At 67.9% G+C, this 55,632-nt stretch carries 61 protein-coding genes (1 of these 61 only partly in view); 54 read left to right on the top strand and 7 right to left on the bottom strand.

Going from position 1 to position 55,632, the window contains the following annotated elements:
• Nucleotides 1-190: 190 nt before the first annotated feature.
• From rpoB to LQ938_RS02150, 3 genes are all read left to right on the top strand, one after another.
• Nucleotides 191-3,694, top strand: coding sequence for a DNA-directed RNA polymerase subunit beta (gene rpoB / locus LQ938_RS02140; RefSeq protein ID WP_223722422.1), 3,504 nt, complete (start codon nt 191-193; stop codon nt 3,692-3,694).
• A 40-nt stretch (nt 3,695-3,734) separates the two neighbouring features.
• On the top strand, nt 3,735-7,610 hold the full coding sequence (rpoC, locus tag LQ938_RS02145; RefSeq protein ID WP_223722423.1) for a DNA-directed RNA polymerase subunit beta': 3,876 nt from the start codon (nt 3,735-3,737) through the stop codon (nt 7,608-7,610).
• Nucleotides 7,611-7,770: 160 nt separating this feature from the next.
• Nucleotides 7,771-8,382 (top strand): hypothetical protein, encoded by a 612-nt coding sequence (locus tag LQ938_RS02150; RefSeq protein WP_223722424.1) that lies wholly within the window; start codon nt 7,771-7,773, stop codon nt 8,380-8,382.
• Between the two features lie 1,057 nt (nt 8,383-9,439).
• On the opposite strand, the gene LQ938_RS02155 is transcribed toward LQ938_RS02150, so the two are convergent.
• Complete coding sequence (locus tag LQ938_RS02155) at nt 9,440-10,021, bottom strand: hypothetical protein (RefSeq protein ID WP_223722425.1); 582 nt, start codon at nt 10,019-10,021, stop codon at nt 9,440-9,442.
• Nucleotides 10,022-10,137: 116 nt separating this feature from the next.
• On the opposite strand from LQ938_RS02155, the gene LQ938_RS02160 reads away from it, so the two are divergent.
• From LQ938_RS02160 to rplQ, 39 genes are all read left to right on the top strand, one after another.
• A complete protein-coding gene (locus LQ938_RS02160; protein WP_223722426.1) occupies nt 10,138-11,163 on the top strand; it encodes an ABC transporter in 1,026 nt (341 codons plus the stop codon).
• 33 nt (nt 11,164-11,196) lie between these two features.
• Nucleotides 11,197-11,649: a hypothetical protein gene (locus tag LQ938_RS02165; protein WP_223722427.1), complete on the top strand. Its 453-nt coding sequence runs from the start codon at nt 11,197-11,199 to the stop codon at nt 11,647-11,649.
• 70 nt (nt 11,650-11,719) lie between these two features.
• Nucleotides 11,720-12,382, top strand: coding sequence for a spermidine/putrescine ABC transporter substrate-binding protein (locus tag LQ938_RS02170; RefSeq protein WP_223722428.1), 663 nt, complete (start codon nt 11,720-11,722; stop codon nt 12,380-12,382).
• An 8-nt stretch (nt 12,383-12,390) separates the two neighbouring features.
• Complete coding sequence (locus tag LQ938_RS02175; RefSeq protein WP_223722429.1) at nt 12,391-13,986, top strand: DUF5684 domain-containing protein; 1,596 nt, start codon at nt 12,391-12,393, stop codon at nt 13,984-13,986.
• Between the two features lie 290 nt (nt 13,987-14,276).
• Complete coding sequence (rpsL, locus tag LQ938_RS02180) at nt 14,277-14,645, top strand: 30S ribosomal protein S12 (protein WP_017201609.1); 369 nt, start codon at nt 14,277-14,279, stop codon at nt 14,643-14,645.
• 5 nt (nt 14,646-14,650) lie between these two features.
• Nucleotides 14,651-15,121 carry a 30S ribosomal protein S7 gene (gene rpsG / locus LQ938_RS02185; RefSeq protein ID WP_047544478.1) on the top strand — a complete coding sequence of 157 codons (471 nt, stop codon included), beginning with the start codon at nt 14,651-14,653 and terminating at the stop codon, nt 15,119-15,121.
• A gap of 77 nt (nt 15,122-15,198) precedes the next feature.
• A complete protein-coding gene (gene fusA / locus LQ938_RS02190; RefSeq protein ID WP_269216562.1) occupies nt 15,199-17,313 on the top strand; it encodes an elongation factor G in 2,115 nt (704 codons plus the stop codon).
• A 189-nt stretch (nt 17,314-17,502) separates the two neighbouring features.
• On the top strand, nt 17,503-18,696 hold the full coding sequence (gene tuf, locus LQ938_RS02195) for an elongation factor Tu (RefSeq protein ID WP_223722430.1): 1,194 nt from the start codon (nt 17,503-17,505) through the stop codon (nt 18,694-18,696).
• A gap of 282 nt (nt 18,697-18,978) precedes the next feature.
• The gene (locus LQ938_RS02200; RefSeq protein WP_223722431.1) at nt 18,979-19,497 is read left to right on the top strand and encodes an LPXTG cell wall anchor domain-containing protein; all 519 of its coding nucleotides are present in this window, start codon (nt 18,979-18,981) and stop codon (nt 19,495-19,497) included.
• Between the two features lie 427 nt (nt 19,498-19,924).
• Nucleotides 19,925-20,233, top strand: a complete 309-nt coding sequence (rpsJ, locus tag LQ938_RS02205) for a 30S ribosomal protein S10 (protein ID WP_045246810.1) — start codon at nt 19,925-19,927, stop codon at nt 20,231-20,233.
• An 8-nt stretch (nt 20,234-20,241) separates the two neighbouring features.
• Nucleotides 20,242-20,901, top strand: coding sequence for a 50S ribosomal protein L3 (gene rplC, locus LQ938_RS02210; RefSeq protein ID WP_223722432.1), 660 nt, complete (start codon nt 20,242-20,244; stop codon nt 20,899-20,901).
• 4 nt (nt 20,902-20,905) lie between these two features.
• On the top strand, nt 20,906-21,565 hold the full coding sequence (rplD, locus tag LQ938_RS02215; protein ID WP_223722433.1) for a 50S ribosomal protein L4: 660 nt from the start codon (nt 20,906-20,908) through the stop codon (nt 21,563-21,565).
• The gene (gene rplW, locus LQ938_RS02220) at nt 21,562-21,861 is read left to right on the top strand and encodes a 50S ribosomal protein L23 (RefSeq protein ID WP_223722434.1); all 300 of its coding nucleotides are present in this window, start codon (nt 21,562-21,564) and stop codon (nt 21,859-21,861) included. Before rplD ends, rplW begins: the two co-directional genes overlap by 4 nt.
• A 24-nt stretch (nt 21,862-21,885) precedes the next feature.
• The gene (gene rplB, locus LQ938_RS02225) at nt 21,886-22,725 is read left to right on the top strand and encodes a 50S ribosomal protein L2 (protein ID WP_223722435.1); all 840 of its coding nucleotides are present in this window, start codon (nt 21,886-21,888) and stop codon (nt 22,723-22,725) included.
• 13 nt (nt 22,726-22,738) lie between these two features.
• A complete protein-coding gene (rpsS, locus tag LQ938_RS02230) occupies nt 22,739-23,020 on the top strand; it encodes a 30S ribosomal protein S19 (RefSeq protein WP_223722436.1) in 282 nt (93 codons plus the stop codon).
• A gap of 22 nt (nt 23,021-23,042) precedes the next feature.
• The gene (gene rplV / locus LQ938_RS02235; RefSeq protein ID WP_223722437.1) at nt 23,043-23,438 is read left to right on the top strand and encodes a 50S ribosomal protein L22; all 396 of its coding nucleotides are present in this window, start codon (nt 23,043-23,045) and stop codon (nt 23,436-23,438) included.
• Nucleotides 23,438-24,199, top strand: a complete 762-nt coding sequence (gene rpsC, locus LQ938_RS02240) for a 30S ribosomal protein S3 (protein WP_223722438.1) — start codon at nt 23,438-23,440, stop codon at nt 24,197-24,199. Before rplV ends, rpsC begins: the two co-directional genes overlap by 1 nt.
• The gene (gene rplP, locus LQ938_RS02245; protein WP_223722439.1) at nt 24,199-24,618 is read left to right on the top strand and encodes a 50S ribosomal protein L16; all 420 of its coding nucleotides are present in this window, start codon (nt 24,199-24,201) and stop codon (nt 24,616-24,618) included. Before rpsC ends, rplP begins: the two co-directional genes overlap by 1 nt.
• Nucleotides 24,618-24,932, top strand: coding sequence for a 50S ribosomal protein L29 (rpmC, locus tag LQ938_RS15415; RefSeq protein ID WP_269216563.1), 315 nt, complete (start codon nt 24,618-24,620; stop codon nt 24,930-24,932). The genes rplP and rpmC overlap by 1 nt, the downstream gene beginning before the upstream one ends.
• On the top strand, nt 24,932-25,264 hold the full coding sequence (rpsQ, locus tag LQ938_RS02255; RefSeq protein ID WP_223722440.1) for a 30S ribosomal protein S17: 333 nt from the start codon (nt 24,932-24,934) through the stop codon (nt 25,262-25,264). The genes rpmC and rpsQ overlap by 1 nt, the downstream gene beginning before the upstream one ends.
• A 34-nt stretch (nt 25,265-25,298) precedes the next feature.
• A complete protein-coding gene (gene rplN, locus LQ938_RS02260; RefSeq protein ID WP_047544493.1) occupies nt 25,299-25,667 on the top strand; it encodes a 50S ribosomal protein L14 in 369 nt (122 codons plus the stop codon).
• Between the two features lie 2 nt (nt 25,668-25,669).
• Entirely contained in the window at nt 25,670-26,029 is a 360-nt protein-coding gene (gene rplX / locus LQ938_RS02265) for a 50S ribosomal protein L24 (protein WP_150893229.1), read from the top strand.
• Nucleotides 26,029-26,616: a 50S ribosomal protein L5 gene (rplE, locus tag LQ938_RS02270; protein WP_223722441.1), complete on the top strand. Its 588-nt coding sequence runs from the start codon at nt 26,029-26,031 to the stop codon at nt 26,614-26,616. Before rplX ends, rplE begins: the two co-directional genes overlap by 1 nt.
• A gap of 89 nt (nt 26,617-26,705) precedes the next feature.
• A complete protein-coding gene (rpsH, locus tag LQ938_RS02275; protein WP_223722442.1) occupies nt 26,706-27,104 on the top strand; it encodes a 30S ribosomal protein S8 in 399 nt (132 codons plus the stop codon).
• Nucleotides 27,105-27,110: 6 nt separating this feature from the next.
• Entirely contained in the window at nt 27,111-27,647 is a 537-nt protein-coding gene (gene rplF / locus LQ938_RS02280; protein WP_223722443.1) for a 50S ribosomal protein L6, read from the top strand.
• A 2-nt stretch (nt 27,648-27,649) separates the two neighbouring features.
• Nucleotides 27,650-28,009: a 50S ribosomal protein L18 gene (gene rplR / locus LQ938_RS02285; protein WP_223722444.1), complete on the top strand. Its 360-nt coding sequence runs from the start codon at nt 27,650-27,652 to the stop codon at nt 28,007-28,009.
• Nucleotides 28,006-28,710: a 30S ribosomal protein S5 gene (gene rpsE, locus LQ938_RS02290; RefSeq protein ID WP_223722445.1), complete on the top strand. Its 705-nt coding sequence runs from the start codon at nt 28,006-28,008 to the stop codon at nt 28,708-28,710. Before rplR ends, rpsE begins: the two co-directional genes overlap by 4 nt.
• Nucleotides 28,710-28,895: a 50S ribosomal protein L30 gene (gene rpmD / locus LQ938_RS02295; RefSeq protein ID WP_013583998.1), complete on the top strand. Its 186-nt coding sequence runs from the start codon at nt 28,710-28,712 to the stop codon at nt 28,893-28,895. Before rpsE ends, rpmD begins: the two co-directional genes overlap by 1 nt.
• On the top strand, nt 28,895-29,461 hold the full coding sequence (rplO, locus tag LQ938_RS02300; protein ID WP_223722446.1) for a 50S ribosomal protein L15: 567 nt from the start codon (nt 28,895-28,897) through the stop codon (nt 29,459-29,461). Before rpmD ends, rplO begins: the two co-directional genes overlap by 1 nt.
• 142 nt (nt 29,462-29,603) lie before the next feature.
• Nucleotides 29,604-30,929, top strand: a complete 1,326-nt coding sequence (gene secY, locus LQ938_RS02305) for a preprotein translocase subunit SecY (RefSeq protein WP_223722447.1) — start codon at nt 29,604-29,606, stop codon at nt 30,927-30,929.
• Entirely contained in the window at nt 30,926-31,522 is a 597-nt protein-coding gene (locus LQ938_RS02310) for an adenylate kinase (protein WP_223722448.1), read from the top strand. Before secY ends, LQ938_RS02310 begins: the two co-directional genes overlap by 4 nt.
• A gap of 48 nt (nt 31,523-31,570) precedes the next feature.
• Nucleotides 31,571-32,356 (top strand): type I methionyl aminopeptidase, encoded by a 786-nt coding sequence (gene map, locus LQ938_RS02315; protein WP_231341348.1) that lies wholly within the window; start codon nt 31,571-31,573, stop codon nt 32,354-32,356.
• Nucleotides 32,357-32,367: 11 nt separating this feature from the next.
• Nucleotides 32,368-33,039, top strand: coding sequence for a DsbA family protein (locus tag LQ938_RS02320; protein WP_223722450.1), 672 nt, complete (start codon nt 32,368-32,370; stop codon nt 33,037-33,039).
• A 191-nt stretch (nt 33,040-33,230) separates the two neighbouring features.
• Nucleotides 33,231-33,452: a translation initiation factor IF-1 gene (gene infA, locus LQ938_RS02325; protein WP_047544504.1), complete on the top strand. Its 222-nt coding sequence runs from the start codon at nt 33,231-33,233 to the stop codon at nt 33,450-33,452.
• Nucleotides 33,453-33,509: 57 nt separating this feature from the next.
• Nucleotides 33,510-33,626 (top strand): 50S ribosomal protein L36, encoded by a 117-nt coding sequence (gene rpmJ / locus LQ938_RS02330; protein ID WP_005050492.1) that lies wholly within the window; start codon nt 33,510-33,512, stop codon nt 33,624-33,626.
• 151 nt (nt 33,627-33,777) lie between these two features.
• On the top strand, nt 33,778-34,152 hold the full coding sequence (gene rpsM, locus LQ938_RS02335; protein ID WP_223722451.1) for a 30S ribosomal protein S13: 375 nt from the start codon (nt 33,778-33,780) through the stop codon (nt 34,150-34,152).
• A gap of 34 nt (nt 34,153-34,186) precedes the next feature.
• Nucleotides 34,187-34,585: a 30S ribosomal protein S11 gene (gene rpsK / locus LQ938_RS02340; RefSeq protein WP_223722452.1), complete on the top strand. Its 399-nt coding sequence runs from the start codon at nt 34,187-34,189 to the stop codon at nt 34,583-34,585.
• Nucleotides 34,586-34,725: 140 nt separating this feature from the next.
• The gene (locus LQ938_RS02345; protein ID WP_223722453.1) at nt 34,726-35,715 is read left to right on the top strand and encodes a DNA-directed RNA polymerase subunit alpha; all 990 of its coding nucleotides are present in this window, start codon (nt 34,726-34,728) and stop codon (nt 35,713-35,715) included.
• A 35-nt stretch (nt 35,716-35,750) separates the two neighbouring features.
• Entirely contained in the window at nt 35,751-36,326 is a 576-nt protein-coding gene (rplQ, locus tag LQ938_RS02350; protein ID WP_223722454.1) for a 50S ribosomal protein L17, read from the top strand.
• 200 nt (nt 36,327-36,526) lie between these two features.
• On the opposite strand, the gene LQ938_RS02355 is transcribed toward rplQ, so the two are convergent.
• Nucleotides 36,527-38,449, bottom strand: coding sequence for an acyltransferase family protein (locus tag LQ938_RS02355; RefSeq protein ID WP_223722455.1), 1,923 nt, complete (start codon nt 38,447-38,449; stop codon nt 36,527-36,529).
• A gap of 80 nt (nt 38,450-38,529) precedes the next feature.
• Between LQ938_RS02355 and truA the strand changes: the two genes are divergently transcribed.
• Both truA and LQ938_RS02365 read left to right on the top strand, forming a co-directional pair.
• The gene (gene truA, locus LQ938_RS02360; RefSeq protein ID WP_223722456.1) at nt 38,530-39,369 is read left to right on the top strand and encodes a tRNA pseudouridine(38-40) synthase TruA; all 840 of its coding nucleotides are present in this window, start codon (nt 38,530-38,532) and stop codon (nt 39,367-39,369) included.
• A gap of 67 nt (nt 39,370-39,436) precedes the next feature.
• A complete protein-coding gene (locus LQ938_RS02365; RefSeq protein ID WP_223722457.1) occupies nt 39,437-40,132 on the top strand; it encodes an endonuclease/exonuclease/phosphatase family protein in 696 nt (231 codons plus the stop codon).
• A gap of 7 nt (nt 40,133-40,139) precedes the next feature.
• Here LQ938_RS02365 and LQ938_RS02370 read toward each other — a convergent pair whose 3' ends face one another.
• Nucleotides 40,140-40,673, bottom strand: a complete 534-nt coding sequence (locus LQ938_RS02370) for a hypothetical protein (RefSeq protein WP_223722458.1) — start codon at nt 40,671-40,673, stop codon at nt 40,140-40,142.
• A gap of 55 nt (nt 40,674-40,728) precedes the next feature.
• A complete protein-coding gene (locus tag LQ938_RS02375; RefSeq protein WP_223722459.1) occupies nt 40,729-42,510 on the bottom strand; it encodes a DUF4012 domain-containing protein in 1,782 nt (593 codons plus the stop codon).
• A gap of 82 nt (nt 42,511-42,592) precedes the next feature.
• Between LQ938_RS02375 and LQ938_RS02380 the strand changes: the two genes are divergently transcribed.
• The 3 genes from LQ938_RS02380 to LQ938_RS02390 all read left to right on the top strand — a co-directional run bounded on the left by LQ938_RS02380 (nt 42,593) and on the right by LQ938_RS02390 (nt 45,730).
• Nucleotides 42,593-43,204 (top strand): hypothetical protein, encoded by a 612-nt coding sequence (locus tag LQ938_RS02380; protein WP_223722460.1) that lies wholly within the window; start codon nt 42,593-42,595, stop codon nt 43,202-43,204.
• A gap of 206 nt (nt 43,205-43,410) precedes the next feature.
• Nucleotides 43,411-44,085 carry a fructose 1,6-bisphosphatase gene (locus LQ938_RS02385; protein ID WP_223722461.1) on the top strand — a complete coding sequence of 225 codons (675 nt, stop codon included), beginning with the start codon at nt 43,411-43,413 and terminating at the stop codon, nt 44,083-44,085.
• A 154-nt stretch (nt 44,086-44,239) separates the two neighbouring features.
• Entirely contained in the window at nt 44,240-45,730 is a 1,491-nt protein-coding gene (locus tag LQ938_RS02390) for a glycosyltransferase family 2 protein (protein ID WP_223722462.1), read from the top strand.
• A 22-nt stretch (nt 45,731-45,752) separates the two neighbouring features.
• On the opposite strand, the gene LQ938_RS02395 is transcribed toward LQ938_RS02390, so the two are convergent.
• A complete protein-coding gene (locus tag LQ938_RS02395) occupies nt 45,753-46,754 on the bottom strand; it encodes a response regulator transcription factor (RefSeq protein ID WP_223722463.1) in 1,002 nt (333 codons plus the stop codon).
• 132 nt (nt 46,755-46,886) lie between these two features.
• The gene (locus LQ938_RS02400; RefSeq protein WP_223722464.1) at nt 46,887-47,918 is read right to left on the bottom strand and encodes a glycoside hydrolase family 6 protein; all 1,032 of its coding nucleotides are present in this window, start codon (nt 47,916-47,918) and stop codon (nt 46,887-46,889) included.
• A gap of 57 nt (nt 47,919-47,975) precedes the next feature.
• On the opposite strand from LQ938_RS02400, the gene LQ938_RS02405 reads away from it, so the two are divergent.
• Both LQ938_RS02405 and LQ938_RS02410 read left to right on the top strand, forming a co-directional pair.
• Complete coding sequence (locus LQ938_RS02405; protein ID WP_223722465.1) at nt 47,976-48,812, top strand: universal stress protein; 837 nt, start codon at nt 47,976-47,978, stop codon at nt 48,810-48,812.
• 409 nt (nt 48,813-49,221) lie between these two features.
• Nucleotides 49,222-49,359 (top strand): hypothetical protein, encoded by a 138-nt coding sequence (locus LQ938_RS02410; protein WP_223722466.1) that lies wholly within the window; start codon nt 49,222-49,224, stop codon nt 49,357-49,359.
• Between the two features lie 16 nt (nt 49,360-49,375).
• On the opposite strand, the gene LQ938_RS02415 is transcribed toward LQ938_RS02410, so the two are convergent.
• The gene (locus LQ938_RS02415; RefSeq protein WP_223722467.1) at nt 49,376-50,032 is read right to left on the bottom strand and encodes a J-domain-containing protein; all 657 of its coding nucleotides are present in this window, start codon (nt 50,030-50,032) and stop codon (nt 49,376-49,378) included.
• Nucleotides 50,033-50,083: 51 nt separating this feature from the next.
• On the opposite strand from LQ938_RS02415, the gene LQ938_RS02420 reads away from it, so the two are divergent.
• From LQ938_RS02420 to LQ938_RS02440, 5 genes are all read left to right on the top strand, one after another.
• Nucleotides 50,084-51,127, top strand: coding sequence for a LacI family DNA-binding transcriptional regulator (locus LQ938_RS02420; protein ID WP_223722468.1), 1,044 nt, complete (start codon nt 50,084-50,086; stop codon nt 51,125-51,127).
• Nucleotides 51,128-51,306: 179 nt separating this feature from the next.
• Complete coding sequence (locus tag LQ938_RS02425; RefSeq protein WP_223722469.1) at nt 51,307-52,011, top strand: L-ribulose-5-phosphate 4-epimerase; 705 nt, start codon at nt 51,307-51,309, stop codon at nt 52,009-52,011.
• Nucleotides 52,008-53,621 carry a xylulokinase gene (locus LQ938_RS02430; protein WP_223722470.1) on the top strand — a complete coding sequence of 538 codons (1,614 nt, stop codon included), beginning with the start codon at nt 52,008-52,010 and terminating at the stop codon, nt 53,619-53,621. The genes LQ938_RS02425 and LQ938_RS02430 overlap by 4 nt, the downstream gene beginning before the upstream one ends.
• Nucleotides 53,622-53,651: 30 nt before the next feature.
• Nucleotides 53,652-55,163 carry an L-arabinose isomerase gene (araA, locus tag LQ938_RS02435; RefSeq protein WP_223722471.1) on the top strand — a complete coding sequence of 504 codons (1,512 nt, stop codon included), beginning with the start codon at nt 53,652-53,654 and terminating at the stop codon, nt 55,161-55,163.
• Nucleotides 55,163-55,632 carry the beginning of an aldose 1-epimerase family protein gene (locus tag LQ938_RS02440; protein WP_223722472.1) on the top strand. Its footprint extends 475 nt past the window's final position, so only the first 470 of its 945 coding nucleotides appear in the window; it begins with the start codon at nt 55,163-55,165; the stop codon falls past the right edge of the window. The genes araA and LQ938_RS02440 overlap by 1 nt, the downstream gene beginning before the upstream one ends.

The raw sequence follows: 55,632 nt of genomic DNA on the forward strand, positions 1-55,632 counted from the left end.
CTGGACATCGTGACATCCCCGACCTATAGTTGGTAGTTGCGCTCCGATTCCCCCTGTCTTCATATGGTGGTCGGCTGTGCGTACGTGCCCCCGCAGATTGCGGCGTGAGGTGCGAACGCGTGGGGATCGATTCGAGCACTCCATCTGACACGAGGATCACAGGCCCTATACGGGCCATGGAGGTTATCCCTTGGCTGCCGCGCCCCACGCAAGCACCCCCACCACCAAGACCCCCAAGAACGGACGCGGAGCATCCCGCCTCTCGTTCGCCAAGATCTCCGACACGCTCGAGGTCCCCGACCTTCTCGCGCTGCAGACCGAGTCATTCGACTGGCTCGTCGGCAATGACGCCTGGAAGCAGCGCGTCGCGGAGGCCGAGGCCGTGGGCCGGACCGACGTGCCCGGCACGAGCGGTCTGGAGGAGATCTTCGAGGAGATCTCCCCGATCGAAGATCTCAGCGAGACGATGCAGCTGAGCTTCACGAACCCGTATCTCGAGCCCGAGAAGTACTCCATCGAGGAGTGCAAGGAGCGCGGCAAGACGTACGCCGCCCCGCTCTACGTCGAGGCCGAGTTCATGAACCACCAGACCGGTGAGATCAAGACGCAGACGGTCTTCATGGGCGACTTCCCGCTCCAGACCGGCAAGGGCACCTTCATCATCAACGGCACCGAGCGTGTCGTCGTGTCGCAGCTCGTGCGTTCGCCCGGTGTGTACTTCGACCGCGTCGCCGACAAGACGAGCGACAAGGACATCGTGTCCGCCCGCGTCATCCCGAGCCGTGGTGCATGGCTCGAGTTCGAGATCGACAAGCGCGATCAGGTCGGTGTCCGCATCGACCGCAAGCGCAAGCAGTCGGTCACCGTCTTCCTGAAGGCCCTCGGCCTCACCAGCGAAGACATCACGACCGAGTTCGCCGGCTTCGCCTCGATCGAGGAGACGCTGGAGAAGGACACGATCCTCACCAAGGAAGACGCCCTCCGCGACATCTACCGCAAGCTCCGTCCGGGCGAGCAGGTCGCTGCCGAGGCCGCCCGCGCGCTGCTCGACAACTTCTACTTCTCGTCCAAGCGTTACGACCTCGCGAAGGTCGGTCGCTACAAGATCAACCAGAAGCTCGGTCTCGACAAGCCGCTGTCCGACTCGGTGCTCACCGTCGAAGACATCGTCGCGACGATCAAGTACCTGGTTCGCCTCCACCGCGGCGACGCCACGTTCGAGGGCATCCGCGGCGGCAAGCAGGCCGAGATCCGCATCGACATCGACGACATCGACAACTTCGGCAACCGCCGCATCCGCGCCGTCGGCGAGCTCATCCAGAACCAGGTCCGCACGGGTCTGTCCCGGATGGAGCGCGTCGTTCGCGAGCGCATGACCACGCAGGACATCGAAGCGATCACCCCGCAGACCCTGATCAACGTGCGCCCCGTCGTCGCCGCGATCAAGGAGTTCTTCGGAACCTCGCAGCTCTCGCAGTTCATGGACCAGAACAACCCGCTCGCGGGTCTGACCCACAAGCGCCGCCTGTCGGCGCTCGGACCGGGTGGTCTGTCGCGTGAGCGCGCCGGTGTCGAGGTGCGCGACGTGCACCCCTCGCACTACGGCCGCATGTGCCCGATCGAGACCCCGGAAGGCCCGAACATCGGCCTGATCGGTTCGCTCGCCTCGTTCGCGCGGATCAACTCGTTCGGTTTCATCGAGACCCCGTACCGCCGCGTCGTCGACGGTCAGGTCACGGTCGACATCGACTACCTCACCGCCAGCGAAGAGAACGACTACATCGTCGCTCAGGCCGGTGCCGCGCTCGACGCCGAGGGTCACTTCACGCAGGACCGCGTGCTGGCCCGTCGTGGTCAGGGTGGCGAGGTCGACCTGTTCCCGGTCGATGAGATCGGCTACATGGACGTCTCCCCGCGCCAGATGGTGTCGGTGGCGACCTCGCTCATTCCGTTCCTCGAGCACGACGATGCGAACCGCGCCCTCATGGGTGCGAACATGCAGCGTCAGGCTGTGCCGCTCGTGCGCAGCGAGTCGCCCGTGGTCGGTACCGGTATGGAGGGCTACGCCGCGATCGACGCCGGCGACGTCGTCACCGCGCAGAAGCCCGGTGTCGTCGCCGAGGTGTCGGCCGATGTCGTCACCATCCAGCTCGACGAGGGCGGCACGCAGGACTACTTCCTGCGCAAGTTCGACCGCTCGAACCAGGGCACGTCGTACAACCAGCGCGTGGTCGTTTCCGCGGGTGAGCGCATCGAGGCCGGCGAGATCATCGCCGACGGCCCCGCGACGGAGAACGGCGAGCTCGCGCTCGGCAAGAACCTCCTCGTGGCGTTCATGACCTGGGAGGGTCACAACTTCGAGGACGCGATCATCCTGAGCCAGGAGCTCGTGAAGGACGACACCCTCTCCTCGATTCACATCGAGGAGTACGAGGTCGACTCTCGCGACACCAAGCTCGGCAAGGAAGAGATCACTCGCGACCTGCCGAACGTGAGCCCGGACCTGCTGAAGGACCTCGACGAGCGCGGCATCATCCGCATCGGTGCCGAGGTTCGCCCCGGCGACATCCTGGTCGGCAAGGTCACGCCCAAGGGTGAGACCGAGCTCTCCGCCGAGGAGCGCCTGCTCCGCGCGATCTTCAACGAGAAGAGCCGCGAGGTACGCGACACGTCCCTGAAGGTGCCTCACGGCGAGCAGGGCACGATCATCGCGGTGAAGGAGTTCAACGCCGAAGACGGCGACGACGAGCTCGGCTCGGGCGTCAACCGTCGGGTCGTCGTCTACATCGCCCAGAAGCGCAAGATCACCGAGGGTGACAAGCTCGCCGGTCGTCACGGCAACAAGGGCGTCATCGCGAAGATCCTGCCGGTCGAGGACATGCCGTTCCTCGCCGACGGCACGCCGGTCGATGTCATCCTGAACCCGCTCGGTATCCCCGGTCGAATGAACTTCGGTCAGGTGCTGGAACTCCACCTCGGTTGGATCGCTCAGCAGGGCTGGAAGGTCGAGGGCACCCCCGAGTGGGCCGCCAGCCTCCCGAAGGCCGCGTGGGAAGCCCCCGCCGGCACCAAGGTCGCCACCCCGGTGTTCGACGGTGCGTTCGAGGACGAGATCGCGGGTCTGCTCGACTCGACGCTCCCGACCCGCGACGGTGACCGACTCATCGACCGCACGGGTAAGACCAAGCTGTTCGACGGTCGCTCGGGCGAGCCCTTCCCGGCGCCCATCTCGGTCGGCTACATGTACATCCTGAAGCTGCACCACCTCGTGGACGACAAGATCCACGCGCGTTCCACCGGCCCCTACTCCATGATCACGCAGCAGCCGCTGGGTGGTAAGGCGCAGTTCGGTGGACAGCGATTCGGTGAGATGGAGGTGTGGGCGCTCGAGGCATACGGTGCCGCGTACGCCCTGCAGGAGCTCCTCACGATCAAGTCCGACGACATCCTCGGCCGCGTCAAGGTGTACGAGGCGATCGTCAAGGGCGAGAACATCCAGGAGCCCGGCATCCCCGAGTCCTTCAAGGTGCTCATGAAGGAGATGCAGTCGCTCTGCCTGAACGTCGAGGTCCTCTCGGCTGACGGCACGCCGGTCAACCTCCGCGACACCGATGACGACGCCTTCCGTGCAGCGGAAGAGCTGGGCATCAACATTTCGAGCCGCTTCGAGTCCTCGTCGATCGACGAGATCTGATCCGGCCAGGCGACGAACAGAATCCGACACAGGAGAACTAGTGCTCGAATCAACCACTTTCGATCAGCTTCGCATCGGCCTGGCGACAGCCGACGACATCCGTCGTTGGTCATTCGGTGAGGTCAAGAAGCCCGAAACAATCAACTACCGCACGCTGAAGCCGGAGAAGGACGGTCTCTTCGGAGAGCAGATCTTCGGACCCAGCCGTGACTGGGAGTGCGCCTGCGGAAAGTACAAGCGGGTCCGCTTCAAGGGCATCGTCTGCGAGCGCTGCGGCGTGGAGGTCACCAAGTCCTCCGTTCGTCGCGAGCGCATGGGCCACATCGAGCTCGCCGCGCCCGTCACGCACATCTGGTACTTCAAGGGCGTGCCCTCGCGTCTCGGCTACCTCCTGGACATGGCACCGAAGGACCTCGAGAAGGTCATCTACTTCGCCGCCTACATGGTGATCTCCGTGGATGAGGAGGCGCGTCACCGCGACCTCCCCACGCACGAGAACAACCTGCGTCTGGAGCTCAAGAACCTCGGCGACCGCCGCGACGCCCGTGTGGCTGCGCGCATGGCCAAGCTGGAGGAGGAGCTCGCTGCCCTCGAGGCAGAAGGCGCCAAGGCCGACCAGAAGAAGAAGGTCAAGGACGCCGCCGATAAGGACATGGCCGGCATCCGCAAGAACGCCGACGAGCAGATCGGCAAGCTGGAGCGCGTCTGGGAGGACTTCCGTTCTCTCGAGGTCGGCGCTCTCAAGCCCGAGGACGACGTCTTCAACGAGCTCGTCGACCGCTTCGGTCAGTACTTCGAGGCCCACATGGGTGCGGAGTCGATCAAGCGTCGCCTCGAGGCGTTCGACCTGGCCGCCGAGTCCGAGAGCCTGCACTTGCAGATCTCGGAGGGCAAGGGCCAGCGCAAGATCCGCGCGATCAAGCGTCTCAAGGTCGTCAACTCCTTCCTGACCACGGGCATGAGCCCGGCCTCGATGGTGCTCGACGTCGTTCCGGTGATCCCGCCGGAGCTGCGCCCGATGGTGCAGCTGGACGGTGGCCGCTTCGCGACCTCCGACCTGAACGACCTCTACCGTCGCGTGATCAACCGCAACAACCGCCTCCGTCGCCTGATCGACCTCGGTGCCCCCGAGATCATCGTCAACAACGAGAAGCGGATGCTGCAGGAGGCCGTCGACGCACTGTTCGACAACGGCCGCCGCGGTCGTCCGGTCACGGGCACGGGTAACCGCGCGCTGAAGTCCCTGAGCGACATGCTGAAGGGTAAGCAGGGCCGGTTCCGTCAGAACCTGCTCGGCAAGCGCGTGGACTACTCGGGCCGTTCGGTGATCATCGTCGGACCCCAGCTGAAGCTGCACCAGTGCGGTCTGCCCAAGCAGATGGCCCTCGAGCTCTTCAAGCCGTTCGTGATCAAGCGTCTGATCGATCTCGGTCACTCGCAGAACATCAAGGCCGCCAAGCGCGCCGTGGAGCGCACTCGTCCCGAGGTCTGGGACGTGCTCGAGGAGATCATCCGCGAACGTCCGGTGCTCCTCAACCGTGCGCCCACGCTGCACCGTCTCGGCATCCAGGCCTTCGAGCCTCAGCTCGTCGAGGGCAAGGCGATCCAGCTGCACCCGCTCGTCTGCGCCGCGTTCAACGCGGACTTCGACGGTGACCAGATGGCCGTCCACCTGCCGCTGTCGGTCGAGGCCCAGGCCGAGGCACGCATCCTGATGCTCGCCTCGAACAACATCCTGAAGCCGTCCGACGGACGCCCGGTCACCCTGCCCTCGCAGGACATGATCATCGGCCTCCACCACCTGACCACGGTCAAGGTGGGCGCCGCTGGCGAGGGTCGCGTGTTCGGTTCGGTCGGCGAGGCCATCCTGGCCAAGGACGAGGGCACCCTCGACCTGCAGGCCAAGGTCCGCATCCGCGTTCCCGGTCTGACGTTCCTCGAGGGCGAAGCGCCCGAGGGCTACGAGCGTCACGGTCTGGTCGACGCATCGCTCGGTCAGGCGATCTTCAACGACACCCTCCCGAAGGGCTACCCGTTCGTTCGCGAGCAGGCAGACAAGGGCAAGCTGTCGCAGATCGTCAACAAGCTCGCCGAGGAGTACCCGAAGGTCGAGGTCGCTGCATCGCTCGACCGGATCAAGGACGCCGGCTTCCACTGGGCCACCCGTTCGGGTGTCACCGTGGCGCTGAGCGACGTGCTCACCCCGCCGAACAAGGCGCAGATCATCGCGGGCTACGAGAAGCAGGCCGCGAAGGTCCAGTCCCAGTACGAGAAGGGCCTCACGACCGACGCCGAGCGTCGCCAGGAGCTCATCAAGATCTGGACGGCGGCGACCGACGAGGTTCAGGTCGCGATGCGTGCGAACTTCCCGGAAGACAACACGATCAACCGCATGGTGTCCTCGGGCGCCCGTGGTAACTGGCTGCAGATCCGGAACATCGCCGGTATGCGAGGCCTCGTGAACAACCCGAAGGGTGAGATCATCGCCCGCCCGATCATCTCCTCGTACCGCGAGGGTCTGTCGGTGGCGGAGTACTTCATCGCGACGCACGGTGCCCGTAAGGGTCTGGCCGACACGGCCCTCCGTACGGCTGACTCGGGTTACCTCACGCGTCGACTCGTCGACGTCTCGCAGGATGTCATCATCCGCGAAGAGGACTGCGCGACCTCGAAGGGTCTCGAGCTTCCGATCGCTGCGGCCGGCGCCGACGGCGTTCTCGTCAAGGACGCGAACGTCGAGAACTCGGTGTTCGCCCGCACGCTGTCTTCGGATGTCGTGGACGAGTCCGGCACGGTTCTCGCCCAGTCCGGCGACGACGTGGGTGATGTGCTCATCAACAAGCTCGTCGAGGCCGGTGTCACCTCCATCAAGGTGCGCTCGGTCCTCACCTGCGACTCCGCTGTCGGTGTGTGCGCGAAGTGCTACGGCCGTTCGCTCGCAACCGGCAAGGTCGTCGACATCGGCGAGGCCGTCGGCATCATCGCGGCCCAGTCGATCGGTGAGCCCGGAACCCAGCTGACGATGCGTACCTTCCACACCGGTGGATCCGCGTCGGCCGAGGACATCACGCAGGGTCTGCCGCGTGTCCAGGAGCTGTTCGAGGCGCGTACCCCCAAGGGTGCGTCCCCGATCGCCGAGGCCGACGGTCGCATCACGATCGAGGAGACCGACAAGCAGAAGAAGGTCATCCTCACGCCCGACAACGGTGACGAGCCGCATGTCTACCCGGTCCTCAAGCGCGCCACCCTCCTCGTCGAGGACGGCCAGCGCGTCGAGGTCGGTCAGGCCCTCCAGGTCGGCACGCTCGACCCGAAGGAGATCATGCGCGTCATGGGCGCCCGCGAGGTGCAGAAGTACCTCGTCGGCGGTGTGCAGGGCGTGTACCGGTCGCAGGGTGTGCCGATCCACGACAAGCACATCGAGGTCATCGTGCGTCAGATGCTGCGGAAGGTCACCGTGGTCGACCACGGCGACACGAAGCTGCTGCCCGGTGAGATGGTCGACTCGCGTCGCTTCATCGACATCAACCGCCAGACGGTCGGCGAGGGCAACCGCCCCGCATCCGGCCGCCCGGAGCTGATGGGTATCACCAAGGCGTCGCTCGCGACCGAGTCGTGGCTGTCGGCCGCGTCGTTCCAGGAGACCACCCGCGTCCTGACGCAGGCGGCCATGGAGGGCAAGAGCGACCCGCTGGTGGGCCTCAAGGAGAACGTCATCATCGGAAAGCTGATCCCGGCCGGAACCGGACTTGCGAAGTACCGCAACGTCACGGTCGAGGCGACGGAGGAAGCCAAGAGCGAGCGGTACCCCAACCGCATCTTCGCGTCCGACGGTGCGTACAGCGATTCCGACCTGAGCTACGTCGACTTCGACAGCTTCTCGACGGACGACTTCACGCCCGGTACCTACAACTAAGCGAGGCGAAAGCCGCACGAGTTCGCTCGTGCGGCTGAAGCCTTCCCGCAGGGGCCTCGAGCATCACGCTCGGGGCCCCTGCGGCGTTGCGCGCGAGTCCCCGCGCGCCGCTGCGGGGTCGCCCGCCCGCTCGCCCTTACCGTTGTCCGGGGAGGGGAAAATGGCACGCATCGGCGGACGCAACAGCGCCTTGGCCTGGTTCGTCGGTCTCGTGTGCGCGGGCGTTGTCGTCACGCTCGTGGTGTTGGCGGAACCGGCGATCCCGATGGCTACGCAGCTCGTGGGCGACACGCTCCGGGGTTCTGCCCCCAAGCCCGCGCCGACCCCGACCCGCACACCCGACGCGGTGACCACGTCGACCCCCGAATGCCACGCGCTCTACAGCGAGGCGCTCTGGTCGGAGCTCACCCAGCGCGCCGGCGGAGACCCGGTGCAGGACGCGTCGCCGCCTGCGGCATCGATCGCGTCGCTCACCACCGCGCTCGCGCCGCAGGTGCGCGTGTCCTGCACGTTCACCGGCACCAACACCGGCCGGATCGCGACGACCGTGTCGGACGTCGCGCCGGACGCCGCCGACATCGCGCGTGCCACGCTCGAGGCCGGGGGGTTCGCCTGCGCCGCCTTCGGCGACGGGGTGCGCTGCGAGCACGACGCGGCGGACGGCGTGGAGGAGCAGACCATCCGTGACGGCGTCTGGATCGCCTCGACCTTCTCGGGCTGGCATCCCTCGCGCTACACCGACCGGATGGTGCGTCAGGTCTGGCCCGACTGACCCCCCCCGGTCTTCTGCCGCAGCGCCAGGTGCTGGTGGGTGGTGCGTGTTCGTGTGGTCACGCTGCGTGGTGAGCACGCGGCGGTGTCTACTCGCGCTGCGCGATGCACACGCGGCGGTGTCTGGTCGCGCTGAGCGAAGCACGCGGCGGTGTGTGGTCGCGCTGAGCGATGCACGCGGACGCGGGCGCATGCCCCCGGCGGCCCTTGCCCGCCTCCCGCCAGTCCCGATGCCAGTACCCGCATCCGCGTGCACCGCTTCGTTCGCACGTGCAGGCGCCGAGTCTCTCGGAGCTCGTTCCGTCCGCTCACGTGTCGCAATCGGTCGGCCGCGCATGCACATTGCGCCACGTGAGCGCGGGTGTGAGGTGCTCACGTGTCGCAATCGACCGCGTCACGCGACGGGTTGCGTCACTTGAGCACGCATGTGGGCGTCAGCGTTCGCGCGGCCGCGCCCGCGCGCGAGGAGCTCACGTGTCGCAATCTGTCGCGTACGGATGCGGGTTGCGTCACTTGAGCACGCATGTGGGCGTCAGCGCTCGCGCGGCCGCGCCCGCGTCCGTCCCTGTGAGCGTGGGCACCCGTCCCCGCGCGCCTGAGGCGCTCACGTGTCGCGATCTGCCGGCTGTGGATGCGGATTGCGCCACGTGAACTCAAGTGTGAGGTGCTCAAGTGTCGCAATCGACCGCGTCTCGCGACGGATTGCGCCACGTGAGCGAGCCTGTGGGCGTCAGCACTCGCGCAGCCGCGTGAGTGCCCGTGCCCGAGCCCGTGCCCGAGCCCGAGCCCGTGCCCGTGCCTGCGCGCGCTGTGACGCTCACGTGTCGCGATCTGCCGGCTGTGGATGCGGATTGCGACACGTGAGGTCGAGCGGGAGGCGCTCAGGTGGCGGAATCGGCTGGGTCGCGCGACGGATTGCGTCACGTGAGCGTGCGTGAGTGCGAGCGTGCGGGGCGTGCGTGCGGGCGTGCGGGCGTGCGGGGCGTGCGTGCGTGAGCGAGCGAGCGAGCGGAGGAGCGAGCGGGAGCGAGCGTGAGTGAGCGGGCACCCGCGGCGGGTCAGCCGAAGACGGCGGCGATGACGGAGTCGGTGTACCCGCTGGGGGCGAGGTTGCGGTAGCTCGTGTCGATCAGGATGTCGTCACGCCAGAAGAGGGTGCGACCGTCGGTGACGGGGTACTCCTCGTCGATCCAGGTCTTCTCGCAGCGGGTGCCGCCGTCCGGGGTGTAGCAGGTGTACCCCTCGCTGTCGGCGAGGCCGTTCAGCAGATCGAGGGCTGGGCCCCGCGCCATCCGCGAGATCGTGGTCGACAGCCGCCCGGTGTCGGTGTCGGGGCGACCCCAGAGGCAGACGAGCGAGCCGTCGGCCTGCGTGCCGACGTCCGACCCGTACGCGGGGTCGTTCAGGGGCAGATCACCGAATTGGGCGAGCACGGGCTCCGACACGAGCGCGCGGCAGTCGGTCGGGACGGCGACCGGCGTGGCGGTGGGTGTCGGCGTCGCCGCGGGAGCGGCGGATGCGGTCGCACTCGGCGGAGGAGTGCGCGGAGACGTCGGGCTCGGATCGGGCGCGCACGCGGTGAGGAGGATCATCGCGAACACGGCGACGGAGCCTGCGACGGCGGTGCGGATGCGGACCATGCCCACACGGTAGCGCGTGCGATGCGTGGCGCGCCTGCGCGCCTCCGCGGCGTCGGCGGATCGGCGAGTTAACCTCTCGAAAGCGGGCGTGTGCCCCGCGTGAGGAGCGGAGAGCGATGAGTGACCAGAAGACGCCGTCGGCAGGAGAACCCGTCGACGAGCCCGGCTCGGTCGACGATGTCGTGGGCCGCGCCAACGAAGGACTCGCCGAGGCGGAAGCCGCGAAGCGAGATGCCGCCGAGCGCGAAGCCCTGGCTCGTGACGACCTCGCCCGTGAAGATGAGGTGATCGCCGCTCGCGAGACGGTCGTCACCGAGCGCACCGGCGACGGAACGCCCGTGACCGAGACCGTCGTGGCCGAAGAGGTGTCCTCGCCCGTTCGCGACACCGCGTCGAGCTCGAACGACGACGTGCCCTGGTACGACCGTCCGGAATCCGTACCGATGGACCCCGAGCCCGCACCGGCGGGGGCCGCGTACGCATCCGACTCGTCCCGCGCCGCCGACCGCACTGCCGCGGTCGAGGAACGACCCACCGAGCGCGTGCCGGTCGCCGAGACCGCGTACGCCGCACCGCAGCCGATCTTCGTGCAGGCGCCCGAGGCTCCTCGTCCGCTGGGCAACCGCGGCGCCGTGGGTGCCATCGGCCTGCTCGCTGCGCTCGCGTTCGCCGTCCTGTCGTTCGCCATCATCTTCGGATACGGCTTCCTGACCGGCGCGGTCGACCCGGCTTCGGCCGCGACCGACGCGCTCGAGATCATCTCGAACGCCGTGTTCTGGGTTCCGGTCATCGTCTTCTACCTCGCGTTCTGGCTGCTCGGTGCGGTGCTCAACCGGGCGCGCTGGGCGCACTGGGTCATCTGGGGTCTGCTCGTGGGCGTCGCGTCATACGGCGGATACCTGCTCGGCGTGCTCTTCGCCGCTCCCTTCTGGGATCTCACCGCCCGCCAGGGCCGCGAGCTTCTCGAGGGTCAGCTGTTCTCGCCGCTCGCGATCCTCGCGTTCGTGCTCGGCCGGGAACTCACGATCTGGTTCGGCGCCTGGGCGGCGAAGCGCGCGGGGCGCATCACCGAGCTCAACGAGCAGGCGCAGCGCGAATACGAGCGCACACTCGAAGCGGGCCCGCAGCTCGTCCGCGCGTAGCGCATGACTGTACAGGGCGAGGGGTCCGGGCCGGTGGCCTGGCCCCTCGCTCTCGTTTTGACGGGCGTCGGGTTTCTGGCGCTCGTGATCGCAGGGCTCGGCATCGGAAGCCTGAACGCGGATGCGGATGTCATCGCGGTTCCGGGCCTCGGACCGCTCCCCGGGCCGCTCGCCGTCGTCGGGAGCGGCGTCGCCTACGCGTTGGTGGCGTGGCAGGCGGTGCGGCTCGCGCGGCCCCGATTCACGGCCGTCATCGGGGTGACGATCGCGTCGTACCTCGCCTACGGCATCGTCGGTGGGGTCGCCGCCCTGTTCGCGACGGGGTCGCTCGGCGCGACAACGACCGTCGCCATCGAGCTGCTGCTGCGCTGGCCGGGGCTCGTCGTCGCCGCATCCGCGGCCATCGCCTCGTGGTGCGCGATCGCGCTCGTACGCACCCGCGCCACCCAGCCCCGGTGGCCGTGGGAGCGCGACGACGAGGAGTAATCGTCCGATGGACGGCGGTTCGCTGCCCGCAGACCGCGGGAAATCCGCTGATGACGCTACCGTTGACAGCGTGGAGCGCTCGCTCGAGACGCAGGTCAGCCAGGCAGTCGACGCCTGGCTGCGCTGGTTGCCCCGATGGGAGCCCGCGACCCATCGCGGACGTGTGGCCGTGTGCCGTCGGTGCCTCGGTTCGCCCATCCTCTCGGCCGCCGGTGTCGGCGCCGACGTGCCGCACGGCGTGCAGCACGGGCTCTCCACGAGGATCAAGGTCATCGTCGACCATGCCGTCGCCGATTACACGGCCAGGAACCTTCCGCTCCTGCAGGCCGAGCTCGACCAGCAGGCCGTTCGCAACAGGTCGCGGTCATACCGGCCTGCGGAGGGTCTGGAGCCCGAGTTCGACGGACTGCCGCTCGATCCCGAACCGCTCCCGGGCCAGCCGTTCCTCTTCACCATCTCGGGCCTCGCGGCCGACGCGGATGCGGGCGTCCCCGACCTCCCGCCCCTCAGCGACGCGGCGAAGGCCGCGCTCCGGCAGGAAGTCGGACTCGCCGACGACTACGCGAACATGATCGGCCGTGAGGTGTGCGCAATCCTGCTGCATCACCGCATCCGCATACAAGCCTCCATCGCGGAGTATGTGGAACCGCAGATCGCCGCCATGCTGGATGAGTTGACCCGATCCCTCGACGCTCCCTTCGATCCTCGCGATCTCGACGGCCCGACCCTCTGAGGCACCACATGACAGACACATACGCCAGCTGGCTCCTGCTGACCACCTTGATCTCGAGCGCGCTCGGTCTGTTGGTCTACGTGTGGACGGCTCTCGCCCTCGGAGCGGTCTTCGCGAAGCTCGGCGTCGAGCGGTGGAAGGCCTGGGTGCCGTTCTACAACTACGCGGTGCTGCTCGGGCTCGGCGGTTTGTCCGGATGGCTCGTCCTCCTGCTGCTGATCCCCGTCTTCGGCGGCATCTTCGTCTTCGTCGCGGTCGTGACGGCCGCGCACCGCGTGAACGTGGTCTTCGGCTACGGGCCCGGCATGACGGTGCTCGCCGCGCTCCTTTTCCCCGTGTGGGCGAGCGTGCTCGGCTTCGGCGCCGCACGCCCGGTGCATCCGATCCCCGCGCGCACGTCGGCCGCGGATCAGGGCGGGCAGTACGACGATCGCTACGACCGTGCATACGCGCAGGGGGATGAACTCTCCGGCCGCCGCTCGGTGCCGTCGCCCTCGGCGTGGATCCCGCCGGCACCTCCGGCTCCCGGCCAGGAGGCTGCGGCTCCCGCGCTTCCGCCGGCCGCGCCCGTCGCGCCCGCGGTCGCCCCCGCGCCCGCCTGGGGCGAGCCGTATCGGGCGCCGGCCGCGTCCTCGGCTCCGGATGCGTATGCCGCCCCGCCGGTGACCCCCACGGCTCCGCCGGTTGATCCGTACGCGACCCCCGCCGCTCCCGCGCTCCCCGTCTCCGAGCCCGTTCTGCCGTCGACCGAGGAGACCGTCCGGCCCGAGCCGGCGGCCACCCCGGCCGCGCCCGCCGTGATGTCGTGGTGGCAGCCCGCGATCGTCGAGGAGAGCGACGACGCGGATGCTGCGGGTGCCCGGGACGACGACGCATCCGCCGTCGATCTGCCCGACTGGGCGCGCCCCGTGTCGTCGGCCCCGGTCGAGCCGGCTCCGGTCGTCCCGCCCGCCCCGGTCGTCCCGCCGGCTCCGGCCGCGGTGGAGCCGATCCCGGCACCGCCGATCGCGCCCCCGGAACCGCCCGAGCCGTCCGACGCTCCGGCTCCGGCCTCGTCGATCGCCGACGTCTTCGCCCCGCCGACGAGCCCGCGCGTGATGCGTGACTCGTTCCTTCCCGAGTCGGATGCGTTCCCGGAGGCATCGGGGGAGGTGTCCGCGGTGGTCGGGTCGCCGATCGCCGGACCCCCGCGGTCGGCGACCGCATCCGTCTCGGCGGCCCGCCCGGGTGTCGGTGACTTCGTCGAAGACACGGTGATCGCCTCGCGCCGCCGGCCGAAGTGGGCACTCACGCTGCCTGACGGCAGCTCGGTCGACATCGCGGGTGACACCGTCGTGCTCGGACGCCGGCCCGTGCCGGTGCATTCCGCACCGGGAGCGCAGCTCGTGCTGGTCGTCGATGACACCCGGACCGTCTCGAAGACGCACGCGCTGCTGCGTCGGCGCGCGGATGCCTGGATGCTCTCCGACCTCGGATCGACGAACGGGGTCGTCGTGATCGACGGCGAGACCGAGATCGAGGTCGACCCGGGAGCCGACCACGAGGTGCTCGAACGCTTCCTGCTGGGGGATGCGGAGCTACGCCTGGCGCGAACGGACGCGTGAACCCGACACGCGTTTGACCGGCTCCGGTCCGGGCGCGTATCATTGGTAGGGTGTGCGCTCTTGCGCGCCCTGCGTCGTGCCTCGGTGTGCTGCAGGAGCGTCGGGGCCGCCATCTCAGGGAATGTCCTGCGAACAGGACACCCCCACGGCATACCCACCATTCACTCGCGTCAGTCATTCTGCCGCCTGGGTGGGTCCGCGTGAGCCCGACCCGACACGGAACGCAAAGATCCGTCACGGCCGGGGGAGACCACGACGCTGTCACCGTGCAGCACAATCAAGGAGAGAACGTGCCAACCATTCAGCAGTTGGTTCGCAAGGGCCGCTCGCCGAAGGTCACCAAGACCAAGGCGCCCGCCCTCAAGTCGAACCCGCAGCAGGCCGGCGTCTGCACTCGCGTGTACACGACCACGCCCAAGAAGCCGAACTCGGCGATGCGCAAGGTCGCCCGCGTGAAGCTGCGCAACGGCACCGAGGTCACCGCCTACATCCCCGGTGAGGGCCACAACCTGCAGGAGCACTCCCTCGTGCTCGTGCGCGGCGGTCGTGTGAAGGACCTTCCGGGTGTCCGTTACAAGATCGTCCGCGGCGCCCTGGACACCCAGGCCGTCAAGAACCGCAAGCAGGCCCGTAGCCGCTACGGCGCGAAGAAGGGTTAAGGAATATGCCTCGTAAGGGTCCCGCCCCGAAGCGCCCCGTTGTCAACGACCCGGTGTACGGTGCTCCCATCGTCACCCAGCTCGTCAACAAGATCCTCGTCGACGGTAAGAAGTCGCTCGCGGAATCGATCGTCTACGACGCTCTCCGCGGCGTCGAGTCGAAGAACAGCCAGGATGCTGTCGCCACGCTGAAGAAGGCGCTCGACAACGTCCGTCCGACCCTCGAGGTCAAGAGCCGCCGCGTCGGTGGCTCGACCTACCAGGTTCCGGTCGAGGTCAAGCCGCACCGTGCGAACACCCTTGCACTGCGCTGGCTCGTGAGCTACGCGAAGGGTCGTCGTGAGAAGACGATGACCGAGCGTCTGCAGAACGAGATCCTCGACGCATCGAACGGCCTCGGTGCCGCGGTCAAGCGCCGCGAAGACACCCACAAGATGGCCGAGTCGAACCGCGCCTTCGCGCACTACCGCTGGTAAACAGCGGCGCGCCGGCCCCGGGCGAGTCCCGGGGCCGGCGCACCCACGACATCCGTCACCACAAGTAAGGACATCCCGTGGCACAAGACGTGCTCACCGACCTCACCAAGGTCCGCAACATCGGCATCATGGCTCACATCGACGCCGGCAAGACGACGACGACCGAGCGCATCCTGTACTACACGGGAACCAACCACAAGATCGGCGAGACCCACGACGGCGCCTCGACGACCGACTGGATGGAGCAGGAGCAGGAGCGTGGCATCACGATCACCTCCGCTGCTGTCACGTGCTTCTGGGACAAGAACCAGATCAACATCATCGACACCCCCGGTCACGTGGACTTCACGGTCGAGGTGGAGCGCTCGCTCCGCGTCCTCGACGGTGCCGTCGCCGTCTTCGACGGCAAGGAGGGCGTCGAGCCCCAGTCCGAGACCGTGTGGCGTCAGGCCGACAAGTACAACGTCCCGCGCATCTGCTTCGTCAACAAGATGGACAAGCTCGGCGCCGACTTCTACTTCACGGTCGACACGATCATCAACAAGCTCAAGGCGAAGCCCCTCGTCATCCAGCTGCCCATCGGCGCCGAGAACGACTTCCTCGGAGTCATCGACCTCGTCGAGATGCGCGCACTGGTCTGGGCCGGCGACGCCAAGGGTGATGTCACCATGGGCGCCAAGTACGACGTCCAGGAGATCCCGGCCGACCTCGCCGACAAGGCTGCGGAGTACCGCCAGAAGCTGCTCGAGACGGTCGCCGAGACCGACGACGCGCTTCTCGAGAAGTACTTCGGCGGTGAGGAGCTCACGGTCGCCGAGATCAAGGGCGCCATCCGCAAGCTCACCGTCACCTCGCAGATCTATCCCGTGCTGTGCGGCTCCGCGTTCAAGAACCGCGGCGTTCAGCCGATGCTCGACGCGGTCGTGGACTACCTCCCGTCCCCGCTCGACGTGCCCGCGATCGAGGCGCACGACCCGAAGAACGAAGAGATCGTCATCGAGCGGCACGCCGACCGTGACGAGCCCTTCACCGCGCTCGCGTTCAAGATCGTGACGCACCCCTTCTTCGGTCGTCTGACCTACATCCGCGTGTACTCCGGTCACCTGGACTCCGGCGGACAGGTCGTCAACTCGACCAAGTCCAAGAAGGAGCGCATCGGGAAGATCTTCCAGATGTACGCCAACAAGGAGAACCCGGTCGACTCGGTCACCGCCGGTCACATCTACGCGGTCATCGGCCTCAAGGACACGACCACGGGCGACACGCTCTCCGACTCGCAGCACCAGGTCGTGCTCGAGTCGATGACGTTCCCCGAGCCGGTCATCGAGGTTGCGATCGAGCCCAAGACCAAGGCTGACCAGGAGAAGCTGGGTCTCGCGATCCAGAAGCTCGCGGAGGAGGACCCGACGTTCCGCGTCGAGCAGAACTCCGACACCGGTCAGACCGTCATCAAGGGCATGGGCGAGCTTCACCTCGACATCCTCGTCGACCGCATGAAGCGTGAATTCCGCGTCGAGGCGAACGTCGGCAAGCCGCAGGTCGCGTACCGCGAGACGATCAAGAAGACCGTCGAGCGTCACGACTACACGCACAAGAAGCAGACCGGTGGTTCGGGTCAGTTCGCGAAGATCCAGTTCGCGCTCGAGCCGCTCGAGGTCACGGCCGACAAGACCTACGAGTTCGAGAACAAGGTCTCCGGTGGTCGTATCCCGCGCGAGTACATCGGACCCACCGACCAGGGCTTCCAGGACGCAATGAACGTCGGCGTGCTCGCCGGCTACCCCATGGTGGGCGTCAAGGCGATCCTGCTCGACGGTGCATCGCACGATGTCGACTCCTCCGAGATGGCGTTCAAGATCGCCGGATCCATGGGCTTCAAGGAGGCGGTCCGCAAGGCGAACCCCGTCATCCTCGAGCCGATCATGTCGGTCGAGGTCCGTACTCCCGAGGAGTACATGGGCGACGTCATCGGCGACCTGAACTCGCGTCGCGGACAGATCCAGTCGATGGAGGATGCGGCCGGCGTCAAGGTCGTCCGTGCCAACGTCCCGCTGTCCGAGATGTTCGGCTACATCGGTGACCTGCGCTCGAAGACCTCGGGTCGCGCCGTCTACTCGATGGAGTTCGACAGCTACGCCGAGGTGCCCCGCGCCGTGGCAGACGAGATCGTCCAGAAGAACAAGGGCGAGTAATCGCCCGGGATGCGGCGGTCCGCCGCCGCATCCCGAGTTCTCCTGGTTCCCAGCGAAGGGCGATCGATGCCATTCGACGGGTTCACAACTTCACACCGCACTCTCTACTAAACTGAGAACCATCCCCGCAGCGTGCCGGTCGCAAACCAGCGCCCGGATTCGCTGCACAACCGTCCTGAGGAGGACCCAGTGGCTAAGGCCAAGTTCGAGCGGACCAAGCCGCACGTGAACATCGGAACGATCGGTCACGTCGACCACGGCAAGACCACGCTCACCGCAGCAATCTCGAAGGTGCTCGCCGACAAGTACCCGTCGGCCACCAACGTGCAGCGCGACTTTGCGTCTATCGACTCCGCTCCTGAAGAGCGTCAGCGCGGTATCACGATCAACATCTCGCACGTCGAGTACGAGACCCCCAAGCGCCACTACGCGCACGTCGATGCTCCCGGGCACGCCGACTACATCAAGAACATGATCACCGGTGCCGCTCAGATGGACGGCGCGATCCTCGTGGTCGCCGCCACCGACGGCCCGATGGCTCAGACCCGCGAGCACGTGCTGCTCGCGAAGCAGGTCGGCGTGCCGTACCTGCTCGTGGCGCTCAACAAGAGCGACATGGTCGACGACGAGGAGATCCTGGAGCTCGTCGAGCTCGAGGTTCGCGAGCTGCTCTCGAGCCAGGACTTCGACGGCGACAACGCCCCCGTCGTCCGCGTCTCGGGCCTCAAGGCTCTCGAGGGCGACGCCGAGTGGGTCGAGAAGATCGTCGAGCTCATGGAAGCCGTCGACGAGTCGATCCCCGACCCGGTGCGTGACAAGGACAAGCCGTTCCTCATGCCCGTCGAGGACGTCTTCACGATCACCGGTCGTGGAACCGTCGTCACCGGTCGTGCCGAGCGTGGCACCCTGGCCATCAACTCCGAGGTCGAGATCGTCGGCATCCGCCCGACGCAGAAGACCATCGTCACGGGTATCGAGATGTTCCACAAGCAGCTCGACGAGGCCTGGGCCGGCGAGAACTGTGGTCTGCTCCTGCGCGGCACCAAGCGTGACGACGTCGAGCGCGGCCAGGTCGTCGTGAAGCCCGGTTCGGTCACCCCGCACACCGGCTTCGACGGCACCGCCTACATCCTGTCCAAGGAAGAGGGCGGCCGTCACAACCCGTTCTTCACGAACTACCGTCCGCAGTTCTACTTCCGCACCACCGACGTCACCGGCGTCATCACGCTGCCCGAGGGCACCGAGATGGTCATGCCCGGCGACACCACCGACATGGCCGTCGAGCTGATCCAGCCGATCGCTATGGAAGAGGGCCTCGGCTTCGCGATCCGTGAGGGTGGCCGCACCGTCGGCGCCGGCACGGTGACCAAGATCACCAAGTAATATCTGCGTCAGTCGACACCCCTCGGGCCTCACGGTCCGGGGGGTGTCGTCGTTCGCGACGTCGCCATCGGTGGAGATTTAGCCCGCGGATGCGGCGCGCCGCCGCCACGGCAACGTTACGGCCAGGTAAAGAAACGTCACGGATACCCCCCTCAACTTGAGAATCGGCTGAGTGAGCGGTTACTGTCGCATGAGGGGCAGACAAGACTTTCGGTCTTATTCGTTCCTCCGGCCACATTCACGCGAGTGAGGCGCCGCCTCAAACCCCACGGAGATCACATCATGAAGAGCCTTCGCACCAAGCTCGCAGCGGTCGTTATCGCCGCTGCCGCCATCATCGCGGCACCTGCCGCGGCCAACGCCTACACCCCGGTCGCTCCCGGTGGCGCGAACCAGACGGTCGCCCCCGGTGGCACCGTCACGGTTCCGTTCACCGGCTTCGCGCCGAACGACACGGTCACCTTCGTCCTCACGGGCGAGAACGCGGCCGGAGCAACGCTCGCGGCCGTGAAGACCGCTGTGAACACCAAGACCATCGCCAAGGTCTCTTCGGCGTCGGGCGCTGTTTCGGTGGCCGTCACGCTTCCGACCAACGCGACCGGCTCATACCGGCTCGTCGGTACGGGCGCAGCGGGCGGAGTCGCCGAGGCGACGATCGTCGCTGGCGCAGCCGGTGGCCTGCCGGCAACCGGTGTCGACAGCGCGTCCCTCATGGGCGTCTGGATCGGCGGCGGCGTGCTGCTGCTCGGCGGCCTGGCCGTCACGGTCTTCGCAGTTCGTCGTCAGCGCGAGACCGTCTGACCTTCGCTTCACGGAGAACCCCCGGACCGAAAGGTCCGGGGGTTCTTGCGTGCGAGGGAGCGGCTCCCGCCTCGGCGACACGCCGTAACAGACACGCCCGAGTTTGCGACACGCCCGGGCGGCACGTAGACTGTTGAGGTTCCACATTCCGGCGGCTCACGCCCCGGATCACTGTCAGGGCAGTGCATAGGCGGCGCGAAAGCGCGACAACCTAGGCCGCGGACAGCAGAACAACACATCCCACACCTCGCATCCCGGAAACGGGCGCTTCCACGCGTGCGAGGGCGGGACCGGAGCCACCGGCTCCGGTCTGACATCAGAACAGTGGTGCGGTCACCGTGAAAGCGGGAGAAGTGCCCGGCGCGTAAGCGTCACCGTGCGTCCGATGCCCCAGAGGTATGACGCGAGAAAAGAGAGTGAGCAGACAATGGCGGGACAGAAGATCCGCATTCGCCTGAAGTCGTACGATCACGCCGGGCTCGACAGCTCCGCGCGCAAGATCGTCGACACCGTGACCCGTGCCGGCGCGACGGTCGTGGGCCCCGTGCCCCTGCCGACCGAGAAGAACGTCGTCGTCGTCATCCGGTCGCCCCACAAGTACAAGGACAGCCGCGAGCACTTCGAGATGCGCACCCACAAGCGCCTCATCGACATCATCGACCCGACGCCCAAGGCCGTCGACTCGCTGATGCGTCTCGACCTCCCGGCCGACGTCAACATCGAGATCAAGCTCTGAGGTCCGGTATGTCTGACATCAACTCCAAGGTCTCCCACGGTCTGCTCGGCACCAAGCTCGGCATGACCCAGGTGTGGAACGAGCAGGGAAAGCTCATTCCCGTCACCGTGATCCAGATCACCCCGAACGTGGTCACCCAGGTCCGCACCCCCGAGAAGGACGGCTACAACGCCGTTCAGATCGCCGCCGGCCAGATCGACCCGCGCAAGGTCACGAAGCCCCTCGAGGGTCACTTCGAGGCCGCCGGTGTCACGCCGCGTCGCCACCTCACCGAGATCCGCACGGCCAACGCCGCGGACTACTCGCTCGGCCAGGAGCTCACCGTTGACGGTGTGTTCGAAGGCGGCCAGCTGGTCGACGTCGTCGGCACCAGCAAGGGCAAGGGCTTCGCCGGTGTCATGAAGCGTCACAACTTCAAGGGCACGGGCGCCTCGCACGGTGCGCACCGCAACCACCGCAAGCCCGGTTCGATCGGCGCATCGTCGACCCCGAGCCGCGTCTTCAAGGGCATGCGCATGGCCGGCCGTATGGGTGGCGAGCGCGTGACCGTCCTCAACCTCACGGTGCACGCCGTCGACGCCGAGAAGGGCCTGCTGCTCGTCAAGGGCGCCGTCCCCGGTGCTCGTGGCCGCATCGTCTTTGTCCGCAACGCAGTGAAGGGTGCCTGAACGCATGGCTGACTCCACGCTCGCGCTCGACGTCCGCACCTCCGGCGGCAGCACGACCGGTTCGGTCGAGCTCCCCGCCGAGCTGTTCGACGTCAAGACGAACATCCCGCTCATCCACCAGGTCGTCGTGGCGCAGCTCGCCGCCGCACGCCAGGGCACGCACTCGACCAAGCGTCGCGGCGAGGTCTCCGGCGCCGGCCGCAAGCCGTTCAAGCAGAAGGGCACCGGTAACGCCCGTCAGGGTTCCATCCGTGCCCCGCACATGACCGGTGGTGGCATCGTCCACGGTCCGAAGCCGCGCAATTACTCGCAGCGCACCCCCAAGAAGATGGTCGCCGCGGCCCTTCTCGGAGCGCTCAGCGACCGCGCCCGCGGATCCCGTCTGCACGTCGTCGACAGCTTCGGCATCGAGGGCGCCCCGTCGACCAAGTCCGCCGCATCCGTGCTGGCGACCCTGGCTCCGACGAAGAACGTCCTCGTCGTCATCGAGCGTGACGACGAGATCACGGTCAAGAGCGTTCGCAACCTCGCGTACGTTCACGTCCTGACGTTCGACCAGCTGAACGCCTACGACGTGCTCGTCTCCGACGACATCGTCTTCACCAAGGCCGCCCTCGACGCGTTCGTCGCGTCGAAGTCGTCCACCGAGGAGGTCTCGGCATGACCGCCGTGAACAAGGACCCGCGCGAGATCATTCTGAAGCCGGTCGTTTCGGAGAAGAGCTACGGTCTCATCGACGAGGGCAAGTACACGTTCTACGTGGACACCCGCGCCAACAAGACCGAGATCAAGCTCGCCATCGAGAAGATCTTCGGCGTCAAGGTGGCCTCGGTCAACACGATCAACCGCGTCGGCAAGCTCCGTCGCACCCGCTTCGGGATCGGCAAGCGCAAGGACACCAAGCGCGCCATCGTCACCCTGAAGTCGGGCACCATCGACATCTTCACGGCAGTCGGCTGACGGTCGGGATAGAGGACACAGATTATGGCTATTCGCAAGTACAAGCCGACGACCCCGGGTCGCCGTGGCTCGTCGGTGGCGGACTTCGCCGAGATCACCCGATCGACGCCCGAGAAGTCCCTCCTTCGCCCCCTGTCCAAGACAGGTGGACGTAACAACCAGGGTCGCATCACGACCCGTCACATCGGTGGTGGACACAAGCGCCAGTACCGCGTGATCGATTTCCGTCGCAACGACAAGGACGGCATCGACGCGAAGGTCGCCCACATCGAGTACGACCCCAACCGCACGGCGCGCATCGCGCTGCTGCACTACGCGGACGGCGAGAAGCGCTACATCATCGCGCCGAACAAGCTGTCGCAGGGTGACGTCGTCGAGTCGGGTCCTTCCGCCGACATCAAGCCCGGCAACAACCTGCCGCTTCGCAACATCCCCACCGGTACCGTGATCCACGCGATCGAACTGCGTCCCGGCGGCGGAGCGAAGATGGCACGTTCGGCGGGCGCATCCGTGCGTCTCGTCGCGAAGGACGGCCCCTACGCCCAGCTGCGTCTGCCCTCGGGCGAGATCCGCAACGTCGATGCGCGCTGCCGCGCGACCATCGGCGAGGTGGGCAACGCCGAGCAGTCGAACATCAACTGGGGCAAGGCCGGCCGCAACCGTTGGAAGGGCATCCGCCCGACCGTCCGTGGTGTCGCCATGAACCCGGTCGACCACCCGCACGGTGGTGGTGAGGGTAAGACCAGCGGTGGACGCCACCCGGTCACCCCGTGGGGACAGCCTGAGGGCCGTACCCGTCACGCGAACAAGGAAAGCGACAAGTACATCGTTCGCCGTCGCACCGCCAGCAAGAAGCGCAAGTAGGTAGGAACAGAAGATGCCACGCAGTCTTAAGAAGGGCCCCTTCGTCGACGAGCACCTGCTTCGCAAGGTCGTGTCGCAGAACGAGGCGGGTTCCAAGAACGTCATCAAGACCTGGTCACGTCGCTCGATGATCGTCCCGGCAATGCTGGGTCACACGATCGCCGTGCACGACGGACGCAAGCACATTCCTGTGTTCGTGACCGAGACCATGGTCGGCCACAAGCTGGGCGAGTTCTCGCCCACCCGCACCTTCCGCGGCCACGTGAAGGACGACAAGAAGGGCCGCCGCCGCTGACGCGGGGGCACAGGGAGAAGAAATGGTGGAGTCCATCGCACGCGTGCGACACATCCGCGTGACCCCTCAGAAGGCTCGTCGTGTCGTTGCGCTCATCAAGGGGAAGCAGGCCGAAGAGGCCCTCGCCATCCTGAAGTTCGCACCTCAGAGTGCCAGCGAGCCGATCTACAAGCTCGTCGCCTCGGCGATCGCCAATGCGCGCGTCAAGGCCGACAAGGACAACGAGTTCCTCGATGAGCAGGACCTGTTCATCACAAACGCGTTCGTCGACGAGGGCACGACGCTCAAGCGGTTCCGGCCGCGAGCGCAGGGTCGCGCGTTCCAGATCAAGAAGCGCACCAGCCACATCACGGTCGTCCTCGCGACGCCCGCGGTCGCTGATGCTGCTTCGACCCAGACCAAGAAGGCGAGCAAGTAATGGGACAGAAAGTAAACCCGTACGGCTTCCGCCTCGGTATCACCACCGACCACGTGTCGCGTTGGTTCTCGGACTCGACGAAGCCCGGTCAGCGCTACGCCGACTACGTGGCCGAGGACATCCGCATCCGGAAGCTGCTGCTGACGAGCCTCGATCGCGCGGGCGTCAGCAACATCGAGATCGAGCGCACGCGTGACCGCGTTCGCGTCGACATTCACACCGCCCGCCCGGGCATCGTGATCGGCCGCCGGGGAGCTGAGGCCGAGCGCATCCGCGGCGACCTCGAGAAGCTCACCAGCAAGCAGATCCAGCTGAACATCCTCGAGGTCAAGAACCCCGAGGCCGACGCCCAGCTCGTCGCGCAGGGAATCGCCGAGCAGCTCTCCGCACGTGTGGCCTTCCGCCGCGCGATGCGCAAGGGTCTGCAGGGCGCTCAGCGTGCCGGTGCCAAGGGCATCCGGATCCAGGTGTCGGGTCGTCTCGGCGGCGCCGAGATGAGCCGGTCGGAGTTCTACCGCGATGGTCGTGTGCCGCTGCACACGCTGCGCGCGAACATCGACTACGGCTTCTACGAGGCCAAGACCACCTTCGGCCGCATCGGCGTGAAGGTCTGGATCTACAAGGGCGATCTCACCAACAAGGAACTCGCTCGCGAGCAGGCCAACGCGCCGAAGGCTCCCCGCGGTCGTGACGACCGTGGTGGCGACCGTCGTCGTCCGCCTCGCAACGAGGCCCCCGTCGCAGAAGGAGCGTCTGCCTGATGCTTATTCCCCGCAAGGTCAAGTTCCGTAAGCAGCACCACCCGGGTCGTTCCGGGCAGGCTACCGGCGGCACCACGGTGTCGTTCGGCGAGTACGGCATCCAGGCGCTCACCCCGGCCTACGTGACCAACCGTCAGATCGAGTCCGCTCGTATCGCCATGACGCGTCACATCAAGCGTGGCGGAAAGGTGTGGATCAACATCTACCCCGACCGCCCGCTGACCAAGAAGCCGGCCGAAACCCGCATGGGTTCCGGTAAGGGTTCGCCCGAGTGGTGGGTGGCGAACGTCAAGCCGGGTCGCGTCCTCTTCGAGGTCGCCGGCGTGAGCGAAGAACTCGCTCGCGAGGCACTGACCCGTGCCATTCACAAGCTGCCTCTCAAGGCACGCATCATCAAGCGCGAGGAGGGCGACGCGTAATGGCGATCGGCACCAAGCAGCTCGCTCCGAGCGAGCTCGACACGTTCGAAGACCAGCGCCTCGTCGAGGAGCTGCGCAAGGCCAAGGAAGAGCTGTTCAACCTGCGCTTCCAGTCGGCCACCGGCCAGCTCGAGAGCCACGGTCGCATCCGCGCCGTCAAGCGCGACATCGCGCGGCTGTACACGGTGATCCGGGAGCGCGAGCTGGGCATCCGTGCCACGCCCGTCGCCGCACCGGCGCCGGAGAAGGCGAAGAAGACGAAGGCGAAGAAGACCGAGGACACCTCGGCCGTCGCCGAAGGAGGGGCTGAGTAATGGCCACCACGAAGAAGGCTGCTGTTGAAGAGCAGACCACCGGCCACGAGAGCTCCGAGCGCGACGTCCGTGACGTCAACGCCCGCGGTTACCGCAAGGCCCGCCGCGGCTACGTCGTCAGCGACAAGATGGACAAGACCATCGTCGTCGAGGTCGAAGACCGCGTGAAGCACCCGCTGTACGGCAAGGTCATCCGCCGTACGTCGAAGGTCAAGGCTCATGACGAGACCAACTCGGCCGGCATCGGCGACCTCGTCCTCATCAACGAGACCCGTCCGCTGAGCGCTACCAAGCGCTGGCGCCTGGTCGAGATCCTCGAGAAGGCCAAGTAAGCCCTCGGGCTTCTTGGAACCCAAGGAGTAACAAGTGATTCAGAACGAATCCCGCCTCAAGGTCGCCGACAACACCGGTGCGAAGGAGCTGCTCACCATCCGTGTGCTCGGCGGCTCCAACCGGCGTTACGCGGGCGTGGGTGACGTCATCGTCGCCACCGTCAAGGACGCGATCCCGGGCGGAAACGTCAAGAAGGGCGATGTGGTCAAGGCTGTCGTCGTCCGCACCGTCAAGCAGACCCGTCGTCCCGACGGGTCCTACATCAAGTTCGACGAGAACGCCGCCGTCATCCTGAAGAACGACGGGGAGCCTCGCGGCACCCGCATCTTCGGACCGGTCGGTCGTGAGCTTCGTGACAAGAAGTTCATGAAGATCGTCTCGCTGGCCCCGGAGGTCATCTGATCATGGCGAAGATCAAAAAGGGTGACCTGGTTCAGGTCATCACGGGCGCCAAGCCCGAGCGCGGCGGAGACCGTGGGAAGCAGGGCAAGGTCCTCGAGGTCCTCGCCGAGCAGAACCGCGTCATCGTCGAGGGCGTGAACTACGTCACGAAGCACAACCGCGTGGGTCAGACCCAGCGCGGTACCAAGACGGGTGGCATCGAGACGTTCGAAGCTCCCATCCACATCTCCAACGTCGCCGTCGTCGACCCCTCGACCAAGAAGCCGACCCGTGTCGGCCGCCGGGTCGAGGAGCAGACGAAGGACGGCGTGAAGCGCACCGTTCGCGTGCGCTTCGCGAAGAAGTCAGGCAAGGACCTCTGATGAGCACCGACACTGCCGCGGTGGCTGGCAAGATCCAGCCCCGCCTGAAGCAGAAGTACCGTAGCGAGATCCAGCAGAAGCTGCAGGACGAGTTCGGGTACAAGAACGTCAACCAGATCCCCGGTCTCGTGAAGGTCGTGGTGAACACCGGTGTCGGCGAGGCAGCTCGCGACAGCAAGGTGATCGATGGTGCGGTCGACGACCTCACCAAGATCACCGGCCAGAAGCCGATCGTCACCAAGGCCCGCAAGTCCATCGCGCAGTTCAAGCTGCGCGAGGGCCAGGCGATCGGTGCGCACGTCACCCTCCGTGGTGACCGCGCCTGGGAGTTCCTGGACCGTCTGGTCAACCTCGCTCTGCCCCGTATCCGCGACTTCCGCGGTCTCTCGGACAAGCAGTTCGACGGAAACGGCAACTACACGTTCGGTCTGCAGGAGCAGTCGGTCTTCCACGAGATCGATCAGGACAAGATCGACCGCGTTCGCGGTTTCGACATCACCGTCGTCACCGATGCGAAGACGGATGCAGAGGGCCGGGCACTGCTCCGTCACCTCGGCTTCCCGTTCCAGCAGGCCGAAAGCGCGTAACACCCCGACGTCGGCATCCGCCGACTTCCACCACAGGTCGGCCGTCGTGTAACGGCGGTCGAAACCTGGTGAACGAAGGAATCACACTCATGACGATGACAGACCCGGTCGCAGACCTGCTGACCCGTCTGCGCAACGCGAACTCGGCGCACCACGACTCCGTGTCGCTGCCGAGCTCCAAGCTCAAGACCCACATCGCCGACATCCTCAAGCAGGAGGGCTACATCTCCGGCTGGGAGCTCGAGGATGCCCGCGTCGGACAGACGCTCACCCTGACGCTGAAGTACGGCCCGAACCGCGAGCGGTCGATCGCCGGCATCAAGCGCGTCTCGAAGCCCGGACTGCGCGTGTACGCGAAGTCCTCCGAGATCCCCAAGGTCCTCGGCGGCCTCGGCGTCGCCATCCTGTCCACCTCCTCCGGTCTGCTCACAGACCGTCAGGCCGAATCGAAGGGCGTGGGTGGGGAAGTCCTCGCCTACGTGTGGTGACGCTGAATGTCTCGTATCGGACGTCTTCCCATCGACATCCCCGCCGACGTCACCGTTTCGGTGGCCGGTAAGGATGTCACCGTCAAGGGCCCCAAGGGCGAGCTGCAGCTGACCGCTGCGTCTCCCATCGAGGTCAAGGTCGAGGAGAACCAGGTTCTCGTCACCCGCCCCGACGACGAGCGCGAGTCCCGGTCGCTTCACGGCCTGACCCGCACGCTCATCGCCAACAACATCATCGGCGTCACCCAGGGCTACACCAAGGGCCTCGAGGTCGTCGGCACGGGTTACCGCGTCGCGCAGAAGGGCTCGTCCGTCGAGTTCGCTCTCGGCTTCTCGCACCCCGTCCTCGTCGAGCCCCCCGCGGGCATCACGTTCACGGTCGAAGGCAACAACAAGGTCACCGTGAGCGGCATCGACAAGCAGGCCGTCGGTGAGGCGGCTGCCAACATCCGCAAGATCCGCAAGCCCGAGCCGTACAAGGGCAAGGGTGTGCGCTACGCCGGCGAGATCGTTCGGCGCAAGGCCGGAAAGGCTGGTAAGTAACCATGGCCGTGACTTCGAAGTCAGACGCGCGTACGCGCCGTCACCTCCGTCTTCGCAAGAAGATCGTGGGCTCGCCCGAACGTCCGCGCCTCGTCGTGACCCGCTCGGCCCGCCACGTGTTCGTGCAGGTCGTCGACGACAGCCTGGGCCGCACCGTGGCCTCCGCCTCGACGCTCGAGACGGATCTGCGTGGATTCGACGGCGACAAGACCGCCAAGGCGCGCAAGGTCGGCGAACTCGTCGCAGAGCGTGCGAAGGCCGTTGGTGTGTCCGACGTCGTGTTCGATCGTGGCGGTAACCGCTACGCCGGACGCGTCGCCGCGATCGCCGAGGGCGCCCGCGAAGGAGGGCTGAACCTGTGAGTGACAACAAGGAGACCGAAGTGACCACCGATGCCGCTCAGGCACCCGAGGCGGCTGCGGCCGCCGAGGCGACCGGGGCCACCGAGGCTCAGCGTGAGCCCCGCGAAGCCCGTCGTGGCGGTCGCGAGCGCAACCCCAACAAGGATCGCAACTCGCGTGACCGTTCGGAGAGCCAGTTCCTCGAGCGCGTCGTGACCATCAACCGCGTCTCGAAGGTCGTCAAGGGTGGTCGTCGCTTCAGCTTCACCGCTCTCGTCGTCGTCGGCGACGGCAACGGTGTGGTCGGCGTCGGCTACGGCAAGGCCCGCGAAGTTCCCCTGGCAATCTCCAAGGGTGTCGAAGAGGCCAAGCGCAACTTCTTCCGCGTTCCGCGCACCGGCTCGTCCATCCCGCACCCGGTGCAGGGTGAGGCCGCTGCCGGCGTCGTGCTGCTGCGTCCGGCTGCTGCCGGTACCGGTGTGATCGCCGGTGGTCCCGTCCGCGCCGTCCTCGAGTGCGCCGGTGTGCACGACGTGCTGTCGAAGTCTCTGGGTTCGTCGAACACGATCAACATCGTGCACGCGACGGTCGCCGCGCTGAAGCAGCTCGAAGAGCCCCGCCACGTCGCGGCCCGTCGTGGCCTCGACTTCGACCAGGTCGCCCCGGCACGCCTCGTGCGTGCTGAGGCCGAGGCCGCTGCGGCGCAGAAGGTAGGTTCCTGATGGCTGAGCGTCTGAAGGTGACGCAGATCAAGTCCAAGGTGAGCGAGAAGCAGAACCAGCGTGACACGCTGCGCAGCCTCGGTCTGAAGCGGATCGGCGATTCTGTCGTCCGTCCCGACGACGCGCAGACGCGCGGTTACGTCAAGACCGTCGCCCACCTCGTAAAGGTTGAGGAGATCGACTGATGGCTGAGAACGACAAGGTCGAGGCCGCGGCTGCCGAGAAGGCTCCCGCGAAGAAGACCGCCGCGCGCAAGCCGGCCGCCAAGAAGGAGGCGGCCCCGGCCGCCAAGAAGGACGTCGCCGCGTCGCGTCCCGGTGTGCTGAAGGTGCACCACCTGCGTCCCGTTCCCGGATCCAACACGGCGAAGACCCGTGTCGGCCGTGGTGAGGGCTCGAAGGGTAAGACGGCAGGCCGTGGCACCAAGGGCTCGAAGGCCCGCTACCAGGTGCGTCCCGGCTTCGAGGGTGGGCAGATGCCTCTGCACATGCGCACCCCGAAGCTGCGCGGGTTCAAGAACCCGTTCCGCGTGGAGTACCAGGTCGTGAACCTGGAGAAGCTCGCGGAGCTGTACCCGTCCGGTGGCGCTGTCACCGTCAGCGACCTGGTCGCCAAGGGTGCGGTGCGCAAGAACGAGAAGGTCAAGGTGCTCGGCACCGGAGACATCTCGGTGAAGCTGAACGTCGAGGTCGACAAGGTCTCGGGTTCTGCGGAGCAGAAGATCGTCGCCGCCGGCGGCACCGTCAAGTAATCCGCGTACAGGGGTCGGGAGCATGCTTCCGGCCCCTGTTGCGTCCCCTCTCCGAGGTCCCCTCCGTCGATCCCCTCTGCGTGGGATAACCTGGTGACCTGTGTGCGCACCGCGCGCCGGAACCCTTTCTGGAGGAATCCACGTGTTCAGCGCTATCGCGCGCGTGTTCCGTACGCCTGACCTGCGTCGGAAGATCGCATTCACCCTGGGCATCATCGTGCTCTACCGGCTCGGTGCCCATGTGCCCTCGCCTTTCGTCGACTTCTCCAACGTGCAGTCGTGTCTTGCCGACACGTCGAACACGCAGGGTGTGCTGTCGCTGGTCAACCTCTTCTCCGGCGGTGCCCTGCTGCAGCTGTCGATCTTCGCGCTGGGCGTCATGCCCTACATCACGGCGACGATCATCGTGCAGCTGCTGCGTGTGGTCATCCCGCACTTCGAGACCCTCTACAAGGAGGGACAGGCCGGGCAGGCTCGTCTGACGCAGTACACGCGTTACCTCACGATCGCGCTGGCGCTGCTGCAGTCGACGACCCTCGTCACGGTCGCCCGCAGCGGCCAGTTGTTCGGCAACACCGGTGTGACCGCGTGCGAGCAGCTCCTCACGAACGACGCCTGGTGGGCGCAGCTGCTGATGATCATCACGCTGACCGCCGGCACCGGCCTCATCATGTGGTTCGCCGAGCTCGTGACCGAGAAGGGCGTCGGAAACGGCATGTCCCTCCTCATCTTCACCTCGATCGCCGCGACGTTCCCCGCCGCGATGTGGTCGATCTGGCAGTCCCGCGGCTTCGAGGTCTTCCTCCTCGTGCTCGCGATCGGCGTCGTGATCGTCGCGCTGGTGGTGTTCGTCGAACAATCGCAGAGACGCATCCCGGTGCAGTATGCGAAGCGGATGGTGGGGCGTCGCACCTACGGCGGCACGAACACCTACATCCCGATCAAGGTGAACATGGCCGGCGTCGTGCCCGTCATCTTCGCCTCGTCGCTCCTCTACATCCCCGCGCTGATCTCGCAGTTCAACCAGACCCCCGGTGAAGACGGCGCACTGCCGGGCTGGGTCGTGTGGATCCAGAACTACCTGACGCGCGGCGACCACCCGCTGTACTGGTTGCTGTACTTCCTGCTCATCGTCGGCTTCACGTACTTCTACGTGGCGATCACCTTCAACCCGGTCGACGTCGCCGACAACATGAAGAAGTACGGCGGCTTCATCCCGGGAATCCGCGCCGGCCGCCCCACGGCGGAGTACCTCGACTACGTGCTGACCCGCATCACGCTGCCGGGCTCCATCTATCTGGGTCTGGTCGCGCTCATCCCGCTCATCGCTCTGGCGACCGTCAGCGCGAACCAGAACTTCCCGTTCGGTGGCACGTCCATCCTGATCATGGTCGGCGTGGGACTCGAGACGGTGAAGCAGATCGACGCGCAGCTGCAGCAGCGCCACTACGAAGGGCTGCTGCGATGAGTGCGACGCCTCGTCTGTTGATCGTCGGACCCCAGGGTTCGGGCAAAGGAACCCAGGGAAGCCGGGTCGCCCGCGCCTTCGAGATCCCCGCGGTGTCGACCGGAGACGTCTTCCGCGCGAACATCGCGGATGGCACTGAGCTCGGCCGGCAGGTGCAGCAGATCATCGCGGCCGGAAACCTGGTGCCCGACGAGCTGACGAGCGCCGTCGTTCGCGACCGCCTCGCGCAGCCGGATGCCGCATCCGGATTCCTGCTCGACGGGTATCCGCGCAACCTCGGCCAGGTCGCCGATCTGGATGCCTTCCTGGAAAGCCGCGACGAGAGCCTCGAAGCCGTCATCGAGCTGAGTGTTCCGCGCGACGAGAGCATCGCCCGTCTGTCGCTCCGTGCGGCCGAGCAGGGCCGCACCGACGACACCGAAGAAGTCATCGCGAACCGGCTCTCGATCTACGAGCGCGAGACATCGCCCATCCTGGGCGTCTACCGCGAGCGTGGGCTCGTCGATTCGATCGACGGCGTCGGAACGCTCGACGAGATCACCGAACGCATCCTCACCGCGCTGATCGCGCGCGGGTTGAACCCCGCTTCCTGAGCTGTGCTGCGTCGATCCATCTACAAGACACCCGCTCAGCTGCGGTCCATGCTCGAGCCCGGGCGGATCACGGCGGAGGCGCTGCAGGCGGTCCGTGAGATCGTGGCGCCGGGAGTCACGACCGCAGAACTCGACGCCGCTGCCGCACGGGTCATCACCGGCCGCGGTGCGGAGTCGAACTTCCAGCTCGTCCGCGGGTACCGGCACACGACGTGCGTGTCGGTGAACGAGCAGGTCGTGCATGGCATCCCGGGAGATCGTGTGCTCGAGGCGGGCGATATCGTGTCGATCGACGCGGGGGCGCAGTTCCGCGGATGGAACGGTGATTCGGCGATCACGATCGTCGTCCCGGACGAGGCGCGCCCCGAGCTCGTCGCGGCACGCGAGGAACTCTCGCGCGTCACCGAGGGATCGATGTGGGCGGGGATCGCGGCGATGTCCCGCGCGGCGCACATCGGCGAGATCAGTGCCGCGATCGAGGACCACATCGTCGGAGCGGGGCACCGATACGGCATCCTGCGCGATTACGTGGGTCACGGCATCGGACGCAAGATGCACGAGGCGCCCTCGGTGTTCAACTACCGGGTTCCGGATCCAGGCCCCCGCATCCAGCCCGGACTCGTGCTGGCCATCGAGCCGATGGTCGTCGCCGGATCGGAAGAGACACTCGTCGAAGACGACGACTGGACGGTGTCGACGGTCGACGGTTCGGCCGGCTCACACTGGGAACATAGCGTCGCCGTGCATGATGGCGGCATCTGGGTGCTCACCGCTCCCGACGGCGGAGCCGCAGGGCTCGAGCCGTTCGGTGTGCGCCCCGTCGAATTCGAGTAAGGACTTACGCAATGGCAGCCGCAAAGGGCAAAACGAACTGGTTCGCGATCTGGATCAGTGTGGCCGCGGTCGTTGTGATCGTGGCCGTGGGCGCACTCGTGGTGTTCATGAACAACGTTGCGAGTGGGCCGGGAGAGGTGCCCGAGGCGTCGAACGTCGACCAGTCAAGCGGCGCGATCTCCTTCGGTACCGGCACCGACACGGTCGACACCTACATCGACTTCATGTGCCCGTACTGCAACCAGTTCGAACAGACCGAGGGCGACGAGATCCAGAAGCTCGTCGCGTCCGGCGACGTCACCCTGAACGTGTACCCGGTGTCGATCCTCGACCGGCTGTCGCAGGGCACGGAGTACTCGAGCCGTGCGGCCAGCGCCATGTACTCCGTCGCTGTCGCCGACCCCGCGAACTCCTACGCGTTCCTGCAGGCGCTCTACGCCAACCAGCCGGCGGAGAACTCCGCGGGTCTGACGGACGAGCAGATCGTGCAGATCGCCCGTGACGCGGGTGTCGACGTCACGCCCGAGCTCGAAGAGTCGATCACCTCGCACGAGTACCTCCAGTTCGCCAAGTCGCGCGAGCTGCCCGAGGGATCCACGGGAACGCCGACGCTCGTGGTCAACGGCACCATCGTGCCCGTCACCTACGACCCGCAGGCGGATATCGTCGACCGCCTCTCGTGAGATCCGGGTTCCGTCCCGCTCATCCCGTTCCGCTCGTCGGCCGCCGCGCCACGCGGCAGCGGCCTCGGGTGGCGGGACCGGAAACTATCACGTATAGTTGATCTTTGGCGCTTTGCGCCCTTGTTGGCGTGTCGTCACGCCGAATCCCATCCACCGCAGATCGATCGGTCTGCACAAGCATTAACGAGGCTATGGCTAAGAAAGACGGTGTCATCGAGATCGAGGGCACGATCTCCGAGGCTCTGCCGAACGCGATGTTCCGCGTCGAGCTCAGCAACGGACACAAAGTGCTCGCCACGATCTCCGGAAAGATGCGGCAGAACTACATCCGCATCATCCCCGAAGACCGTGTCGTCGTGGAGCTGTCGCCCTACGACCTCACCCGCGGTCGCATCGTCTATCGCTATCGCTAGACCGGTCGAGAAGTAACGTCCCGCACAGCGGGAACGAAGACAGCGAACAGGAACATCATGAAGGTCAACCCCAGCGTCAAGCCGATCTGCGATCACTGCAAGGTGATCCGTCGCCACGGACGCGTCATGGTCATCTGCAAGTCCAACCCGCGCCACAAGCAGCGCCAGGGCTGATGACGGATGCGGCGCGCGTCGCCGCATCCACTGCACAACTGAACACACATCGGCAGGATCGATGAACCCGCGTCCGCGCGGGGAACACCTCGGGTCGGAGGCCCGAGCACAGATCCTGCTCCATACCTCCACCGACTCCTAGGAGAGCCGCATGGCACGTCTTGCCGGCGTCGACATCCCGCGCGATAAGCGCGTGGTGATCGCACTCACGTACATCTACGGCATCGGCCGTACCCGTTCCGTCGAAATCCTCGCGTCCACCGAGATCGACGAGAGCATCCGCGTCAAGGATCTGACCGACGAGCAGCTCGTCGCGCTCCGTGACTACATCGAAGTCAACTACAAGGTCGAGGGTGACCTGCGCCGCGAAGTGGCTGCAGACATCCGTCGCAAGGTCGAGATCGGTTCCTACGAGGGCATCCGCCACCGCCGGGGCCTTCCTGTGCGCGGCCAGCGCACCAAGACCAACGCGCGTACGCGCAAGGGTCCCAAGCGCACCGTCGCCGGCAAGAAGAAGGCGCGCTAGGTCGCGCCGCCCCCAGGTTTAGGAGAACAGACACATGGCACAGGCCAAGACCGCGGCGCGCAAGCCCCGCCGCAAAGAGAAGAAGAACATCGCTGTGGGCCAGGCCCACATCAAGTCGACGTTCAACAACACGATCGTTTCGATCACCGACCCGTCCGGTGCGGTCATCAGCTGGGCATCGTCCGGCGGCGTGGGCTTCAAGGGCTCGCGCAAGTCGACCCCGTACGCGGCCGGTATGGCTGCCGAGTCGGCTGCCCGTCAGGCCGCCGAGCACGGCGTCAAGAAGGTCGACGTCTTCGTGAAGGGCCCGGGTTCCGGACGCGAGACGGCGATCCGTTCGCTGACCGCTGCCGGCCTCGAGGTCGGTTCGATCCAGGATGTGACGCCGCAGGCGCACAACGGCTGCCGTCCGCCGAAGCGTCGCCGCGTCTGACGCTGCGAGCCGGGGTGCCTTCGGGCACCCCGGCGACCCGTATGTCCGGGGAGCGGCGCGTCCGCATCCGCCGGTGAAAAACTCAACACCTCACCCACGCAAGTGTCATATAGCGGGCACTTAGCCGAAAGGAACACATCGTGCTCATCGCACAGCGTCCCACTCTGACCGAGGAGAAGGTCGGGGAGTTCCGCAGCCGCTTCATCATCGAGCCGCTCGAGCCCGGCTTCGGTTACACCATCGGCAACGCGCTTCGTCGCAGCCTCCTGTCTTCCATCCCCGGTGCCGCCGTCACCAGCATCCGCCTCGATGGCGTGCTGCACGAGTTCAGCACCATCCCGGGTGTCAAGGAAGATGTCACCGAGATCATCCTGAACATCAAGCAGCTCGTCGTTTCGAGCGAGCGCGACGAGCCCATCACCGCGTACCTGCGCAAGACGGGTGCGGGCGAGGTCACGGCCGCCGACATCTCGGCTCCGGCCGGCGTCGAGGTCCACAACCCCGAGCTCGTCATCGCGACCCTGAACGACACGGCCCGCTTCGAGCTGGAGCTGACGATCGAGCGTGGCCGCGGCTACGTCTCGGCGACGCAGAACCGCAACGAGTACGCCGAGGCCGGTCAGGTTCCGATCGACTCGATCTACTCGCCCGTGCTCAAGGTCAGCTACCGCGTCGAGGCGACTCGTGCCGGGGAGCGTACCGACTTCGACAAGCTCATCCTGGATGTCGAGTCGAAGCAGTCCATCGCGCCGCGTGACGCGGTCGCGTCGGCCGGTCGCACGCTCACCGAGCTGTTCGGTCTCGCTCGCGAGCTGAACGTCGAAGCCGAGGGCATCGAGATCGGCCCCGCGCCGGTCGAGGCCGTGCTCTCCAACGAACTGTCGATGCCGATCGAGGACCTCGATCTGTCGGTGCGTTCGTACAACTGCCTGAAGCGCGAGGGCATCAACACGGTGTCGGAGCTGGTCGCCCTCTCCGAGACCCAGCTGATGAACATCCGCAACTTCGGTCAGAAGTCGGTCGACGAGGTGCGCGACAAGCTCACTTCGCTCGGTCTGTCGCTGAAGGATTCGGTGCCCGGTTTCGACGGCGCCCACTTCTACAACGGCTACGACGAAGAAACCGTCTGACCGGCCTTCCCCTGAGAACTCTGGAGTAACTGAGAATGCCTAAGCCCACGAAGGGTCCCCGCCTCGGAGGCGGTCCCGCACACGAGCGCCTGATGCTGGCGAACCTGGCTGCCGCGCTGTACACGCACAAGTCGATCACGACGACGGAGACGAAGGCCAAGCGCCTGCGTCCCCTCGCCGAGCGCCTCATCACGTTCGCGAAGCGCGGCGACCTGCACGCGCGTCGTCGCGTGCTGACGGTCCTGCGTAACAACAAGGACGCCGTCCACGAGCTGTTCGCGGAGATCGCGCCCCTCGTCGCCGAGCGCGACGGCGGTTACACCCGCATCACGAAGATCGGCAACCGCAAGGGCGACAACGCTCCCATGGCCGTCATCGAACTGGTGCTCGAGCCCGTCGTGAAGAAGTCGGCGTCGTCGAAGTCGGCTCCGGCCTCGAAGACCGAGGCCGCTCCCGTCGCCGAGGCTCCCGTCGAGGAGGCTCCTGCAGAGGAGTCCGCCGCCGACGAGGCCGGCGCAGAGTCGCCCGAAGAGGGCGCCGCTGCCGAGGCTGACGCTGCGGATGCGGTCGAGGCTCCGGCCGAGGCCGACGCGGAGAAGAAGTCCGAGTAATCGGAACCGCCGGGGAGACCCGGCCCAAAGCGAAACCCGCGGGACTCATCCGAGTCCCGCGGGTTTCGCTTTTGCGCGCCCGCGTGTGCACGCCATCCGCGAGACGGGATCTGGGCGCCGAGACCGTGGGGTAACCCCGCTGTCTCGGCGCGAAGATCCCGTCTCGCGGTCGGATGGGGGCGGAAGGGCGCTGCCGGAGGTCAGGAGGGGTGCGGGGCGCCGGGGGGCTGGAACAGTTGCTCCTGGCGGAGCTCCTGGGCGAAGCGGCGCTGCTCGGCGAACTCCGCGGAGCGGGCCTGCGCGCGCTGCGCCTGCTCGAGCGCGTCGGCGACCGCATCCGCGAACACGCGCCCACCCGCCTCGCCGGGGTGGATGTGGTCGCCGGCAAGCAGGTCCGGATGCGGGGCGATCGCGTCAGCCCAATCTGCAACCTGCACGGTCGGATGCGTGCGCGCGTACTCCGACAGCTCGGTGTTGACTCCGGCGATCCAGTCCCGAGGAGCGAATGCGTTCACGAGCACGAGCTGACGGTCGGGACCGATGGCGTCGAGGATGCTGTCGAGCGAGCGCTCCGAGATCGCACCGTTCGTGCCGAGTGCGACCACGACGTAGGGCCGAAGCTGCCCGGCTGCGGCGAGGTCGCGGAGGATTCCCGGAGCGGCATACATCGACCTGGAGACGGCGGCGTCAACGTGGATGCCGGGAAAGCGGGCGAGAAGACCCGGTGCCGATGCCAGCATGACCGAGTCTCCGACGGCCGTGATCTGATCGCCCGTCACTCCCGGGCCGGCAGGGATCCGTTCCGCGGGCGGGTTGTCGCGGAGGGCGGCCATGCCCGCTTCGACGACGGCCTCGCCGCTCGACACGGCCGGCGCCGAGACCACACCCGCGACGGTGCCGGCGAGGAGCGCGACGGATGCCGCGACCGCGGTCACGACGGCCGCGCGGCGGCGTCCTCCGCTCCGGATACCGGCGCGGAGGGCACGGATGCTGCCGCGGAATCCGAGGCGCCGCACCGGCATCTCGCAGAAGCGGTACGACGCCTCCGTGGCGACGAGCGCGATGGCGAGGGCGGCCGCGCCGATCCACACGGGGAACGGGCGGTCGGGCCCCGTCTCCTGTACGGCGGCCACGAGGAGCACCAGCACCGGCCAGTGCCAGAGGTACAGGCCGTAGGAGCGGTTGCCGAGCCACCGAAGCAGCCCGACGTCGAGTACTCTCCCGAACACCGAGCCCGGCCAGCATCCGGCGACGATCGCCACGGCGGACAACCCGCTGGCGGCCAGCAGTGCGCCCGGGAACGTGGCGATCGTCTGCCCCTGCGGGATGGTGGCGACCGCGATGAGGCCGATCGTCGCCATGATGCCGACGGCCTCGGCCCCGCGGCGCACGGCGGCACGCTGCACCCATGCGCGCTGGCTCACGGTTCGCCAGAGGAACGCGACCGCGACTCCCAGCAGCAGTCCGAACGCGTGCGTGTCGGTGCCGAAGTAGACGCGGGTGATCTCGGCACTGACGGATGCGGGCGTCGCGCCTCCCGTGATGACGAGCGCCGTCATCCATCCGGCCGACGCGGCACCGAGCGCTCCGACGATCGCGACGCGCATCCAGGTGCGGGGGAGGAGGAGCAGAAGCAGGAGCAGAACCGGCCAGACGAGGTAGAACTGCTCTTCGACCGCGAGTGACCAGAGGTTCCGGAAGAGCTCGGAGCCGTCGGCGCCGAAGTAGTCCGCACCCGCGGAGATCGAGGCCCAGTTGTAGCTGAACGTCACCGCGCCGAGGAGCTGCCGACCGAGACCGACGAGGATGTCGCCGCCGAGCATCCACGCGGCGCTGGCGGCGACGACGAGGACGAGGGCGAGCGCGGGGAGGAGGCGTCGAGCACGCCGCCGCCAGAACGCCAGGAGGCCGATGCGGCCGGTATCCGACTTCTCACGGAGGAGGAGCGAGGTGATCAGGAACCCGCTGATGACGAAGAAGACGTCGACCCCGATGAAGCCGCCGCGCACCCACGAGCCGGGGAAGAGGTGGTAGATCACGACGAGCGCGACGGCGATCGCGCGGAGGCCGTCGAGGCCGGCGAACCGGGCGCGCGGAGGAGTCGGGGATTCGTGGGGGATCATGGCGGAAGGGTCCTGCGGGGACCCTCCAGTCTACGGCCGGACCTCGTTCGCGCCGAGTCGTCGGCCCGTAGGCTGGTCGGATGCGGATCCGCCTCGACATCGCCTACGACGGCACGCATTTTCGCGGATGGGCGCGTCAACCCGGGCTTCGCACGGTGCAGGGAACGCTCGAGGATGCGCTCGCCCGCATCCTGTCGGGAACCCCGACCCTCGTGGTCGCGGGGCGCACCGACGCCGGTGTGCACGCGAGCGGACAGGTCGCGCATCTGGATCTGGACGAGGCGCAGGTGCGGCGACTGACGCTGGGGCGACGCACGCCGGATGACCCGGTCGCGGCGCTCGCGGCGCGCGTGCGGGGCGTGCTGGGCGCGTACCCCGACGTGACGCTGCGGCGCACCTCGCTCGCCCCGGAGGGTTTCGATGCGCGGTTCTCCGCCGTCTGGCGGCGCTACGCCTACCGTCTCGCCGATGACAGCACCGGCTACGACCCGTTCCAGCGCGAGCGTACGACGCAGGTGCGCGGCCACCTCGACGTCGCGGCGATGGACGCGGCCGCGCGCTCGCTCATCGGTCTCCACGACTTCGCGGCCTACTGCAAGCCGCGCGAGGAGGCCACCACCATCCGCACGCTTCTCGAGTTCGACTGGCATCGCGACGAGGATGGCGCGCTGATCGCGAATGTGCGGGCGGATGCGTTCTGCCACAGCATGGTGCGCGCCCTCGTCGGGGCGTGCGCCGCCGTGGGCGCGGGGCGGCTCGAGGTCGCCGACGCGGCGCTGCTGCGTGACGCGGCGGTGCGTACGAGTGCGTTCGCGGTGCTCGCCGCGCGGGGCCTCGTCCTGGCGGAGGTCGGCTACCCCGCCGACGAGCTGCTGGCCGGTCGGGCCGCGCAGACGCGGGCACGACGCGTCGCCGACTGACGCCTACCTTTGAGTTCGTCAAGCGGTCACGGCGCGGCCATCCGCCGGGCCTAGGGTGGGGTATCTGATGAAGGTCATCTCCTACAACCTCCGCAAACACCGCGCTGCGGTGGAGATCGCGGATCTCGCCGATCGCCACGGCGCCGACATCCTCTGCTTGCAGGAGGCCGACACCACCGACCTCCCCGAGCGCACCGGCGGGCTCCGTCTCGCCGATGCCACGGTGCGCAACCGCTTGGGACTCGCGGTCTACTACCGCGAGAGCAGCTTCCGCCTCGAGGAGGTGCGGGCGCTATCGCTGAAGAAGTCCCTGCACGACCGGGTGCTGAAGCCGGCGGAGGAGCGGATGCTGGGCGTCCGGCTGCACGACATCGACGCCGGCCAGGAGTTCATCGTGGCGTCCTTCCACGCGGCGCCGCTGACCGCGCTGAACTCGCTCCGGCGGCATCAGATCCGCACGGCGCTCGGGGCGCTGCAGAACCTCGGCCCCGGTCTCCCGGCCCTGATGGTCGGGGACTACAACTACCCGGTCTTCAAAGAGAAGCTCGGTCAGCGCGTGCGCGATCAGGGCTACGAGCTCACCCTGAGCGACTCGCGCACCTACACGCGGTACCGCTTCTTCCGCGGGCACTACGACTTCGCGACGTCGTCGGGGTTCGAGATCGCGCACGTCAGGACGCTCCCGCAGGGGCTCAGCGACCATCTGCCGATCCTCGTCACCGCCGAGCTGCCGAGCGCGTCGTCGGCGTCCCGCGTCGCCTGATCGGCGCTCAGTCGGCGTGACGTCGCCGGTGCCGGGCGACCGTCGCCGTCACGGCGATGAGCGCGCCGGCGACGATGAGTGCGGCGCCTCCCACCCAGATGCCAAGCACCGACTGGCTGTCGATTCCCGTGACCGAGAGGCTGCCCACGGTCACCGTGACGGTGTCGCCGGGCGTCGAGGGCGAGAACACGGCGATCGTGTAGGCGCCGGCTGCATCCGCGGGGAAGGTGACGGTGAGCGGATCGAGGCCCCCGTCGGAGTTCGCGCGCGCGTCGGTATAGATGCGGGTCTCGAGTGCCGTCCGCACCATCGCGAACGTGACACCCGAGGCGTTCTCGCCGCGCACCGTGATCGTCACCTGCTCACCCGGGGTGAAGACGTCCGCCGCGACGCTCAATTGCACGGAGCCGCCGGGGTCGACGGATGTCTGCGTCACGCGGGCGGCGTCGTTCGGGGGATAAGCGAACGCGGCAACCGGAACGAGGGTCAGAATCGCGGCGAGGGCGGATGCGGCCGCGAAACGCGACAGTCGACGGGGCATTGCATTCCGTTCAGCCGGGGGGAGCGGCACAGCGGTGAGGGCGGGTGTTCTGAGATTATCCCGCGGCCGAGCAGCGGGCTTCGACCTCTTGCGCTTTTCCGGGGAGGACGGGGGTGGTCTCGGCGACGAGCGATGCGGTCGGCGGCGTCCGCACCCGGACGGTGGCGGTCGCCTCTTCGCCCGGGCGGAGCGTCGTCGACCAGGTGAGCACGGTGCGTCCGCTGTCGGTGCCGGTACCGAAGCCGGTCTCGGATCCGCCGCCGGATGAGGAGGTCGCCACGACCTCGCTGCCCTCGGGCAGGTACAGGTAGGTGATGGTCTCGGTGAGGCCGGCCTCCACCCCGAAGCCGCCGTTACCGGTGATGTAGGCCGGGAGAGAGGCGGCATCCGCGGGAGCATCGTCTCGGAGCGTGACCGTGAGCGCGGCGTCGGGCGTGGACTCCGTGTCGGTGCACCAGGCGACGCCGGTGCCGAGCGTCATGTAGTAGTCCATCTTCGATCCGGTGCCGTCGTTGACGTATACGCCGAACGCGGTCTGCTCCGCATCCGTCTCGGGAAGGTCCCCCTGCAGGGTCGTGCCGTCGAGAATCGCCTGCTCGGTCTCGTTCGCGTTCCAGATGAGCAGCCGCTGCTCCTCGCCCGCTTGCGCGAGTGCGCTGATCAGCGTCGCGGGGTCGGCGCTCCCGGCGGCGAGAGCGCCGAAGACGGATGCGGCGGCGGCCTGGAAGAACGCATCCTGATCGGCGGGCCGCTCATACCGCTGGTAGACCTCGTTGAGGAGGAGCTGCGTGGCGTTCTCGCTGCTGAGCACGTCTCCGGTCGGTAGCGTGATCGGCCCGGTCGCTTTCAACAGGTACGACAGGGCGACGGGGTCGAGTGAGAGCACTCCGTCGACCTGGGTGCCGGTCTCGCGGGCCCACATCTCGCGGGCGAGTTCGGCGGCGAGGGGGAACGACGGCACCTGGGTCGCGTTCTGGATGAACTGGGCGGGCTTCGCGCCCATGATTCCGGTCAGCTCCGGGCCGATGTCGAGCACCGGGGTGTCGTACTTCGTGAAGTCCGAGGATGATCCCTGGGCGGCGAGAGTGAGCGAGCCGTCCTCGGTGTGGATCATGGCCATGGCCCCGACGATGCCGCCGAGCGAGCGCCACTCGGCGTTGTTCTGGAACACGACCAGGTAATTGCGAGGGCCGTCTTCGCCGAGCATCGCGGGCATGAGCGCTGTGGTGCGGCTGACCGCATCCGCCGCCGTCTGCACCGTGCCGAGCAGCTCCCCGACCTCGTCGACGCTCGTCGCGAGCACGGGCAGAAGCGGGCCGCGGTCGATGTTCTGCAGGGTGTTCGCCGCGACGCCGACCTGCGCTGCGCTCGAGGCGGCCGCCGTCTGCATGGAGTCGAACTTGGTGAGGTCGAAACGGCCATCTGTCGGGCGCAGCGAATCGACGGAGAAGGTCGAGGCCAGATCGACGAGGGGCTCGAGCGCGGATCCCGCGACGTCGTCGATGGATGCGGCGAGCGTGCCGACCGTCGACAGCTGAGGGCCGACCCACGGAAGCGATTCGGCCGCTGTCCAGATCGGGTCTGACGTCAGCGCGCGCGCCGCCGCGGTGTCGGAGGAGATGGCGGGAAGACCGGCCGCTGCGGTGGCGGGATCGCCGACGTCGGCGGAAAGCTGACGGGCGGCGGATTCCGCGGATCGGAGGTGCGAATAGGCGAGGTATCCGCGCACACCGAGCCACGCGGCCGCGGCCACGGTGAGCACGGCGACGGCCAGGAGGACCCACACGAAGACGCGGCCCGCCGTTCGAGCCGGGCGCGGAAGCAGCGGATTCGTCACGCCCTCACCCTACGGGGTGCGTCCGGGCAGGCTTCGCGCGAGTCTAGACTGACGGAATCATTGCCATCGGATGGGGGAACAGATGACGCGCAGTCGCCGGTATGCGGTGGCCGCCGCGACGCTTGCCGCCCTCCTCGCCCTGGCCGGATGCGGGCAGGCGCCGTGGAATGCGGGCGGTGCGGGGGCGTCCCCTTCGCCGTCGGCGAGCCGCAACAGCCCCGTGCCGACGCCGGTTTCGAACGATCTGTCGAGCGGGTCGACGCAGCGCCAGGTCACGGCCGGTGCCGTTGCCGCCACGATCGACTACTGGTCGACGCTCTCGATGGACCGGTGGACGGCGACCGCGCTGAAACCGATCAGCGTCTCCATGGTGACGACCGTGACACCCGATGACGGCCAGAAGGTGTACCTGCAGAAGGCCAGCATGGTGGCGGTCCCGGGGAACGCGTCCACGTCCTTCCCGGCACTTTCCGCCCAGACCGACCAGTCCTCGGTGAGCCCGGGCTACCTCGTGCTCTCGCCGTACAGCTACTCGCAGACGTTCAACGTCGGCGAGGTGCCCCCGGAAGCGACGTTCGTGACGGTGCAGTTCACGTACGACTTCCTCGTGCAGACCACTCCGACGTCGGCCGAGTACGCGAAACAGACCGCCAGCGACACCCTCACCATCGCGATCTCCGGCGGCGGCGAGTAGCCGCAGACCCGCTCCACCGGGCGTGCCGAATCCCGGGCGTGTTCGAATCGGCGGTTTTGCCATATACTTTCGGCGCTGTCTGCGTTTTCCTCGATGACCCGACGGTGACACCCGAACCGTCTTCCGCCTTGTCCGCGGACCTCTCCGAGGAGTGATCAGTGAGCCTTCGTCGTCCTTCCGTTTCCGGTACCCGGCGACTGTCCCTCGTGGCAGTCGCCCTCGTCGGTGCTCTCGCCCTGTCGGGATGCACGCAACTCGTCGACGCGTTCAACGCGGCGCAGGGCAACACGTCGTCCGACTCAACCGCCGAGAACACGTTCGTTCGGCCGTCGGCGAGCCCGTCCGCATCCATGGCCTTCAACTCCCAGTTCAGCTACGACGGGTCTGTGTCGCTCTCCAGCGACGTGGCCGACGATCTCGAGCTGCGGCTGGAGGTGTGGGCGGTCGATTCCAAGCGCACTCAGGAGTGGACTCCGACGCGCGAGAAGACCTTCGGTTTCTCGGTGAACGTCTACGACCACCGCGTCGATGACAAGGCGGTTCTCACCGAGAAGCGCCGGGTGTTCATCTCGGCGGTGCAGATCCAGTCGACGACGACGCAGACCTCCGGACAGATGCAGCAGCCGTACCAGTTCAGCGCCGACCCGCGGACGCTCGTGCCCACCGACACGCAGCGATCCGACCGCGGCCTGCTGCTCAACAGCTTCCAGGGCGGCCTGCTCGTTCCGGAGCAGACGATCCATCAGCTGCCGGAAGACACCTACGGACTCACGCTCGAGTTCGCCCTGACGGTCGCGGTCGAGGGCACGGCCAACACCGACGCCTCGTTCTCGCAGCAGATCGTCTACCAGTACCTGCCGATCGCGATCTACCAGGACTGAACGCTCCCACCGGTCCTCCCGCCGGAGGATCTTGCGCAAATCTTGCGCTAAGCCTGCGCTCGAACTCGCCCCGCCCGGCGGTGGATGCGGCATTCTGGTCCCAGCGCCGATTGCGGCGCGGTCGAACCCCGACGTCAGTACAGGACGAAACGACATGACTGATCCGCGCATGAGCTACTCGCCGCAGGTGCCCCAGGCGATCGAGGCGCCCCAGGGCTTCGCGCCGGATGCGGTCCCCGGGTCGCTCGAGGACCACTTCGGCCAGGACTTCATGGCCGTCCTCGAGAACACGACGGTGCACCGCTCCACGATCGGTTGCGTCATCCCCGCGTACAACGAGGAGGAATCGATCGCCCAGGTGATCGAGAGCCTGCTCGCGCAGACGCGCGTGCCCGACGTCATCCACGTGGTGATCAACAACACCTCCGACAACACGGTGAAGATCGCGAGCCAGTACGCCGGGCCGCACGAGGTGACGACCGAGCTGGGCGAGCAGTTCACCGAGGTCTTCGTGCACGACATCGGCAAGAACCCCGACAAGAAAGTCGGCGCCCTCAACTACGGCTACTCGCTCGTCGAGGGCTGCGACTACCTGCTCGGCGTCGACGGTGACACGGTCGCCGACTCCCGCGCCGTGGAGTACCTCGAGACCGAAGCGGTGAGCGACTCGCGCATCGGCGGCATCTCGGCCATCTACACGATCGATGACGCGCCCATCAAGGGCACGATCGCGAAGTGGCTGATCGCCGGTCAGCGCACGCAGTTCGCCGCCTTCAACCTGCAGAACCTGCTGCGCGGTCGCAACATGGCGGTGCTCGGCGGGCAGTTCTCGATCTTCTCCACGAACGCGCTGCGCGACGCCATGAAGGCGAACCACCAGAGCACCCCGTGGGTCAAAGACAGCGAGGTCGAGGACTCGCTCCTCTCGCTGCAGATCAAGAGCGCCGGATACCTCACGAAGATCAGCCCCTACGCGCGTGCCAGCGTGGGCGGGATGACAACCCTGAAGGGCTACGACGCCCAGCAGGTGAAGTGGACGTTCGGTGCGATCGAACTCATGTGGCCCGGCCAGCGCGGCGACACCAAGGGGCAGCCGTTCCACCCCAACCTGCGCCTGCGGTGGTTCGAGAACTTCGGGATGCTGACGAACCTGTTCGTGCGCGTCGCGTTCCTCATCCTCCTCGCGGGGTCGCTCTCCATCAACGCCTTCGTCTTCTCACCGATCTGGCTCATCCCGATCGGCATCGCGATCCTGCTGAACATCCGGATCGCGATGACGATGAAGGAACGCAACAACCGCGACATGCTGTTCGCCGGCCTCGGGTTCCCGGCCGAGGTCTTCATGTGGATCCGCCTCAGCCACTTCGTGCGTTCGTGGGCACGCTTCTTCTCGCGTAAGAAGGTCGACAACTGGGCCATGCAGGCGAAGGCGGAGCGTGGCGGCGCATCGATCGGCCACTGGGCGCCGTTCATCATCCTGGCGCTCGTGCTGCTGGTGGGCGCGTTCGGATGGTCGACCCTCGGACCCGTCGTCCAGTCGTCGATCCTCTGGATCGGCTGGCCGATCGTCGGTGTCGTGACCGTGCTGCAGACCCTGCTCATGCTGACGAAGCTGTTCCGCCGCTACCAGGGCTACAAGGTCTGACCCGCGCGGGCCGCGTGCCCGATCAGGGAGCGGCGAGCTCCGCCGTCAGGCGGTAGCCGACACCGCGCACGGTCTCGATGTAGCGCGGGTTGGCCGGGTTGTCACCGAGCTTTCGGCGGAGGTTCGTCATGTGCGCCTCGACCGCGCGCTTGTCGGCCTCGCCCACGTAGTACGACGTGACGTAGGACTCGCCGCGCAGCACGAGGGTGAGATCGGCCTTGCTGCGCACGCGGCGCTTCGACTCGAGGAGCGTCGCCAGCAGATCGAATTCGGTGCGGGTCAGCTCGACATCGCGCCCGCCGGTCAGCACCATGCGCGTTTCCGGGTTCAACTGCAGATCGCGGTGGGTCAGCCAGTAGCCGCCGCCGGGCACGGGACCCGCGCTCGTCGGCGCCAGCTCGGAGCCGGGAGCGTTGGCGGGCGGAATCACCACGGCGGTGACCGGGATGACCGGGGCCACCGGCTCGGGCATCGCCGCGACCGCGGGGTAGTCGCGGGGGTCCGGGAATGCTTGGGCGGGCACGCCGCCGGGGTGCCGGATCTCGGGCTGCACGGGGATCGCCTGGGTCTGCGCCCGGGCGCCCGGGAAGGACGGACCGACGCTCTCTTGACGCGGGTTGCCCGCTGCGGCGCCCGACTCGGGTCGCGGTCGGCGGAGCAGCGCCTCCACGCGCGCGCGGAACTCGCGCGGACGGAATGGCTTCACGATGTACTCGTCGGCGCCCGCACCGAGGCCGAGCACCACGTCGGCTTCGTCGGCGAGTCCGGTCAGCATGATGATGAAGGTGTTCGACTTCTCCCGGATGCGGCGAGCGGCTTCGAAGCCGTCGATACCGGGCATGTTGACGTCGAGCGTGGTGATCAGCGGCTGGTAGGCGAGCACAGCGCGGACGCCGTCGATGCCGTTGCCGACCGAGACGGTGGAGAATCCGGCGGCTTCGAGCACCTCTGCGAGGAGGTGGCGGACGTCCGGATCGTCCTCGACGATGACCGCAGTCTTCTGCCCGTCCGATGCATCGGTCATGAAATCACGGCCCCCGTCGTCAACTTTCGAGCGGTGCTCCGAATGAAGGAGCGCCGCGCGGCCAATTGTTCCATACAACACACACCGCGCTCGGACGTTGCGTCGTCCGGCGAGATTCGCCGACGAGCGGGCTCAGCGGGCGTCGCGCGTCAGTTCGACGGCCGCATCCGGCCACCAGACACCGGCGGCGGGGCCCCCGTTGCACTCGCCGTCGCTCTCGCCGGGCGGCTTGATCCACAGATTCGTGTCGACGACATCGTCGCCGTACGTGCCGCCGGCGTCGCCGACCAGGCGCCCCGGCGGGTTGCACCAGTCGGGTGTCGCACCGGCGCCGTTGCGCGACGTGTCGATCAGCGCGTGTCCCCAGCCGAGGATGCCCGCCACCTCGTGCGCGTACGAGAACTCGTCGGTCGTCGTGTTGAAGTTCGAGACGTTGGTGGTGAATCCGCGCACGTCGCCCTCGACGTCGACGCTGTCGATGAGGGCGGCCATCTGATCGGCGGGGACCCAGTTCGAGTGCCCGCCGTCGAGGTAGATCCAGGTGTCGACGCCGGTCAGTCGTCCGACCGCGTCGTGCAGCTGCGCCACCCGCTCGTCGACATTGCCGCACTCCGGGGCGAGGGCCAGGCTGTCGGGCTCGAGCACGACGATCTTCTGCACGTCCTTGGTGGCGTCGAGCGCTTCGCCGATCTGCGTCGTCCAGGTGTCGTAGTCCGCGTCGTCGAGCCCTCCGGCGGAGTGGTTGCCGCAGTCGCGCTCGGGCAGGCCGTAGACGACGACCGCGAGGCTCGCGTTCTGTTCGCGCGCTTCGGACGCCAGATTCAGCACGCGCGCGCCGACCTCACCGATCGGATCGATCTCGGGGGTCAACCAGTACGCCGTGGGCTGGGCGGCGAGGTACTGGGCGGCCTCGATCTGCTCGCGCGTGGAGGCGTCGTCGTCGAGGACGGCCTTGGCGGACTTCGCCTCGGCGGGGGCGACGATCGTGGTCCCTACCGCCGGCGGCTGGGCACCGAGCGCCTGCAGGCCGCTCGTGACGAGCCAACCGACGACGCCGATGACGACGAGGATCACGACGAGTGCTGCCGCGAGGATCGTGACCAGCAACCAGCGCGGGAAGCCGCGGCGGCGGCGAGGCGCGCGGGCGGCGGGAGTTGCGGTCACGGAAGGACTCTACCGCGCAGGGAGCGCTAGCCTGGCGGGGAATGGGGAGGTCGTGACATGCCGGGAACCATCGTCGTCGGAGTAGCGGACGCACCGTCATCGCAGAGCGCGCTCGAGTGGGCGGTGGAGCGTGCACGGCGAACGGGTGAGACCGTCGAACTCGTCGCGGTCGTGGGCGGAGCGGTCGGCGTCGTCGGCGAGGACGATGTCGTGGATCGGCTCGTGGCACGGGCGCGCACCGCGCTCGATGCGGAGGCGAGCGGGTTGACCGCATCCGGGCTCTCCGTCACCGCACGCGCCGTGGCCGGAGATCCGGTCGGAGTGCTCGTGGAGGCGTCGGCGACCGCCGATCTGCTGGTGATCGGCGGCGAGGCCCGTGGGCACGGGCGTCGCGGCCACCATGGCGCTCGGATCGCTGCCGGAGCGCACAGTCCCGTGGTCGTCGTCCCGGCGACGAGCGCCGCGGATGCGGAACGCCGCGGGATCGTCGTCGGCGTCGACGGGTCGGACGCCTCGGCCGCCGCCATCGAGTTCGCCGCGGCCGAGGCCGCGCGCGGGGGCGACGCGCTCACGCTCGTCTCGGCCTGGCTGCCGGTCGCGGTGCCCGGCGACTTCGGCGTCTACCCCGACACCTATCTCACCGACCTCGCCGGGGTGACCGAAGCCGCCGTCGACGCGGTGATCGAGCGGATCCAGGCGGCGCACCCGGACCTGACCGTGCGCGCGGCCGTGGTCGAGGGGGACCCGGCGGAGGTCATCGCAGAGCACGCGCGGAAGGCCCGGCTCACCGTCGTCGGCTCGCACGGCCGCGGAGCGCTCGCACGATTCCTGCTCGGATCGGTGAGTGAAGAGGTCATCGGGCGGTTGGCCGGTCCGACCGCCGTCGTGCGCTGATTCGCGCGGGGAGCGCCGCGCCCGGAGGGCGGGAGAGGCGATGCGGCCCCCAGCACCGGGTGGTTGCGGGGGCCGCGGGCGCCGCCAGCCCCGATCGAAACGACCGAGGCCCAGGGTTGACGGGTCTACCGCCGAGAATGCTACCCCGGGGCGGCTCTCTGAAGAAGAGCGGATAAGGAAGAGCCCCCTCCGGCTGGGGGACCGGAGAGGGCTCCTCTCACACGGGGGCTTTCGCCGCGCCGTGCCTTCACTCGTCGCAGATGACCCGAACATCTGATCTGAGCGGTGTTGCTGCCCCCAGTATCTGCGACAGTCGTCGCCGACTCCGGAGGGGTTGACAGAACACGATCTTCGGTTTGCGTACGTCACGTACACAATCCCGACACATTTCCTCAGTACGATGCTGGCTATGGCGCGCGACGGGCAACGCAACCCGGACGACACGAACTCTCGCTGGCTCGTGTACGTCGGGGTGATTCTGCTGGCTCTCGGCGTCGGTGCTCTGGTCTACGCGTCGATCATCAGTTATCTGAACGCGATCCTGTAGCGCGCGCGGGTCGGCGTCAGGTCCCTTCCTCCGGCCTCCGCCACCATCGCCGACGCGGCGTCTTCCGCACGCCGCGGTCACCGGTCGCGGGAGGCTCCGGTGCCACGGCCGCCCGCTGCGCTCGCCGCGTGTGCCAGGCGATGATCTCCGCGTCGACGTCACGCAGAGGCGTGACCACCGGCGGGCCGCCGAGCAACTGCATCCGCGCAGACCGGATGCGGGCGTTGAAGTCGTCGAGCACCTCGCGGACCTCTCCGTCGGTCGCGAGGGCGTCGAGGCGGGCATCGAGCTCACGGTTCTCCACGCGCAGCATGAGGGCCGGCGGCCCGAGACCCCGGAGCTGCTCGCGTTCGATCTTGCGACGAATCCACCAGTCGGGGTCGTGGGTCGCTCCGAGACCGACGAGCGGTCTGCCGGCGCCGGGCAGGTCGGTGAACTCTCCGCGTCGAATCGCCTGTTGAATCGCCGTCTCGACGTACGCCGCCCGATCGGCGGCGGTCGGGGTGCGGGTGGTGGCGGCATCCGCCGACGCATCCGGGCGATCCGCGGCGGCCTCGCGCGCATCGTGCGGCGAGGCCGGGCCGTGCGGGTCAGCACGATACCGGGCGGCCGCGAGGCGGGGGTCGTCGTTCCCGCCGGCCGCCTCCCTCCGACCGCGAGGAGATGCACCCATGTGCATATTTTGCCGGTGAATCCGTGACGGCGGGCCGGTAGCCTTCGGGGAATGAGCGAGCCGGACAGTGGGCCCGCACGCGTCGGCGTGCGGGATGTGGCGCGCGTTGCGGGCGTCTCGGCGCAGACGGTGTCGCGGGTCATCAACGACCACCCGCGCATTCGCGAGGAGACCCGGCGGCGGGTGCAGGACGCCATGGCGCAACTCGACTACCGGGTGAACAACGCGGCCCGTGCCCTCGGCACCCGCACCTCGCGGACGCTCGGCCTGATCGTGTCGGACGCCACCCTGTACGGCCCGGCGGTCGCGGTCGCCGAGATCGAGAGTGCCGCGCGCCAGGCCGGCCGATGGGTCGCCACGGCGTACGCGGATGCGGCGGATGCGGCCTCCGTCCGCGCCGCAGCCCTGCACCTGCGCGACCAGGGCGTCGACGGACTGATCGTCGTCGCCTCGCATACCCGTTCGGCCCGTGCGCTCGCGGACCTCGACGGCCGCCTGCCCGTCGAGCTCTTCCACGCGCACGACGACGGTGCGGCGCAGCAGGCCGCGGCCGCGCTCGTCGTCGAGTACCTCGCCGCGCTCGGGCACCGCCGCGTCGCCCGGCTCGGCGGACCGCCGGACTGGCTCGATGAGATCGCCCGCGCCGCCGGATACCGAGCGGCGCTCACCGCGCACGGAGTGCACGAGGTGGCGGCGTGGACCGGAGACTGGTCGGCGGCGGCCGGTGCAGCCGTCGCCCCGGTCGCGGCGGCCGCGATCCGGGAGACCGACGGGCCCACCGCCATCGTGTGCGCGAACGACCAGTTGGCGCTCGGGCTCGTCGCGGGGCTCGCCGCATCCGGAATCTCGGTTCCCGGCGACGTGAGCGTGGCGGGGTTCGACGACAACCCGGATGCCGCGTACTACCGTCCCGCGCTCACCACGGTGCGCCTCGACATCGGGGGAGAGGCACGACGCAGCGTCGCCGCGGTGCTCGCGGCCACGGTCGAACCGGAGCGTGACGCGCCGGTCTATGCGGTCTCGACCCTGCCTCCCGCGCTCGTGACGCGAGGCTCGACCGCGCCGCCGCCGAGGATCGCGCCCGGCCCGCACTGATCCCGTTGCGAGCACGCCATGTGACCGGTAACATCGGATCACGCCGGGCGTGCGAGATCTGTGCGCGCCCGGCGACCACGACGCCCGACGGAGGACCCCGTGACGACCTGCCCGCCCGACCTCTTGGCCACGACGGAGCCGGATGCGGTACCCACCGCGCGGGCGAACCGGGGCGACCGGTGAGCGCCGGCACCGCGACGGACGCGGCGATCCAGGCGGTCCGCGTCGACGTCGCGGGTCTGCACCGCGAACTCGTGCGGTACGGACTCGTCGTCTGGACCGGAGGAAACGTCTCCGGGCGCGTGCCCGGCACCGACCTGTTCGTCATCAAGCCCTCGGGCGTCTCCTACGACGACCTCACCCCCGACAACATGATCCTGTGCACCCTCGACGGCGCCGTCGTGCCGGGGTCGCCGGGGAGCGAGCGCAGCCCTTCGAGCGACACCGCGGCGCACGCGTACGTGTACCGGGAGATGCCGGGCGTCGGCGGCGTCGTGCACACGCACTCCACCTACGCCGTCGCGTGGGCGGCGCGCGGTGAAGAGATCCCCTGCGTGATCACGGCGATGGCCGACGAGTTCGGCGGGCCGATCCCCGTCGGTCCCTTCGCGATCATCGGCGACGACTCCATCGGGCGCGGGATCGTCGAGACGCTCCGCGGTCACCGCTCGCGCGCCGTGCTGATGCAGAACCACGGTCCGTTCACGATCGGGGTCTCCCCGAAAGACGCGGTCAAAGCCGCCGTCATGGTCGAAGACGTCGCGCGTACCGTGCAGATCGCGCGCGACGGCGGCCCGCTCGTGCCGCTTCCGCAGGAGGCGATCGACAGCCTGTACGACCGATATCAGAACGTGTACGGCCAGAGCGGGGACGAACGACGATGACCACCGACAGCACCTCTGCCTCCGACGCCGTCCGCGCCGCCATCCGCGACGGGCGCGCCACCCTCGGCATCGAGTTCGGCTCGACCCGCATCAAGGCGTGCCTGATCGGCGACGACCCCGCGACCGTGCTCGCCGTGGGCGCGCACGAGTGGGAGAACAGCTTCGTCGACCGGATGTGGACCTACTCGCTCGCCGAGGTGTGGTCGGGGCTGCAGGCGGCGTACGCCGACCTCGTCGCCGACGTGCGAGCGCGCTACGACGTGCCGATCGAGAACCTCGCGGCGATCGGTGTTTCGGCGATGATGCACGGCTACCTGCCGTTCGATCGTTCCGGCGAGCTGCTCGTGCCGTTCCGCACCTGGCGGAACACGAACACGGGAGCCGCGGCCGCAGAACTCAGCGCGCTGTTCGGCACCAACATCCCGCTCCGCTGGTCGATCGCACATCTCTATCAGGCGGTGCTTGACCGCGAGGCGCACGTACCCGAGGTGAGCTTCGTGACGACCCTCGCGGGTTACGTGCACTGGCAGCTCACCGGGCGTCGAGTGCTCGGCGTCGGCGACGCGTCGGGCATGTTCCCGATCGATTCGTCGACCCGCGACTACGACCGCGAGCTGATCGCGCGTTTCGACGGTGTCGCGGCGGATGCGGCTCCCGGGCTCCGGGTCGCCGAGCTGCTTCCCGAGGTGCTCGTGGCAGGAGAAGCGGCCGGAAACCTGACCGCGGCGGGCGCCGCCCTGCTCGATCCCGCCGGCGCGCTCCGGCCCGGTGCCCTGTTCTGCCCGCCCGAGGGCGACGCCGGCACCGGAATGGTCGCGACCCAGTCGGTCGCACCGCGCACGGGCAATGTGAGCGCCGGGACGAGCATCTTCGCGATGATCGTGCTCGAGAAGCCGCTCGCGCACGTGCACCACGAACTCGATCTCGTCACCACTCCGGCCGGAGACCCGGTGGCGATGGTGCACTGCAACAACGGGGCGAGCGAGCTCGCCGCCTGGGTCGAGATGTTCACGCGGTTCTCGGCCGCCGCGGGTGCGCCGGTCTCGGCCGATCAGGCGTTCGAAACGCTCTTCCGCGAAGCGCTCGCGGGAGAGGCGGATGCGGGCGGCCTGCTCGCCTACAACCACCTCGCCGGCGAACCGATCGCGGGCCTCACCGAGGGGCGGCCGCTCTTCGTTCGCACGCCCGACAGCAGGTTCACGCTCGCGAACGTGATGCGCGCTCAGCTCTACGGGGTGTTCGGAACGTTGGCGCTCGGCATGCGGGTGCTGGCGGACGAGGGCGTCGATCTCGACCGCATGTTCGCGCACGGGGGCATGTTCCGCACCGCCGGGGTCGCGCAGCGTTTCCTCGCCGGCGCGCTCGATGCGCCCGTCGCGGTCGCCGATACGGCGTCCGAGGGTGGCGCGTGGGGCATCGCGGTTCTCGCCGCGTTCGCGGCCGCCGCATCCGGACACAGCCTCGACGAGTACCTACGCGAGCGGGTGTTCGCGGGCGCCGTGTTCGAGACCGCCCACCCCGACCCGGAGGACGTCGCGGGCTTCGCGTCGTACCTCGACCGCTATCGCGCCGGCCTCGCTGTCGAAGCCGCCGCCGTCCAGTCCCTCTGACCCCGCCGCACCCGCGCAAGGAGAACCGTCATGACTCGCACCCCGTTGTCCACCTCGCTCGACCACTACGAAGTCTGGTTCGTCACCGGCAGTCAGAACCTCTACGGCGAGGAGACGCTCCGCCAGGTCGCCGAGCAGTCGCAGGCCGTCGTCGCCGGCCTCGAGGGGCTGCCCGTCACCGTCGTGTGGAAGCCGGTGCTGAAGGACTCGGACTCCATCCGCCGTCTCGCGCTCGAGGTGAACGGGCGCGACGACGTCATCGGCGTGATCGCGTGGATGCACACGTTCAGCCCCGCGAAGATGTGGATCTCGGGCCTCGACGCGCTCCGGAAGCCCCTCCTCCACCTGCACACGCAGGCCAACGTCGAGCTGCCCTGGGCCGACATCGACTTCGACTTCATGAACCTCAACCAGGCCGCCCACGGCGACCGCGAGTTCGGATACATCCAGACGCGTCTCGGCGTCGCTCGTAAGACCGTGGTCGGGCACGTGTCGAACCCGGTCGTGCGCCAGCAGATCGAGGACTGGGAGCGCGCCGCCGCCGGGTGGACCGCCGCCCGCACGCTGAAACTCGCCCGCTTCGGCGACAACATGCGCTACGTCGCGGTCACCGAGGGCGACAAGACCGAGGCCGAGCTGCGGTTCGGCGTGCAGGTCAACACCTGGGGTGTGAACGAATTGGCGGATGCGGTGGCCGCCGCATCCGAATCCGAGATCGACGCCCTCATCGAGGTCTACGAGGCGGAGTACGACGTCGCCGACGACCTCCGCCGCGGCGGGGAGCGGCACTCGTCGCTGCGCGACGGCGCGGCGATCGAGGTGGGGCTGCGCTCGTTCCTCGAGGAGGGCGGCTTCGGCGCCTTCACGACGAGCTTCGAAGACCTCGGCGCACTGACGCAACTCCCGGGCCTCGCGGTGCAGCGCCTGATGGCCGAGGGCTACGGCTTCGGCGCGGAGGGGGACTGGAAGACGGCGATCCTCGTGCGGGTCGCGAACGTCATGGGCGCGGGCCTGCCGGGAGGCGCGAGCCTCATGGAGGACTACACCTACGACCTCGTCGCGGGAGACGAGAAGATCCTCGGCGCGCACATGCTCGAGGTGGCTCCGTCGCTCACGACCGCGAAGCCGCGGCTCGAGATCCACCCGCTCGGCATCGGCGGCAAGGACGACCCGGTGCGCCTCGTCTTCACCGCCGACCCGGGGCCCGCGGTCGTCGTCGCGATGAGCGACATGCGCGATCGGTTCCGGCTCGTCGCCAACGTCGTCGAGAACGTCGAGGCTCCCGACCTGCCGAACCTGCCGGTGGGCCGCGCGATCTGGAAGCCCGCCCCCGACTTCGCCACCTCTGCCGCCTGCTGGCTCGCCGCCGGCGCGGCGCACCACACCGTCATGTCGACCGCGGTCGGCATCGAGGTGTTCCGCGACTTCGCCGACATCGCGAAGACCGAGCTCGTCGTCATCGACGAGTCGACGACGGTTCGCGACTTCCAGCGAGAGCTGCGCTGGAACCAGGCGTACTACCGCCTCGCTCAGGGGCTGTGATGGGCGGCATTCCGCTCTCGGGCACCCCGCACGTTCTGCGCTCGGGTGCGTACGAGGCGTCCATCTCGAGCGTGGGGGCGACGCTTCGCACCCTCACATTCGACGGACGCCACCTGGTCGTGCCGTTCGCGGCCGACGAGGTGCGTCCCGCCTACCGCGGTGCGACGCTCGCGCCCTGGCCGAATCGCGTGGTCGATGGCCGATACGAGTTCGCCGGCACGGAGTACGAACTCGCGCTCACCGAGCCGGGCCGCGGCCATGCCCTGCACGGGCTCGCCGCGTGGCTCGACTTCGAGGCGATCGACAAGGGCCCCGACCACGTGACGGTGAGCGCGGTCGTGGAGGCGCAATCCGGTTACCCGTGGCGCATCCGGATCGAGACGCGCTTCTCGCTCGATGCCGACGGTCTCACCCAGACGGTGCGCGCGACGAACGAGTCGGATGCGGCGGCGCCCTACGGCACTGGCCC

The sequence above is a fragment of the Microbacterium sp. cx-55 genome (genome assembly GCF_021117345.1).
Taxonomy (GTDB): domain Bacteria; phylum Actinomycetota; class Actinomycetes; order Actinomycetales; family Microbacteriaceae; genus Microbacterium.

Coding starts and splice junctions, on each gene's coding strand:
- rplB (WP_223722435.1), top strand. CDS start 21,886: ATGGCTATTCGCAAGTACAAGCCGACGACCCCGGGTCGCCGTGGCTCG.
- LQ938_RS02200 (WP_223722431.1), top strand. CDS start 18,979: ATGAAGAGCCTTCGCACCAAGCTCGCAGCGGTCGTTATCGCCGCTGCC.
- rpmJ (WP_005050492.1), top strand. CDS start 33,510: ATGAAGGTCAACCCCAGCGTCAAGCCGATCTGCGATCACTGCAAGGTG.
- LQ938_RS02365 (WP_223722457.1), top strand. CDS start 39,437: ATGAAGGTCATCTCCTACAACCTCCGCAAACACCGCGCTGCGGTGGAG.
- rpsS (WP_223722436.1), top strand. CDS start 22,739: ATGCCACGCAGTCTTAAGAAGGGCCCCTTCGTCGACGAGCACCTGCTT.
- rpsK (WP_223722452.1), top strand. CDS start 34,187: ATGGCACAGGCCAAGACCGCGGCGCGCAAGCCCCGCCGCAAAGAGAAG.
- LQ938_RS02355 (WP_223722455.1), bottom strand. CDS start 38,449: ATGATCCCCCACGAATCCCCGACTCCTCCGCGCGCCCGGTTCGCCGGC.
- rplV (WP_223722437.1), top strand. CDS start 23,043: ATGGTGGAGTCCATCGCACGCGTGCGACACATCCGCGTGACCCCTCAG.
- LQ938_RS02410 (WP_223722466.1), top strand. CDS start 49,222: ATGGCGCGCGACGGGCAACGCAACCCGGACGACACGAACTCTCGCTGG.
- rplW (WP_223722434.1), top strand. CDS start 21,562: ATGACCGCCGTGAACAAGGACCCGCGCGAGATCATTCTGAAGCCGGTC.
- rpsJ (WP_045246810.1), top strand. CDS start 19,925: ATGGCGGGACAGAAGATCCGCATTCGCCTGAAGTCGTACGATCACGCC.
- LQ938_RS02395 (WP_223722463.1), bottom strand. CDS start 46,754: ATGACCGATGCATCGGACGGGCAGAAGACTGCGGTCATCGTCGAGGAC.
- LQ938_RS02380 (WP_223722460.1), top strand. CDS start 42,593: ATGACGCGCAGTCGCCGGTATGCGGTGGCCGCCGCGACGCTTGCCGCC.
- rplC (WP_223722432.1), top strand. CDS start 20,242: ATGTCTGACATCAACTCCAAGGTCTCCCACGGTCTGCTCGGCACCAAG.
- rplQ (WP_223722454.1), top strand. CDS start 35,751: ATGCCTAAGCCCACGAAGGGTCCCCGCCTCGGAGGCGGTCCCGCACAC.
- LQ938_RS02420 (WP_223722468.1), top strand. CDS start 50,084: ATGAGCGAGCCGGACAGTGGGCCCGCACGCGTCGGCGTGCGGGATGTG.
- LQ938_RS02405 (WP_223722465.1), top strand. CDS start 47,976: ATGCCGGGAACCATCGTCGTCGGAGTAGCGGACGCACCGTCATCGCAG.
- infA (WP_047544504.1), top strand. CDS start 33,231: ATGGCTAAGAAAGACGGTGTCATCGAGATCGAGGGCACGATCTCCGAG.
- LQ938_RS02415 (WP_223722467.1), bottom strand. CDS start 50,032: ATGGGTGCATCTCCTCGCGGTCGGAGGGAGGCGGCCGGCGGGAACGAC.
- rplD (WP_223722433.1), top strand. CDS start 20,906: ATGGCTGACTCCACGCTCGCGCTCGACGTCCGCACCTCCGGCGGCAGC.
- araA (WP_223722471.1), top strand. CDS start 53,652: ATGACTCGCACCCCGTTGTCCACCTCGCTCGACCACTACGAAGTCTGG.
- rplX (WP_150893229.1), top strand. CDS start 25,670: ATGGCGAAGATCAAAAAGGGTGACCTGGTTCAGGTCATCACGGGCGCC.
- rpsQ (WP_223722440.1), top strand. CDS start 24,932: ATGGCCACCACGAAGAAGGCTGCTGTTGAAGAGCAGACCACCGGCCAC.
- LQ938_RS02320 (WP_223722450.1), top strand. CDS start 32,368: ATGGCAGCCGCAAAGGGCAAAACGAACTGGTTCGCGATCTGGATCAGT.
- LQ938_RS02160 (WP_223722426.1), top strand. CDS start 10,138: ATGAGTGACCAGAAGACGCCGTCGGCAGGAGAACCCGTCGACGAGCCC.
- LQ938_RS02310 (WP_223722448.1), top strand. CDS start 30,926: ATGAGTGCGACGCCTCGTCTGTTGATCGTCGGACCCCAGGGTTCGGGC.
- rplF (WP_223722443.1), top strand. CDS start 27,111: ATGTCTCGTATCGGACGTCTTCCCATCGACATCCCCGCCGACGTCACC.
- LQ938_RS02390 (WP_223722462.1), top strand. CDS start 44,240: ATGACTGATCCGCGCATGAGCTACTCGCCGCAGGTGCCCCAGGCGATC.
- LQ938_RS02150 (WP_223722424.1), top strand. CDS start 7,771: ATGGCACGCATCGGCGGACGCAACAGCGCCTTGGCCTGGTTCGTCGGT.
- rplE (WP_223722441.1), top strand. CDS start 26,029: ATGAGCACCGACACTGCCGCGGTGGCTGGCAAGATCCAGCCCCGCCTG.
- LQ938_RS02370 (WP_223722458.1), bottom strand. CDS start 40,673: ATGCCCCGTCGACTGTCGCGTTTCGCGGCCGCATCCGCCCTCGCCGCG.
- rplP (WP_223722439.1), top strand. CDS start 24,199: ATGCTTATTCCCCGCAAGGTCAAGTTCCGTAAGCAGCACCACCCGGGT.
- rplO (WP_223722446.1), top strand. CDS start 28,895: ATGGCTGAGAACGACAAGGTCGAGGCCGCGGCTGCCGAGAAGGCTCCC.
- LQ938_RS02175 (WP_223722429.1), top strand. CDS start 12,391: ATGACAGACACATACGCCAGCTGGCTCCTGCTGACCACCTTGATCTCG.
- LQ938_RS02155 (WP_223722425.1), bottom strand. CDS start 10,021: ATGGTCCGCATCCGCACCGCCGTCGCAGGCTCCGTCGCCGTGTTCGCG.
- rpsH (WP_223722442.1), top strand. CDS start 26,706: ATGACGATGACAGACCCGGTCGCAGACCTGCTGACCCGTCTGCGCAAC.
- map (WP_231341348.1), top strand. CDS start 31,571: ATGCTCGAGCCCGGGCGGATCACGGCGGAGGCGCTGCAGGCGGTCCGT.
- rpmC (WP_269216563.1), top strand. CDS start 24,618: ATGGCGATCGGCACCAAGCAGCTCGCTCCGAGCGAGCTCGACACGTTC.
- rplR (WP_223722444.1), top strand. CDS start 27,650: ATGGCCGTGACTTCGAAGTCAGACGCGCGTACGCGCCGTCACCTCCGT.
- truA (WP_223722456.1), top strand. CDS start 38,530: ATGCGGATCCGCCTCGACATCGCCTACGACGGCACGCATTTTCGCGGA.
- LQ938_RS02430 (WP_223722470.1), top strand. CDS start 52,008: ATGACCACCGACAGCACCTCTGCCTCCGACGCCGTCCGCGCCGCCATC.
- rpsM (WP_223722451.1), top strand. CDS start 33,778: ATGGCACGTCTTGCCGGCGTCGACATCCCGCGCGATAAGCGCGTGGTG.
- rpsC (WP_223722438.1), top strand. CDS start 23,438: ATGGGACAGAAAGTAAACCCGTACGGCTTCCGCCTCGGTATCACCACC.
- rpsG (WP_047544478.1), top strand. CDS start 14,651: ATGCCTCGTAAGGGTCCCGCCCCGAAGCGCCCCGTTGTCAACGACCCG.
- rpmD (WP_013583998.1), top strand. CDS start 28,710: ATGGCTGAGCGTCTGAAGGTGACGCAGATCAAGTCCAAGGTGAGCGAG.